This window comes from Actinoplanes ianthinogenes, from assembly GCF_018324205.1.
GTDB classification, from domain to species: Bacteria; Actinomycetota; Actinomycetes; order Mycobacteriales; family Micromonosporaceae; genus Actinoplanes; species Actinoplanes ianthinogenes.
This window is the reverse complement of record NZ_AP023356.1, coordinates 7169854-7227524: the sequence shown is the minus strand read 5'-3', so window position 1 is coordinate 7227524 and position 57671 is coordinate 7169854. Positions and strand designations below refer to the sequence as shown.

The window sequence follows — 57671 nt, the reverse complement described above, 5'->3', positions numbered from 1 at the left end:
GGCGATGCTCCACAGGGTGTCGCCCTTGACCACGGTGTACTGCTTCTTCGGGGCGGGCGCCGGGGTGGCCGGCGGCTCGTCGTTCGGCGGCAGGGCGGGCAGCTGCTGGAACTGCCAGCCGCTGATCTGGAGGCCGGAGGCGGACAGCACACCGTTGGTGATCTTCTCGGAGACCGCGAACGGCCCGAAGTTGGTCGCGGTGGCGGACGCCTCGATGTCCTGCGCCGACCAGTTCGACGTGATCTTGAGGTTGCGGATGGCCAGCATCCCGGTCGGCAGCCAGCTCAGCGCGCCCAGCGCGCCGGACTGCGAGATGCTGCCCTTGCCGGCCCCGGGCACGTCCCAGGTGGCGTCGATCAGGAACGGCCAGAACAGCCAGGGCCGGTCGATGCGGACCAGGCAGGCGTCGAACGAGACGGTGGTCTGCGAGCTGGTGGTGGCCGGCTGGACCGGCGCGGCCTCCAGCAGCCGGCGTTTCGCCAGGATCCGGTCGCCGACCGGCACCTTGATCAGGTCGCTGGGCGGCGGCTTGAGGATCGGCTTCAGCAGACCGCCCGGGAGGGGCGTGAGCTGCGGGGCCAGCGCCGGCTCACCGCGCTGGATCCGGGCGGCCCGGCGCAGCATGTCCGAGGCGGGCAGCTTGCGCACCTCGTCGACGGGCAACTGGACCGCCTTGCTGATCTGGGCGTCGTCCGGGGCCATCCGCCAGTGGAGCGTCTGCGCTGCCGGCGCCTGGTCGGAGCCGGCGATGGTGAACGTGCGCGGCTGCCAGCCGGTGGTGCTGCGCGAGTCGTACCAGTTGATCGGCGCCGGGGTGCACGGCCGGAACTCGCGGATCTGCCCGGTGACCGACGCCAGGCCCTGCGTCTCCCAGAGCTTGAGCGCCTCCGCCTTGAGCGTGTCGAAGGCCGAGATGCGGCGCTCCTTCGCCGGTCCCGGCAGGGTGGCCGGCAGGTACGGCTCGGCCGGGTTGACCAGCCGGAAGAAGTACGAGGTGTCCACGTCGATCTCGGAGAACGTGACGTCGTCGTCCCCGTCGTCCACCCCGACCGGCACCCGGTTGACCAGGTCGGAGAACCGCTCGATCGCCATCTCCGGGGAGAACCCCAGTTCCGGATGACCGGGCAGCATGAAGTCCTCGTCGGTCAGGGTGACCCCGAACCGGTCGAAGCGGAACACCACCGACGCCCCCGGTGGGGTGCCGAACTCGGTTTTGATCCAGTCCTGCACCGGTTTGAGCAGTGATTGGGTGAGCAGGCCCACGACGATGTCCTTCCGGAGATCGGCGACAAAGGGGACCGGGCCGCGAGCGGAGATCGCCCCGCGGCCCGGTGATCGGTCATTGCATGAACTCCGACGAGTCGTGCGCCGGCGAGGCCGGCAGGATCTCCGAGACGTAGCCGATCACCTGGATACCGGGGCTCTTCAGCCGCTCGCCGGTGTCGTCGGCCACGAAGTCGCTCTGCTGGCTGCGGTGCTCGTAGGAGCCGCCGATGGCGAAGCAGGCGTAGCCGACCGACGCGCCCGCCGAGATGGCCGACGACTGGGTCTGCCAGTCCTGCTTCCAGTTCTTCCAGCCGATCTCGAAGTCCTTCACCACGATCAGGCTGGTCACGATCGACGGCAGGAACACCTCCTGCCCGGCCTGCGGCAGCTCCTGGGCCATGGTGCCCTTCGAGATGGCGTTCTTCTGGTAGTCGCCGAACAGGAACCAGTTCTTCAGGAACAGCAGCGACGTGTCGATGCCGACCCGGCTCACGTCGACCACCGAGTACTTGAACCGGATGTCGAGGTTGTCGGTCTGCACGTTGAGCGAGGTCTGGCTCTTGTCGCTGCCGAAGTGGCCGCCGACGCTCCACAGTCCCAGGTTCAGCCCGCCGGACGCCTTGATCGAGGTGCTCGACGACTTGTAGTGGCTCTCGGTGTGGAAGTCGGTGCTGCTGTAGTCGTTCCAGCCGGAGTCGTCGGTGGCGTCGTACCAGGACTCCGGGCTCATCACGGTCCACGGGATGTTGCCGATGCTCGGGAAATTGAGCAGGCTGTTCTCCCAGCGGCGCTTGCAGCGGGCGATCAGCGCGATGGCCGGGTCGGTGCCCTGCGCGGCCAGCGTGGCCAGCGCCTTCTCCACCTCGCTCTTGGCGCCGAAGCCCTGCCACTCGTCGAAGGCCGAGTCCACGTCGTCCTGGAACAGCTTGCCCTCGTTGGGGAACCGGCCCAGCTTCTTCGGGTCGGTCAGCGCGGCGCTGTACGCCCGGTTGTACGCCTTCACCGCGGTCCGGTACTTGTCCCGGTAGTCCAGGTACTTCTGGTACTTCGGGGTCGGGTTGTCGTCGGCGTCCATCAGGAACGCGCGGGCCTTGTCGTACGCGGCCTTGATCTCCGGTTTGAGATCGGTCTTCGGCGGGATGCCGTTGGCGCCCGTCATGATCGCCCACCAGGTGTCGGAGAGCCGGCTGGAGCCCGGCATCACCTGGTAGGTGTTGCTCATCCGCAGCTTGCGATCGGTGAGCAGGAACGTGTTGATGTAGTTGCGCTGAGCCCGGCTGATGCCCTGCAACTCGGCGTCGGTGTCGGCCTGCTCGCTGGCGGTGGTGTCGGCGTTCGCCGGGTCGGCCGGCGGCTTCTCGGCGACCGGCTTGTTCAGGTTGACGCCGATCGGGCTCCACGGCTTCTCGTAGTCCTCGGTGCGGATCGGCAGGCCGACGTTGCGGAACGCCACGAAGTAGCCCTCCTGCATCGCCTGGGTCTGCGGATCGACCCCGACGGCCTTCATCTCCAGGTCTCTCAGGATCTTGAAGACGTCCGGCATGGCCCCTCCTTAGGGGACGAATCAGATGAGGATGAAGTCCTTGTCGTCGTACGACCGGGTCCGCGCGCAGACCTCGTATCCCTCGCGCTGCCCGGCGTCGTTGGTGTTGCCCTCGATCGTGTCGAAGGTGGTGTCGTGCACCTCGGTGACGACACCGGTGTGCGTCCAGTCGCCGGGCACCCGGCGGACCAGGAAGATGCTGCCCGGGGTGAGCTTGCCGGCCGCCTCGCCGCCGGCCAGGAACACACCGGCGTGGGTGGCCTGCGCGGCGAGGGTGTCGCAGGAGACCGACCCGGTGATCGGCTTGCCGACCTGGAGGGACTGCGCGGCCTGGTCGAGCAGGAAGGTGACGAACCCGGCGCACCAGGCGAACGCCTCACCCTCCCGGCCGCTCATGTAGAGGCGCACCCAGGGGCCGCTGTTCGGTCCGCCGACCTCCCGGGGGTGCGGCTCGAGGTGGGCCCTGGCGTACTCGACGACCGCCTCGGCGAGCGGGACGGACCGGTTGACCCGCTGTTTGAGCACGCCGACCATGGGCGCCACCAGCGCGTCGAAGGTCCGCTGGTCGACGGTGCCGGTGGCGGCCAGGCCGGCGTCGGACTGGAAGGCGGTGACCGCCCGGGCGGTCGCCGGGCCGAAGATCCCGTCGACGACCACGCCGTGGTCGTGCAGGGTCAGCCACTCCTGGACGCGACGGGCCGCGGTCCCCCGGGCGCCGTTCGCGACCGGGCCGGCGAACTCGATCTCGGCCCGGATGAAGCTGGACAGCGTGCTGGTGTTCTGCGTGAAGATGGTCGCCATCTCGTCCTCCCCGGACAGATGTGCGGAGCGCCGGTGGGCGCGGCGGATGGTGTGCCCGAACGGGCGTCAGGTGCGGGGTGCGCGCCGGGCGCGAACGGCTCGCGGCGCCTTCACCGACATCGTGCCGCTGCCCGGCGTCCCGCTGAACCCCATGTCCCAGATCCGACCGGCCGCCACCTCGGCGATCTCCAGGGCGGCCCGGCGCGGATCACCCTGCCAGCGGCTCGGGAACGCGTCGAGCAGATGCCAGCCCGCGCGGTGCAGAGCGCCCTGCCGTTCCAGGTGCGCGGCCGGGCCGTCCGGGTGCACGCCGCAGAACACGCCGACCGCGCCGACGCACAGGTCCAGGGTCCACGGGCCGACGGTGTACCCCGGCTGCGCCGGGACGCCGAGGCGGTCCAGCTCGGCGGCGAGCTCCGCGGCCCAGCCGGTCGGCTCGGGGCCGGGCTCGGCGGGGCGCGGGCCCTCGGCGTATGCCAAGTAGTCCCCGAGAAGGCCGGCCGGGGCGGTCAGCGAGGTGAGCACGACCAGGCGCCGGCGGGCCCGGGTGATCATCACGGTGAACAACTGCGCCTCGGTGACGAACCGCCGCCGGCTCGGTGAGTCGCCGTCGACCAGGCCCAGCGACACCACCACCGCGTCGGCCTCGCTGCCCTGGAACGCGTGCACCGTGCCGACGCGCAGCCGCAGCTCCTCGATCCGCTCCGCCGGCAACGCCGCGACCAGCGCCGCCTCCAGCGCCTCGGCCTGCGCCCGGAACGGACTGATCACCCCGATCCCCCGGTGCCCGGCCGCGGCCAGCTGCTCGACCGTCTCCAGGGCGGCCGCCACCTCGGCCCGGTTGACGCCCTTGACCAGCTCCGCCCCCGGCACGTGCCGCACGTCGATGGCGTCGGTCGCGTCGGCGAGCGGGGTGCGCGTCATGATCGACACCCGGCCGCCGTAGAAGCGCCGCGCCGGGAACTCGATCAGGTGCGGCACGCTGCGGTGATGCTCGGCCAGCCAGGTGACCGGGGCGGCCGCCGCGGCCAGGTCGTAACCGCTGACCCGGCGCACGTCGAGCCGCTCGTCCGCGCCGTGCCGCTCCAGGACCTGGGTGACGTCCACGTCGCTGACGAACGACACGAACCGCAACTGCCGCGGATCACCCACGACCAGCGCACGCCGGGCGCGGGCCAGCACCGGCGCGGCCCGGATCTGGTCCACGTGCGACGCCTCGTCGATCACCACCAGGTCGAACAGCCCCGGCTCGGGCGGCAGCAGATCCTCGACGTCGGCGACCGTGCCGATCCACAGCGGCAGCGCGCGGACCAGCGGGGCGGCGGCCATCCGGGCGAGCAGCTCCCGGCGCCGGTTGCGGCCCGCGCGCAGGGCCGCGGCCAGGGCGCCGGCCGCGCGCCGGGCGTCGGAGTCCCAGCGTTCCGCGCTGCGGGCGGCGTCGCGCATCGCCCGGCCGGCGGCCTCGCGCAGGTCGTTCTCGGCGTCGTGCAGGGCGGACCAGGCGGCGGCCAGGTCGGTGCCACCGGTCGCGGCGAGCCGGGCCGCGGCCCGCTGCGCGGTCGCCGCGGCGAGCGCTTCCCGCACGGTCTCCCCGGGTCCGGATTCACCCGCTTCCCGTACGCCGTGAGCGCGGTCACGTGTTCCCCCGCGTGCGCGGGCCGCCCCGGGTGCGCCTTCGTCCGTTCTCAGGAGCCGGAACGCCTTGCGCCGCGCCACTCGCGCCCGGCGCCGGGACCACCATCCGGCACCCGGCTCGACCGCCAGCAGCGCCCGCACCTCGTCGAGATCCACGGCGTCGTCGAAGGCGCCCGGGACGTCGACGGCGAGCCGGGGCAGCAGCGGCTGGTAGGCCGGGAGGGCGGCGGCGTGCTGCTCCAGCTCCAGCGCCTGGATCAGGGCGGTGCGCTTCTCGCGTACCGAAGCAGCCGCGGCCCGAACCCGAGCGCGACCGGAACGGATCAGCGATGCCTCGACCCCTTGATCGGTGCCGGCGGTCAGCTCGGCCACCAGGTCCGCGCGGCCGCTCGCGTCGCCGAACAGCACCGGCGGCGGGCCCGGATAACGGGCCAGCAGGCCGGCGAGCACCTCGGCGGCGTGCGGCGACTGGGTCGCGACCAGCACCGAACCGCCCCGGTCGACGACCTCGAGAGCGGCCGCGACGACGGTGTGGCTCTTGCCGCTGCCGGGCGGCCCGGAGACGACCGTGACCGGTGCCGATCGGGCCCGCCGGACCACCTGTTGCTGCGGTCCGGTCAACGGCAGCGGCGAGATCACCGGGTCCGCGTCGGCGTGCGGCGCGGCGGTCTCGCTGCGGGAATCACCGGCATTCGACGCCCGGGATGCGGTCCGCGAGCCGCCGGCTGGTGATGCCCAGGCTCCGGGTCGCGGGCCGCCGGCTGGTGAGGCCCAGGGTCCGGTCCGCGGGCCGCCGGCTGGTGATGCCCAGGGTCCGGGTCGCGGGCCGCCGGCTGGTGATGTCTCGGTGCCCGGGTCGCTGTAGACGGCGGCGAGGGCGGTGGCGGACAGGTCGCGGCCGGCCCAGCTGCGCAGGCTGTCGGCGAGGCCGACGCCGAAGACGTCGCGGATCACGAACAGGGCCGGGGCGGCGATGAGGACGAGGCCCTCGGCCGGGATCTTCTGCCCCGGTCCGACGATCGCGCTGACGGTGAAGCCGGTGGCGTCGGCGACCGATTGCAACCATGCCCGGCTGCCGAGCGCCTCCAGCCAGCCGGGTGCGGCCAGGCCGGGTGCGTCCTCCAGCGCGGCGGCCAGCTCACGGTCCGCGACCAGCGGGGTCACCTCGACGTCGCCGGCCGGGACGACCTTGTAGGCGAGCAGCGAGCGTTCCAGATGCACCGGCTGGCTGAGCAGCGGCACCCGGATCTTGCGCGGCTTCCCGTCGATCTCGGCGCGGCCGGCCAGGAACCCCCAGCCCCGGTGCAGGATCCGCTCCTCCCGGTGCAGCGCGTCGAGCGCGGCGAGCCGCTCGACGGCCGCCTGACGAGGCGCCTTCTCCGCGCTCTCCAGCCAGACCAGCGGCTGCGACCCGCGGGTCACGTCCAGGGTCCGCTCCCCCGCGGCCGGCGCCAGCTCGGCCAGCACGGCGAGCACGGTCGGCGGCAGCATCGCGTGCGAGATTACCGCCCGCCGTCACGCCCGGTTAAGAGACGGGCGACGGGTCTTCTCCAGGCGGACTGCGGCCGGCCGTTCAGCGTCTACGCGGATGCGGCACGTTCCAGGCGGCGGGCCAGGACCCGTTCGGTGAGGGTGACCAGGACGGTCTTGACCGATTCGCGGCGGCGGGCGTCGCACTCGACCAGCGGCAGCTCGTCGGCGAGGCCGAGGGCCTCGCGGATCTCGCCGTGCGCGAAGCGGCGCGCGCCGTCGAAGGTGTTCACGCCGATGATGAACGGGATGTCGTGGTCCTCGAAGTAGTCGATGGCCGGGAAGCAGTCCTCGATCCGGCGGGTGTCGACCAGCACGATCGCGCCGAGCGCGCCGTCGACCAGGTCGTCCCAGAGGAACGCGAAGCGGTCCTGGCCGGGCGTGCCGAACAGGTAGAGCAGCAGCGCCTCGTCGAGGGTGATCCGGCCGAAGTCGAGCGCGACCGTGGTCGTGGTCTTCTGGGCGACCGCGGACGTGTCGTCCACGCCGATCGACTTCTCGGTCAGCTCGGCCTCGGTGACCAGCGGCTCGATCTCGGAGACCGCGCCGACGAAGGTGGTCTTGCCGACGCCGAAGCCGCCGCTGATGACGATTTTGACGGCCACCGGCGGCGAGGCGGCGACCGTTTCAGAGCGCCCGAACACGATCCCGGATCCTCTCGATCAGTGTGGTGGACAACTCGCCCGGCGTCTGGTCCACGAGCATGAAGCCTTCGGTGATCAGGTCGGCGACGATCACCCGGACGACGCCCAGTGGCAGGCCGAGCGCCGACGCCAGGTCCGCGATCGATCGCGGCGACTGGCATCGCTCGACGATCCGCCGGGCCTCGAAGCGCAGCGGCGCGGAGAGCGCGGCCGGGGTGGCGTAGAGCTGGGTCTCGATCCGCAGACCGTCGTGCATCGGCTCGGTGCGGCCGCCGGTGATCATGAAGGGGCGGACCATCGGCCCGTCTTCAGGGTTCATCTCGCCGGCTCCGCTGCGCTCCGGCGGCGCCGTGAAGGCGCGAGCTCGCTCATCGCTTGAGGTTCTGCCGGGACTCGGCGATCAGCGCCGGGGTCAGCAGGTCACCGAACCGCTCGGCGAGCCGGGAGATCTCGTAGCCGACCAGGCCCAGGTCGCTGTCCCCGCCGGCCACCACGCCGAGGCAGCTGCCGCCCGGGATCACCGAGATCACCAGGAAGCCGCGCCGCATCTCGATCATGATCAGCTTGAGCCCGTCGAAGTCGTAGCGGCGGGACGCGGTACGGGCCAGGCTGGCCATGCTGGAGACGATCGCGGCCAGCTGATCCGCCTCGGCGCGGCTCAGGCCGTCGGAGCCGGCGATCAGCAAGCCGTCCGAGGAGACGGCGACGGCGTCACGCACCCCGTCGGTCTGATGGACGAAGTTGCCGAGCATCCAGTTGAACTGGTGCCGGTCGGCGGGCGCTTCCACGGTCATCTGATCTCCTCGGAGGTCGCGGCGAAGGGGCGGGCGCCCCGCTCTATGCCGTCGCGCAGGGCGGTGAGGCGGTCGCGGACCGCGCCGGGGGCGTCGCTGACCGCGACGGTCGGTTCGTCCCGCGAGACGGGCACCGGGTCGCGGTCCGTCCGGCGGGCACGGGGGATGCGTTTGCGCAAACCATTCGCCGTACGCTCGGAGTCCAGTCCCGCGATGGCCGGGCGTTCGGTGACCACCACGTAGTCGACCTCCAGAGCCCGGGGCCGGATCCGCACCGGATCCGCCGTGCGCGGCTGCTCCAGGGCCGGCTCCGGCGCCGGCGCCGGCTCCACCTGCGCCGTCTCGGCGAGCAGCTCGGCCGGCAGGCTGATCCGCGCGGTCACCCCGGTCACCGCGGACGGGGTGAGCCGCACGTCGGCGTGCATCTCGGCGGCCAGCCGGCCGACCACGTAGTGCCCGAGGAACTTGGCCGGCCCGACCATGAAGTCGCCCTCGCCGCGCAGCCGCTGGTTGGCCCGGTTCAGGTCGTCGTCGCTCATCCCGACGCCCTGGTCGCAGATGGCGATCAGGTAACCGTCGCCGATCCGCCGCCCGTGGATCTCCACCTCCAGGTCCGGCGGGGAGAAGGTGAGTCCGTTCTCGATCAGCTCGGCGAGCATGTGGGCCAGCCCGCTGGCGACCGCGCCCTGCACCATGGCGTCGTCGAGGCGGCGCAGCACCACCCGGCGGTACTCCTCCACCTCGGACACCGCGGCCCGGATCACGTCGGCCAGCGGCAGCGGTTCCGGCCACTGCCGCGGGCTGGCCGCGCCGACCAGGACCAGCAGGCTCTCCGCGTTGCGCCGCATCCGGGTGGCCAGGTGGTCCAGCTCGAACAGGTTGGCCAGGCCGCCCGGGCTGGACTCCTCGCGTTCCAGCCGGGTGATGAATCCGAGCTGGCGGCGCAGCAGGTTCTGGTTGCGGCGGCCCAGGTCGGCCAGCGACTCGGCGGTGGTGCGCCGCAGCCGCGCCTGTTCGGTGGCCAGGGCGTACGCGGTGGTCTGCACCCGGTCGAACGCGGCGGCGACCCGGCGCACCTCGGCGCTCGCCCCGGGTGCCACCGGCACGTCGCCGGGCGGCCCGGTGTCCTCGCCGTCGGCGGCCCGGCGCACCGCGTCCGGCAGCCGGACGCCGGCCAGCCGGTCGGCCTCGCCGGCCAGCGCGGCGAGCGGCTCCGCCAGCGAGCGGGTGGCGCCGATCGCCAGGTAGGCCGAGCCGGCCAGGCAGAGCAGGACCACCGCGGAGAGCAGGCCGAGCCGCAGCGTGGCCCGGTCCCGCAGGTTCTCGGCGCGGGCCAGGGTCGTCGCACCGATCTGCTGGGCCAGCCCGGACATGTCGTCGAGCATCGTGGCCACCGCGGTCCACCAGGCGCCGGAGTCGGCGAGCAGGCTCTGCCGGTCGCCGGCGCGCAGCGCGGCCCGCTCCACGGCGTGCGCCCGGGTGGCCGCGTCGCTGCTCATCAGCTTGGTCTTGGCGGCCGCCGCGGCCGGGTCGGCGAACTCGTCGAACTCACCGAGCGACAGGTCCCGGGCCGCCACGATGTTCAGCAGCTCGGAGAACTGGCCGCTCTGGAAGCCGCCGGAGGTGATCACCCCGTCCAGGAACACCCACTCCTGCGCGGTCGACTCCTTGACCTCGGTGAGCATCTCCAGCGACTCGGCGCCGCGGCGCAGCTCCAGGTCGTCGACGATCTCCAGGTGCCGGGTGTCGTCGGCGAGGTGCTGGATCGCGCCGGTGTAGAAGTCGAAGGTCTGGTCCCGCTCGCCGTCGCCGGTGTCGGCCGCGGCCCGGATCCGGGCCAGGCCGTCCAGCCGGTCACCGCCGTCGCCGAGCGCCGAGGCCAGGTCGGCGCGCTTGGCGTCGACCCGCTGCCGGGCCGGGCCGATCCGGTCCCGGAAGGCGATGTTGCCGCCGAGCACCGCGACGGTCAGGCCGCGCTCGTTCTGGAGCTCCTGGATCAGGCCCTGCAACGCCAGGATCTGGGTGATCCGGCCGGCGGCGGCCGACGCGTCGCGATAGCGGGAGATCTCGTTGGCGTAGATCACCGCGAGCAGCGTCAGCATGGCCGCCAGGGGCAGGGCCAGCATCCGTACGACGCGCCCGCGGATGGTGTGGTCGCGCCCGGTGCTGCGCCGCATCGCCGGTACCCCCCAGTGGTGGTTCGAAGCCGTTCCGTGACCGCCGCCCAGGATTGGCGTCCATCAACGCCCGGTCAACACCCCGAACGGGGTCGTGCCCCGATCGGGGGACGCCGGGGCGCGGTTCGCTCTGGCGCCGCAATCCATCGACGTTTTAACATCTATGAACGATTTTCGCGTTCGAGCGTTCCCCGAAGGGACCCGTCCATGCGCCGACGCTTTTCGCAGCTCACCGCTGCCCTCTCCGCAACGCTCCTGACCACCGCAGTCCTCGTGCAGGTGAGCGAACAGCCGGCCACCGCGGCGTTCGCGACCAACGACTACTGCCTGGGCGAGTGCTCCGACATCCTGCCGCCCGGGCAGAACGGGGACGCCGATCTCGCACAGATCCTGGCCCACCAGGTGCTCGGCACCCAGCCGCCGCACGCCGACGACCAGCTCCGGCCGTACGCGAATCTGGCGTACAGCTACACCGGGCTGACTCCCGGCCAGATCAACTCCTTCTTCAACGACTCCTCCTACGGCGTGGCCTCGAACAACGTGGCCAGCACGGTGTCGCCGCGCGCGGACGTGACGATCGTGCGGGACTCCTCGCTCGGGATCCCGCACGTCACCGGCTCCACCCGGGCCGGGACGATGTTCGGCGCCGGGTACGCCGGGGCGCAGGACCGGCTGTTCCTGATGGACCTGATGCGGCACGTGGCGCGGGGCTCGCTCACCTCGTTCGCCGGTGGCGCCGAGGGCAACCGGGACCTGGAGCAGAGCGTCTGGCGCAACTCGCCGTACACCGAGGCCGACCTCCAGGCGCAGATCGACGCGCTGCGGGCGTCCGGCACCCGGGGCGCGCAGCTCTACGACGACGTGATCCAGTACCTGGCCGGCGTCAACAAGTACATCGACGACTGCATGGCCGCCCGGGACTGCCCCGGCGAGTACGTGCTGACCGGCCACCTGGACGCGATCACCAACGCCGGCGGCCCGGAGGACTTCGTGCCGACCGACCTGATCGCGGTGGCCGGGGTGATCGGTGGCCTGTTCGGCGGGGGCGGCGGCACCGAGATGCAGTCGGCGCTGGTCCGGATCGCGGCCCGGGCGAAATACGGCACCACCGCCGGTGACCAGGTCTGGCAGCAGTTCCGCTCGCAGAACGACCCGGAGACGGTGCTGACGCTGCACAACGGGCAGAGTTTCCCGTACGGCGCGGGCAACCCGAACGCGGCCGGTGTCGCCATGCCGGACGCCGGCAGCGCGGTCCCGCAGGAGATCGTCTTCGACAAGACCGGTTCCGCCGCCACCGGCGTCTCCGGCAGCAGCGCGATCGCCAAGTCGCTGAGCTCGCTGACCATCGGCGAGGCGAGCCGGGGCATGTCGAACGCGGCCGTGGTGTCGGCGGCGAACTCGGCCACCGGGCACCCGGTCGCCGTGTTCGGCCCGCAGACCGGGTACTTCGCGCCGCAGCTGCTGATGCTCCAGGAGTTGCAGGGGCCGGGGATCAGCAGCCGGGGCGTGGCGTTCAGCGGGCTCAACCTGTACACGCTGCTGGGCCGCGGACCGGATTACGCGTGGAGCGCCACGTCGTCGATCCAGGACATCACCGACACGTACGCGGTACGGCTGTGCAACGCCGACGGCAGCGCGCCGACCACGGCGTCCACGTCGTACCTGTACCACGGGACGTGCACGGCGATGGAGAACCTGACCCGGGCCAACGCGTGGAAGCCGACGACGGCCGACTCGACGGCGGCCGGGTCGTACCGGCTGACCGTGCAGCGCACCAGGTACGGCCTGGTGACCTGGCGGGGCACGGTGGGCGGGACGCCGGTGGCGTTCGCGCGGCTGCGCTCGACGTACGGGCACGAGGCGGACTCGGCGATCGGGTTCCAGATGTTCAACGAGCCGGAGCAGATGGGCAGCGCCGCGGCGTTCACCACGTCGGCCTCGCACATCCCGTTCGCGTTCAACTGGTTCTACGTCAACTCCACCGAGAACGCGATGTACACCTCCGGCGCCCAGCCGTCCCGGCCGTCCACCGTCGACCCGAACCTGCCGAACTGGGGTGACGCCGCGAACGAGTGGCTCAGCTGGAACGGCGGCACCGCGCACCCGCAGGCGGTGAACCAGGACTACTTCGTGAGCTGGAACAACAAGCAGGCGAAGGACTTCTCCGCGGCGGACGGCAACTTCAGCTTCGGCTCGGTGCACCGCGGCGACCTGCTGGACGCGCCGCTCAAGGCCGGCATCGTGGCCGGGACGAAGTACGACCGGGCGTCACTGCTCAAGGTGGTCGAGCAGGCCGGGCTGACCGACCTGCGCGGCAAGAAGGTGCTGCCGGTGCTGCTGCGGGTGATCGACACCGCCACGGTCACCGACGCCACCCAGGCCGCCGCGGTCGCCAAGCTGCGCACCTGGCTCACCAACGGCGCGCTGCGCAAGGAGACGGCGGCCGGCAGCAAGGCGTACGCCGACGCCGACGCCATCCGGATCTTCGACGCCTGGTGGCCGAAGCTGGTGCAGGCGCAGTTCGCCACCGGGCTGGGCACCGATCTGTTCGGCTCCCTGGTGGACGCGTTGCAGATCAACGAGTCGCCGTCCGGCGGGCAGACCGGGCCGGTCTCCGGCCTGCCGACCTCGGCCAACGAGTCGCAGGCCCACAAGGGATCGTCCTTCCAGTACGGCTGGTGGGGCTGGGTCGACAAGGACCTGCGCTCGGTGCTCGGCGACGCGGTGCCGAACTGGTCCACGAAGTACTGCGGCGGCGGAGCGATCGGCGCCTGCCGGAGCGCCCTGCTGACCAGCCTGAGCAGCGCTCTCGCCGAGCCGGCCGCGACCACCTACCCGGCTGACGCCCACTGCTCGGCGGGCGACCAGTGGTGCGCCGACGCGATCCTCCAGTCGCCGCTGGGCGGGATCACGCACTCCCTGATCGGCTGGCAGAACCGGCCGACGTACCAGCAGGTGGTGTCCTTTCCCGCGAAGCGGGGTGACGCGGTGAGCAACCTGGCCGCCGGGAAGAGCGTCAGCGCGTCGAGCACGCAGCTCGGGTATCCGGCGAGCAACGCGGTCGACGGCAAGCCGGGCAGCCGGTGGGCCAGCTCGTGGTCGGACAACCAGTGGCTCCGGGTGGACCTGGGCGCCACCACGCGGGTCGCCCGGGTGGTGGTCTCCTGGGAGTCGGCCTACGCGTCGGCGTACAAGATTGAAACCTCGGCCGATGGCAGCACCTGGACCCCGGTGGCGGCCGTGGCCGGGAGCGACGGCGGCATCGACACCGTCGTGACGACGCCGGTCGATGCGCGGTATGTCCGGCTGACCGGGCAGACCCGGGCGACGAAGTACGGCCTCTCGATATATGAGATGGAGATCTACTCTCATTGATGGGTTGCGCTGGCCGGTCCTACTGCTCAGTAGTACCGGCCAGTAACCCCTAGACGCATCCGGAGCAGGGCGGTTAACCCTCAACTCGCCTTACCACCTGTAGTCTCCTGGCGAAGGTTTTTGCCGAGGTAAGGGCTCGATCGGGTGTTCAAACGAATCGCCATCGTCAACCGTGGTGAAGCCGCGATGCGGCTCATTCACGCCGTCCGGGAGCTCGCCGCGGAGACCGGCGCGCAGATCGAGACCGTCGCGTTGTACACCGACGTCGACCGGACCGCCACCTTCGTCCGCGAGGCCGACATCGCGTACGACCTGGGTCCCGCCGCCTCCCGGCCGTATCTGGACCTCAAGGGTCTGGAGCACGCGCTGGTGCAGACCGGGGCGGACGCCGCCTGGGTCGGCTGGGGCTTCGTCGCCGAGGACCCGGCGTTCGCGGAGCTGTGCGACCGGATCGGGATCACGTTCATCGGCCCGAGCGCCGACGCCATGCGCAAGCTCGGCGACAAGATCGGCTCCAAGCTGATCGCCGAGGAGGTCGGCGTGCCGGTCGCGGCCTGGAGCCGCGGCCCGGTGGAGACGCTGGAGGCCGCGCTGGAGGCGGCCGAGCGGATCGGGTATCCGCTGATGCTCAAGGCCACCGCCGGTGGTGGTGGGCGCGGCATCCGCAAGGTGGCCTCCGCCGAGGAGCTGGCCGACGCCTACGAGCGGACCAGCCAGGAGGCGGCCCGCGCCTTCGGCAGCGGCATCGTGTTCCTGGAGCGCCTGGTCACCGGCGCCCGCCACGTCGAGGTGCAGGTCATCTCGGACGGGCAGGGCACCGCGTGGGCGATCGGCGTGCGGGACTGCTCGGTGCAGCGCCGCAACCAGAAGGTGATCGAGGAGTCGGCGTCCCCGGTGATGCCGCCGGAGCGGGCCGCCGAGCTCAAGGCGTCCGCCGAGCGGCTCGCCGTCAAGGTGGGCTACCGCGGCGCGGCGACCGTCGAGTTCCTGTACCACCCCGGTGAGGATCTGCTCGCCTTCCTCGAGGTCAACACCCGGCTCCAGGTCGAGCACCCGATCACCGAGTACGTGACCGGCACCGACCTGGTCAAGCTCCAGATCCACGTGGCCTCGGGCAACCGCCTGGAGGGTGACCGGCCGGTCGAGCGCGGGCACGCCATCGAGGCCCGGCTCAACGCCGAGGACCCGGACCGCGACTTCGCGCCCTCCCCCGGCAAGATCGTGCGGCTGGAGTTCCCGGCCGGCCCCGGCATCCGGGTGGACACCGGCGTCAGCGAGGGCGACAGCATCCCCGGCGACTTCGACTCGATGATCGCCAAGGTGATCGCGTACGGGAAGGACCGGGACGAGGCGCTCGGCCGGCTGCGCCGCGCGATGGCCGAGACCACGGTCGTCATCCAGGGCGGCGCCACCAACAAGAGCTTCGTGCTCGACCTGCTCGACCAGCCCGAGGTGATCGACGGCAGCGCCGACACCGGCTGGATCGACCGGGTCCGCGCCGAGGGCCGGCTGGTCTCCGACCGGCACTCCGGCGTGGCCCTCGCGGCCGCCGCGATCGAGGCGTACGAGGACGAGGAGCACGTCGAGCAGCAGCGCCTGCTCTCCACCGCGTTCGGCGGGCGGCCGCAGGTGCGGCACGAGAGCGGGGCGCCGCTCGACCTGAAGCTGCGCGGCGCGACGTACCGGGTCCGGGTGGCCCGGGTCGGCGCGCACCGGTTCCGGGTCGGCATCGAGGCCGGCGACGACGTCCGCCTGGCCGACGTCACCCTGGAGCGCTTCGACGAGCACAGCGGCCGGATCGTGGTCAACGGCGTACGCCACCGGCTGCTCACCGGCACGCACGGCGCGATCACCCTGGTCGAGGTGGACGGCGTCACCCACCGGATCAGCCGGGACGAGGGCGGCGTGCTGCGCTCCCCGATGCCCGCCCTGGTGGTGGCCACCCCCCTGGAGGCGGGCGCCGAGGTCGAGGCCGGCGCGCCGGTGCTCGTCCTGGAGGCCATGAAGATGGAGGCGGTGCTGCGCGCACCGTTCCGGGCCCGGGTCAAGGAGGTGCTGGTCGCGGTCGGCAGCAAGGTCGACGCCGGCGCCGCGCTGCTGCGCCTGGAGCCGGTCGGCGGCGACGAGGCCGCCGAGGCCGCCGCCACCACGACCGCCCCGATCGACCTGCCCGCGGCGCCGGACGGGCAGCCCGCCCGGCAGCGTGCCGCCCGCGGTCAGGAGGACCTGCGCAGCCTGCTGCTCGGCTTCGACGTCGACCCGCACGACGAGCGCCGGGTGCTCGACGACTACCTGGCCGCCCGGGCCGTCGCGATCGAGGAGGGCCGGCGGCCGCTGGACCGCGAGGTCGAGCTGATCGAGGTCTTCGCCGACCTGGCCGAGCTGAGCCGTAACCGGCCGGCCGGCGAGGAGCCCGGCGACACCCACGTGCACAGCGCCCGGGAGTACTTCCACACCTACCTCCAGAGCCTCGACGTGGAGCGGGCCGGCCTGCCGGCGTCGTTCCAGACCAAGCTCGGCAAGGCGCTCGGCCACTACGGCGTCACCGAGCTGGAGCGCACCCCGGACCTGGAGGCCGCGGTCTTCCGGATCTTCCTGGCCCAGCAGCGCGCCACCGCCGACGCGGCGGTCGTCGCCGCCCTGCTGCGCGCCTGGCTCCAGGAGCCGCCGCCGGACACCGCCCTGCACGAGCCGGCCGGGCTCGCCCTGGAACGCCTGGTCGCCGCGACCCAGGTGCGTTTCCCGGCGGTCGCCGACCTGGCCCGTGGCGTGGTGTTCAAGTGGTTCGGCCAGCCGCTGCTGCGCCGCAACCGCGCCCGGGTCTACGCGGAGATCCGCAAACACCTGCGGCACCTGGACGAGTTCCCGCAGGCCGCGGACCGCGCGGACCGGATCGCGTCGATGGTGCGCAGCACGGAGCCGCTGGTGCGGTTGCTCGGCCAGCGCCTGGTCCGCCACAACCTGGACAATGCGGTGCTGCTGGAGGTGCTCACCCGCCGGTACTACGGCAACAAGGGACTGAGCAGCGTCACGGCGGTCACCTCGCAGAACGTCGCCTTCGTCGTCGCGGAACGGGACGGCTCCCGCGTCGTCTCGGCCGCCGAGCGCTTCGAGAAACTGGGCGCCGCCCTCGCCGGGCTCGCCGAGCTGGCCGAGGCCGACGGCGCCATCGACGCCGACATCTACCTCGCCTGGGAGGGCCAGCCGGCCGACACCGAGGAGCTGGCCACCGCGCTGCACGAGGTGGTCAGCGGGGTGCCGCTGCCGCCGCAGGTGCGCCGGGTGACCGCCACGGTCGCCGGGCGCAGCGGCGCGGTCATGCACCACCACTTCACGTTCCGGCCGTCCACCACCGGGATGGAGGAGGAGCGACTGATCCGGGGGCTGCACCCGTACATCGCGCAGCGCATGCAGCTGGAGCGCCTCCGCAAGTTCGACCTGACCCGGCTGCCCTCGGCCGACGAGGAGATCTACCTCTTCCAGTGCGTCGCCCGGGAGAACCCGGCCGACGACCGGCTCGTCGCGTTCGCCCAGATCCGGGACCTGACCGAGCTGCGGGAGCAGGACGGCCGCCTGGTCGCCCTGCCGACCACCGAGGACACCATCAGCACCTGCCTGGACGGCATCCGGCGCGCCCAGTCCCGGCGCCCGTCGGACAAGCGGTTCAACACCAACCGGATCGTCATCTACGTGTGGCCGGAGCTCGGCCTCACCGAGGCCGAGATGGAGATGATCGCCCGCCGGGTGTCGCCGACCACGGCCGGCGCCGGCCTGGAGGAGATCCTGTTCATCGCCCGGCGGCGCGACGAGAAGACCGGCGAGCTGGTGAAGGTGAACGTGCGGATCACGTTCAGCGCCACCGGCGGGACCGAGCTGATCGTCGGACCGCCGACCAGCGACCCGGTCGAGCCGCTCGACGGCTACCGGCAGAAGGTGCTCCGGGCCAGCAGCAGGAACACCGTTTATCCGTACGAGCTGGTGGAGTTCCTCGGTACGTTCTCCGAGTACGACCTGGACGAGCAGCACGCCCTGGTCCCGGTCGACCGGCCGAAGGGCAGGAACACCTCCGCCCTGGTCGCGGGGGTGGTCCGCACGGTCACCTCCCGGCATCCGGAGGGGATCGCCCGGGTCGTGCTGCTCGGTGACCCGACCAAGTCGCTCGGCGCGCTCTCCGAGCCGGAGTGCCGCCGGGTCATCGCCGCCCTCGACCTCGCCGATCGACTCGGCGTGCCGCTGGAGTGGTACGCACTGTCCTCAGGCGCGCGGATCTCGATGAGTTCCGGCACCGAGAACATGGACTGGGTCGCCGCCGCGCTCAAACGGATCGTCGAGTTCACCCAGGCCGGCGGCGAGATCAACATCGTGGTCGCGGGGATCAACGTCGGCGCCCAGCCGTACTGGAACGCCGAAGCCACCATGCTCATGCACACCAAGGGCATCCTCGTCATGACCCCGGACTCGGCGATGGTCCTGACCGGCAAACAGTCCCTGGACTTCTCCGGCGGCGTCTCGGCCGAGGACAACTTCGGCATCGGCGGCTACGACCGGGTGATGGGCCCCAACGGCCAGGCCCAGTACTGGGCACCGAACCTGATGGCCGCCCGCGACGTCCTCATGGCCCACTACGAACACACCTACGTCGTCCCCGGCGAGACCGGGCCGCGACCGGTGGCCACATCCGACCCCGCCTCCCGCGACATTTCGGACTTCCCGCACGTGGTCGACGGCAGCGACTTCACCACCGTCGGCGAGATCTTCTCCCCGACGGCGAACCCGGACCGCAAAAAGCCGTTCGACATCCGTACGGTCATGCGCGCTCTCGCCGACCAGGACCACCCCGTCCTGGAACGCTGGGCCGGGATGGCCGACGCCGAAACCGCCGTCGTGCAGGACGCCCACCTCGGCGGCCAGCCCGTCTGCCTGCTCGGCATCGAATCCCGCTCGGTACCCCGGCGCGGGTTCCCGCCCACCGACGGCCCGGACACCTACACCGCCGGCACCCTGTTCCCCCGCTCCTCGAAGAAGGCGGCCCGGGCGATCAACGCGGCCAGCGGCAACCGGCCCCTGGTCGTACTCGCCAACCTCTCCGGCTTCGACGGCTCCCCCGAATCCATGCGCAAACTCCAACTCGAATACGGCGCCGAGATCGGCCGGGCCATCGTCAACTTCCAGGGCCCGATCGTGTTCACCGTCATCTCCCGCTACCACGGCGGCGCGTTCGTCGTCTTCTCCAAGGCGCTGAACCCGAACATGACCGTCCTGGCTCTGGAGGGCTCGTTCGCCTCCGTGCTCGGCGGGGCACCGGCCGCCGCCGTGGTCTTCACCGGTGACGTGAACGCGCGGACGGCGACCGATCCGCGGGTGACCGAGCTCCAGGCCCGGGTCTCGGCGGCCAGCGGGGCGGACCGCAGCGCACTCGCGGCCGAGCTGGACGAGCTGCGCTCGTCGGTGCGGGCGGAGAAGCTCGGCGAGGTGGCGGCCGAGTTCGACAGGGTGCACAGCATCCAGCGGGCCGTCGAGGTCGGCTCGGTCGACGCGGTGATCAAGGCCGCCGAGCTGCGGCCACGGATCATCGAGGCGATCCGGGGACGCCAGTCCTGATCCACTGGTAGGACGACATCCGCTTGCAGGACGACATCCGCTTGCAGGGCGACTTCCGCTTGCAGGACGACGACGCCGGCGGGCCACCGGATCACGGTGGCCCGCCGGCGTCGTCAGTTCCGGAACAGACCCGCGATCAGGGTCAGCACCGGGTGTTGCGCGATGGTGTGTGACGCGTCGCAGCCGTACACGGCGGTGGTCACCGACGCGCTGACGATCTCGTACTGGTAGCCGTCGGCGCACACCGCCGGCGACGCCGAGGGCGTCCATCGACCGGCGAACTCGGGCGCCGTCAGCAGCCGGCGCAGTTCGGCCATCGTGCCGGCGGACAGCGAGGTCCGCGCGGGCGGCTGCCCCCGATGGGTCACCGCCGCCGAGCCGTCGGCCGCGATGACCACGCGGTCGTCGACGCCGGCGAAGCCTCCCCGGCGCGTCACGGTCAGCGGGAACGCCTTCTCGGCCGCCCCGGTCGCCTCGGTCGCCTCGGTCCCGGCCGGCTCGCTCGCCCCGGCCGGCTCGCTCGCCCCGGCGGCCGCGGTCGTCTCGGCGGTTTCGGTCGCCGCCGGCGAGGACGCCGGCGGCGTGCTCCCCGAGGCCGCACCGTCAATGTTGTCCGCGCACCCGGCCACGCCGCTGAGCAGCAGCGCGACCAGGATCACGGGAAGGCGCGACGTACGCACCTCGGCCCCCTCCTTCGTGGTACCGGCCTCAGCTGCCGGTGGGTGCGTTCCAGCCGAGCACGGCGTTGCCGGACCCGGCGTACGAGACAATCCGGTACCGGTAGGTCCCGGCGGTTCCGGTGTACGCGAGGTTCTCCCGCGCCGTCTCACCGGTCGAGCGGGCCACGTTGGTCCACCGCCCGTTCACGTTCTTGTCCAGGTAGAGGTCGAAGTCGGCCCCGGACGGACCGGCCAGGCAGGCGGCGTGCCGGCCGCTGCTCGCGGTGAAGGTGCTGGTCACCGCGGTCGCTCCGGCGGCGACGGCGCCGCTGTCGTGCGAGGCGAAACCGGTCTGGCAGTCACCCGACGGCGTGCCGGTCGGCGAGCCGGTGCCGGTCGGCGTGGCCGTTGCCGTGGCGGTCGGCGTGGCGGTGGCGGTGGCGGTCGGCGTCGCGGCGGGGCTGCTGGGGGCGCCGCCGGTGCAGGACGGCTCGCCCGCGGCGGCCGGGACGCTGACCGCGTTCCACGCCGCCTTGACGGTGGCGCACTCGGTGCCGTTGCCGAACAGCTGCGCCGCCGCGGCCACTGAGGCGGCCCGGGCCTTCGCGTGCGTCCAGCCGCTGGTCTTGCGCATCAGCGTGGCCATGTAGATCTTGCCGGCCTTCCGGATGCCCAGGCCGGTCACCGTGCTGTTGTTGCAGGTCGGACTGGCCGGCTGCCCGTTGGTGGGCCGGCTGCCCTCGGCGAGCAGGTAGAACCAGTGGTTCTGCGGACCCGCCGCGGCGTGCACCTCGGTGCTGGGGATGGCGCTGGAGAAGCAGTTCGGGTCGCCGAGCTTCGACGGGTCGGCCATGTTGCGGATCGGTCCGCTGCCGGCCAGGTTGGCCATCTCGCCCACGGTGTAGTCACCGGGGTCGTGCGCGTCGTTCGCGAAGAACTCGGTCAGCGCGCCGAAGATGTCGCCGGTGGACTCGTTCAGGCCGCCGGCCTCGTTGCCGCTGCTCGACCCGCCCGGGGTGAACTGGTTGATGGCGTGCCCGAACTCGTGGCCCAGCACGTCCATCACGGTGAGCAGCCGCCGGTTGTCGGAGGAGTGCCCGATCTCGACCCGCGAGCCGTTCCAGAACGCGTTGACGTCGTCCAGGCCCAGCCGGATCGGGAAGGCGTGGCCGTTGCCGTCGATGCCGTCGCGGCCCAGCCAGTCCCGCAGCATGTTCCACTCCTGCGAGACGGTGTACATCGCGTCGACGCAGCCGGTGACCAGGTCGGTGGCGTTGCCGGTGCCCCAGGTGTCGGTCGTGGCGCTGAACGCGGCGCCGTTCTGCCCGCCGCACTGGAGCCCGGGACGCGTCGGGTCGGTCAGGGTGAACCGGCCGCCCGAGCCGGTGGTGCTGATCGTCACGTCGCCGTAGTAGGCGCCGTGCCCGGTGGCGTCCACGACGTCGTCGCGGGTCAGGTCGCTCAGCACCTTGCCGGTGCTCGCGTCCACGAACACGTGCAGGTGGCTGGGGACCAGGGCGCCGTCGACCCGCTTGCGGCCGGAGAGGATCACCTCGTACGCCAGGATCCCGGCCTCGCGGGCGACCACCTTGAGGGTGCTGCCGTCCACGGAGTCGACCTTGGCCAGCTGCCGCCGCGCCGTGCGGACGGCCGCCTTGGCGGAGACCTTCGCCGTGGTGCCGACGGACAGCGCCTGGTCCTGGGCCACGTAGTTGCCGAGCACCGAGCCGTTGGCGTCGGTGACCACGACCGCGTCGCCGCCCTCGACCGGCAGGCCCTGGTACGACCGGGTGTACGAGACGTACTGGAGGCCGGCCTGGCTGACCACCTGGCGGCGGACCAGCTCGTCGTGGCCGCTCTTGAAGAACAGCTTCGGCTTCTTCGCCACCAGGGCGGCCGCGGAGGACGTCGCCCGGGATGTGGCGACCGCCGTCGGGACCGAGCCGGGGGTGGTGGGCTCGGCCTTGGCCGCCGGGGACGTGGCCGCGTTCCCGTCCGGCATGGTGAGGGCGAGGGAGCCGGCGACGGTGACCGCCGCGATCCCGGCCGCCAGGGCGACTTTGTGTTTCAACGGTGCTCCTTGCACGAGTGATCGCGGCGCCGACGCCGGGTGGTGCCCGGTCGTCCCGCCGTCGCGAGCTGAGGGAATGCTCGGCTGTCGAGCGAGGGCCAGTTTTCGGGCGCGGGAATGACCGCGTCAATGCGCTTAAGAAATGCTTAACCATCGATAAGGCTGAGGTTCAGCGTCTTACGGAGGGCTTTCGCCAAGCTTTATCGAGCCGACGCCGGACATCGACGACAGGTACCCGTATCGTCACCGGTCGCCCTGGCCAGCCGGGGAGCGGTCCGTGATCGTACCGAAAGCTGGTCTTCCGGCGCTCTTAAGATTCCACCGGCGAGAATCGCGCGGATCACCAGCGACCGCTATGGTCGGCACCTGATCTTTCCATTAGCGGCGGTCGGGGAATGAGACGCAGTTATGTTTGGGTCGCCCTCGCGGTGACCACACTGGTGGCGCTGGCGTTCGTCATCCCGCTCGCCATGCTCGTGCGCACCGCGGTCCGGGATCGCGCGCTGCGCGAGGCGGAGCGGCAGGCTCTCGGGCTGTCGGCCGTGCTGGTGGTCGCCACCGATCGCGACCTGGTCCTCAACTCGATCATGAGCACCGAGGCCGGCAAGCAGGGACAGTTGGCGGCGCACCTGCCCAGGCTCGGGACGGTCGGCACCTCGCGGGTCGACACCGGCGCCGTCGGGCGCGTCCGGCAGCGGCAGGTCGCCACCACCGTCCAGGTGGCCGGGGGCCAGGTGTACCTGAGGCCGGTGGCGCTGCCCGAGGGACTGACCGCGGTGATCGAGGTCTACGTGCCGGCCGACGCCCTGCGCGCCGGCGTCGGCCTGGCCTGGCTGGTGCTGATCGGCGAGGCGATCGTGCTGGTGGGCGTCTCGACGTTGCTGGCCGACCGGCTCGCCGCCCGGGTCGTGCGGGCCAGCCAGGACCTGGCCCGGACCGCCACCGCCCTGGGGGCGGGCAGCCTGCATGCCCGGGTCCGCCCGAGCGGCCCGCGGGAGATCGAGGACGTCGGCGGCGCGCTGAACGTGCTCGCCGACCGGTTCACCGAGCTGCTGGCCACCGAGCGAGCCCTCGCGGCGAACCTGTCACACCGGCTCCGGGTGCCACTGACGGCGCTGCGGCTGAACACCGAGACGCTGTCGCCCGGCGCCGACCGCGACCGGCAGGCACGGCTGGTCGACCGCCTGGAACAGGAGATCAACGCCGTGATCGTCGAGGCCGCGCGGCCGCTGGCGGCCCGGCCCCGGCTGCGCTGCGACCTGGGCGCCGTGGTGGCCGACCGGACCGAGTTCTGGGGCGCGCTCGCCGAGGACCAGGGCCGGCCGTGGCAGACGCAGCCGCCGCCGTCCGGCATCACCGTGCCGGCCGCCTTCTCGATGGTCGCCGAGGCCCTCGACGTCCTGCTGGGCAACGTCTTCCACCACACCCCGGAGACCGCCGCCTGCCGGGTGTCGGTGCAGCGGGGCCCGGACTGGGCATCGGTCACCGTCGACGACGCCGGCCCGGGATTCCGGGACGCGGAGGCCGCCGTCTCCCGGGGCGCGAGCGGCGCCGACTCGACGGGCCTGGGCCTGGACATCGCCCGGCGGCTCGCCGCCGACACCGGCGGCCGGCTCACCGTGGGGCGCAGCGACCTGGGCGGCGCGCAGGTCGTGCTGACCCTCGGCGTGGCGGGCGACGACACCCCCGCTCCGGAGTCCCGGCCGGGACTGTGGCGACGGCTCGGCGGCGCGCATGCCCGTTAGCTCAGCCGGTGGCCTCCGGCGCGGACAGCCGGATGCCGACCCCGCGCACGGTGTGCAGGTAACGCGGCGCCGCCGCGCGCTCGCCGAGCTTGCGGCGCAGCCAGGTCACGTGCACGTCGACGGTCTCCGGCGAGCGGCCCTCCGGACCCCAGACGTCGTCGAGCACCTGGCGCCGGGTGACCACCTTGCCGGCCCGGCGCATGAGGTAGGCCAGCAGGTCGAACTCCAGCCGGGAGAGCTGCAGCGGCGCGCCGTCGAGCGAGGCGGTCCGCCCGTCCGGATCGAGCTCGATCCCGCCCACCGTCAGCGTCGTGCCGGCCGGACCGGGGGCGCGCCGCAGCACCGCGGCGATCCGTGCCTCCAGCTGCTCGGCCGAGTACGGCTTCACCACGTAGTCGTCGGCGCCGGCCCGCAGCAGGCGGATCATCTCGCTCTCCTCGCCACGCGCGGTGGCGACGACCACCGGCACCGCGGACGCCGAGCGGATGCCGCGCAGCACCGCGGCGCCGTCGAGATCCGGCAGGTTGAGGTCGAGAACCACGACGTCGGGGGGCCGGCGGGTCAGCTCGCGCAGCCCGTCGAGCGCGGTCTCGCAGAGCCGCACGGCGTGCCCGGCCATGGACAGGAGCCGGTCGACCGCCTCCCGGATGTCGCGATCATCCTCGATCACCAGCACGTCCGCCATGGCCTCAATCTATCGATCCACAAGGAGGGCCGTCACCATGGGCCGTAGCTGGCGATTCGTCCTGGCGTGGCTGTCCGCCGCGGTCGCCGCCGTCACCGTCTCGTGGCTCGGTGTCCGGCTCGGCGTCGCGCCCGCGATCACCGACGAGGCGCCCGTGGCGATCGACGTGAACCGCCGGTACACCGAGGTCCGGTTCGGCGCCGCCGACGCCCTGCCCTCGGTCACGCCGTCCACGCCGCCGCCGAGCAGCTCGCCGTCCCGGTCGCGCCGGAAGCCGTCCAGCCCGGCGACCACCAGGCCGGCGACCCCGCGGCCGACGCCGTCCCGGCCCTCGGCCACCCCGTCGGCGAGCCCGTCGCCGACGGCGCCCGACCTGCGGCCGCGTTACCGGGTCGAGGCCGAGGGCGGCGACGTGATCGCCGCGTACTCGTCGACCCGGATCGACGTGGTCGGCACCGAACCCGTGCCCGGCTACACGGTGACGGTGACCAGGCGCAGCAACACGCTGGTCGTCGTCCGGCTCGCCGGGCCCTCGCACGCCTCGGCCGTCACGCTGTACTGGAACGCCGGCCCGGGTGCGCAGATCGTCGAGGAGTACGGCGGCTGATCTCCGGAAAACTGTCGGTGCCCACTGGCACAATCCGCCTCACGTTTCGGCGAGGGGGTTGGTGGCGATGGGTTGGGTTCCGGCGGGTGCCGGCTACGAGGTCAGCATCGACGGGCGCCGGGTGATCGCCCGGACGAGCGAGGGCAAGGCGTTGAAGAGCCTGCCCAAGGCGATCAAGGATCACGAGGCGGTGGCCGGTCTCCGGCAGCTGGTCGAGTGGCTCCAGCGGCACGAGGAGACCTGCCGGGCCGAGGTCGAGCGCTGGATGATCCGGTCGCTGCCGGTGCCGGTCGCGCTCATCGCGCAGGTGTGGGCCGACGAGGCGTGGCGGGCGGTGCTGCGGGACCTCGTGGTCGTCCCGGTCGGCGCCGACTCCCCCGCCGCGGCCCTGCTGCGCGACGCCGACCAGGACAAGGGCCTCGGCGTGGTCGACCTGGACGGCGAGTCGACCCGGATCACCACCGAGCAGGTGCTGATCCCGCACCCGGTGCGGCTGCCCGACCTGGACGACCTCCGGGAGTTCGCCGCCGACCTCGGCGTCGAGCAGGGCACCCTCCAGCTGTTCCGGGAGGTCTGGCACAAGCCGGCCGACCCGGCCGAGCAGCAGCGCGAGCTCCGGCGCTATGCCGATGCCGCGTTCAAGGAGCTGCGGCACGCGCAGACCCGGGCCACCTCGGCGGGCTACCGGGTGCAGGGCGGCACCGCCGTCTGCCGGATCTGGGAGGACGGCCGCAGCGTCGTCGCGTCGGTGTGGATCGGCGACGGCGACCCGGGTTACGAGACGGTGCTCTCCGAGCTCTCCTTCACCGACGCCGCCGGCGAGCAGCTGGCCATCGCCGACGTGCCGCCGGTCGCCTGGTCCGAGGGCCTGCGGATGGCCGCTCACCTGCACGCCGGCCGCGCGGTCGAGGAGGAGCAGGCCGCATGAGCGACGTCGAGGTGCTGACCGCCCGGGCGTACCGGCATCCGGTGCTCGGGGACCGCACCGTGGTGCGGCTGGTGGGAGCGAGCCTCGGCCAGGCCGAGGACCTGAGCATGGAGTTCCTCGGCTTCGCGGCGGCCGGCTCGGCCGACGTCGGCCACGGGGTGCGGCAGGCGCTGGGCTTCCCGGCCTGGGCGCTGATCCACGACCCGGCGAACGGGCGGCACGCCCTCGCCCTGGTCAAGGAGATGGAGAAGCTCGCCCGCACCGCCCGGAGCAAGCCGGGCACCGCGGTCGACGGCTATCGCGCGCTGGCCGAGCGGCTCGGCCTGGCCGCGCCGCAGTTCCTGCCGACGTTCTGGGAGCAGGCCGGACGCACGTTCCTGTCCGGGGACAACAAGCGGATGGCCGGCAGCTGCTTCACCGAGGCGCGGCGGGCCGAGCAGGTGCACGGGCTGGTCATCGACGAGGACCGGGTGCGGGAGGTGCACCTGGAGTTCGCGTTCGCCGGGGCGCTGACCGCCACGATGCTCACCGCGTACACCCGTGAGGTCGTCGACCGGCGGCCACCCGCAGAGGCGTATGAGCTGGTCAAGACCCTGTCGCTGCGACGGGTGGCGGGTGGGCTGCCGCCGCACTCGTCGATGGCGGCCGACCTGGCCCGGCTCGCCAGGGCCGCCGGGCTCGACGCCGAGCGGGAGGCCGACGAGGTGGCCGCCCGGCTGCTCGGCTACCCGGCGGTGGCCCGCTCCCACCCGTCGGTCTGGAAGGCGTATCGCAAGAGTCTGGTCCGGCTCGGCAAGCGCGACGCCGCCGCGCGAGCCCGGCTGTTGCAGATCATCCCGGACCCGCCGGGTTACGACACCGACCTCACCGACCAGTGGCTGGAGCTGCTCGAGGACTCCACCGCGGTCGCCGCCCTGACCGCCACCGGCCCCGCGGACGGCACCGCGGCCCGCTGGCTGGAGCGGTTGCTGGCCTCGCGCCGCTCCGGCTGGCGGCACCGGCGCTCCGCGCGACTGCTCGACCTGGTCGGCCGGATGCTGCCCCGGCTGGCCGCCGAGGGCGGTGTGCGGATCGCGAGCACCCCATGGCACGCCGACCTCGACGTCCTCGACGCGTGCCTGGCCGCCGGCGTGCCGATCACTTTCGGCCAGCCGGACACGATTCAGGACTTCTCGCTGGACGACTGGGCGCGCGACGACCGGCCGGGCCGCCGCGACCTGACCGCGGTCGCGGCCGACCCCCGGTGGCGCGCGGTGCTGGCCCGCAGCGTCCGGACCGCGATCGCCCGGCTGCGCGACGGCCGCTCGCTGACCGGCCCGGCGCTGCCCGACGAGACGCTGCGGCAGGCGTTCGGCGCGGCCGGCGTCCGTGACCTGCTGGTCGAGATGCTCACCGAGCGCACCACGCGGGCCGGTGACGGCACCATCGCCAGCCTCGACTACGACCTGACCGAGCTGGCCGCGCTCTGGTCGCCGGCCGGGATGGCGCTCGCCCCCGACGGCTTCCGCCGGCTGCTGACCGTCGACCTGCCGGCCCTGGTGACCCGCACCCTGCGAGCCGGCCTGCCGGTCGAGCTGGCCTGGCCGGACTATCAGGAGGCGGCGAAACAGAAGCACCGCGTCCAGTTCGGCGACGCCTGGCCGGAGCTCGTGGTGCACGACCACCATTCCGCGCACATCCTCACGCCGGGCGGCGGGGTCACCGAGCACGTGTTCCGGCTGCCCCGCACCGGGCAGCCGTTCCGCGACTGCGCGTGCCGGCTCGTCGACGGCGACCTGCTGGTCTCGGCGTGGAACTGGGAGACCAGCGGGTCGTACTGGTCGTCGCGCCCGGACGAGATCTTCGAGGGCGACCTGCGATTCACCCCGGCCCGCTGGGGCGTCGCGACGGTGCAGCTGCCGCTGCCCGGTGGTGGCGCCACCACCGGCACCCTGCCGATCCATCCGGGTGACCGGCACCGTCCCTCGACGCTGTACCCGCTGGCCACCGACGGGCAGGCGTTCTGGCGGTGCGAGCCGGCCGACGGCATGGCGTACGGCGACCGGTGGCAGTGGCGGGAGTTCGACCCGCGGACCGGCGACGCCGGCCGGGTCAGCGTGCCCGCGTTCCTCGCCTCCGGTGACCGGCCGCTGATCGCCGAGGTCTGCCACCTGCGCCCGGCTCCGGCCGGGTTCGCCGGGTCGCCGCTGGGCTGGCGCGACGGCATGGTGGGCTGGCGGGCCGAGGTCAGCGCCGCCGGTGACCAGACCGGCGAGGGCATCGACGGCCGCCGGGTCACCGTGCCGGAGCAGACCCTGATCCGATTCGGGCAGCACACCGGCACGACCCGGCTCAGCGGCGCGGTCCTGCTCCCCGGCGCGACCGACCCGCTGCCGGTCACCCGGCTGGCCGGCCACCCGCGCGGGCACCTCCAGATCTGGACCGCGGACGGCGGGCACCTGCTCGCCCAGATGTCCGACGGCACCTCCACGCTGCCGCCGCTGGCCTGGTGGCACGGGCTGCGGGCGCGCGACGCGGCCGGGTCGGCCGCGCTGCGGGCTCTGGACGAGCCGACCGCGGCCGCGTTGCTCGCCGTCGACGACGAGATCACCGTCACCGCCGACGTCAAAGCCGCCGTCGAGGCCAACGTCGCCGCCCACCTGCCCGCGGTCACCGACTCCACGCTGCGGGAACGCATCGTCGAGGTGGTGGCCCGGGCGGTCCGGATGCGCCGCCGGATCGCCGAGATCCCCGGGCACCTCACCGACCGGGCCGCCGCGCCCGCCCCGGCGCCGGCCGCCACCGACACCGCGCTGGAGGCGGCCTGGGCCGGCCTGTGCGGGTTCGACCGGGATCAGTATCACGGCTACGACCGCAGGCCGGAGATCCGCTACGACATCCTGACCCAGGTCGGCGCGCTGGGCACGATCCTGGCCGGCGCCCAGCCGGAGTCCCTGCCCGCGGTCCCGCCGAACTGGGCGCCGGTCCTGGCCGGGCTGGGCGCGCTCGCGGTGCGGGCGGCGTCGCCGGCCACCGGCGACGACGACCGGCAGGCGCTCGCCGCGTTCCTCGGCACGGTGGCCGGCACCCCGCTGGACGGCGGCACGCCACTGCGGGTGCTGGCGGTCACCCACCCGGGGAACACTCCGCCCGCGCCGGTCCACCGCGACGGCGGGCAGGTCACCGCACTGCTGCCGGTCGGCCAGCGGTACTACTTCCGGGTGGGCGACCAGGACGACCGGACGGTGGTCCAGATCGCCGCCGACGGCGCGTTCACCCCGCCCGCCGGGTGCACCGTCGAGCAGGAGCTGCGGCCCAGCGGGCGGCTGGCCGGCGAGCGGCTGACCGCGTTCCTGACCCTGCTCGCCGAGCGCGGGCCGGCGCCGTGGCGGCCGGCCGCCGCGGAGGCGCTGGCCGAGGCCGCCGGGATGACCCGGGCCGAGGCGGTCCTGCTGCTGGCCGGGCTGCCGTCGATCGCCTCCTGGGAGGCGAACTTCCTGACCGCCGGGCAACGCGCCACGCTGGGGCTGAGCGCCGCGCACGCCAAGGTGGCACACGCCGCCCTGCGCACGCTGACCGGGCCGCAACGGGTCGCTCTGATCGACGCGGCGATGCCCACCGACCCGGCGGCCCTGTGGACCGACGGGCCGGACGTGGCGTCGATCGCCCGGGAGTGGATCCGGATCCGCGGGCGGCGGGTGCCGGTGCCCGAGGACCTGGTCGCCGAGCTGGCCCGGGTCGTCGATCGGGACCTGGCGGCGAGCATCGTGCAGGCGATCGCCGAGCCGACGCCCGGCGACTGGCTGAGCAGCGACGGCCGGTTGCTGGCCGGGCAGGGCGCGCGGATGGGCGCCGACCACGGGGTGCCGTTCGACGGGCGCCACCTGAACGCCGCCGCGGTCGCCCTGCCCTGGCTGGCGTACAGGCTGGCCTGGGACGATCCGCTGCGGGCCACGCTGCCCGGGGCGCTGCGGCTGGTCCGCGAACGGCTGCGGCACCCGGACCTGCTGGTCGGGCACGGGTGGTTCCAGACCGGGCAGCGCCCGGACGCCGGGCCGGCCCTGGTCGAGGAGAACAACCACGCCACCTGGACGACCGTCTACGTCGCGCCGGCGAAACTGTCCGGGGCGGACGACCCGGCGCTCGGCTTCATCGACGAGCCGACCGCGGACGCCCTGCGGATCGTGCTGTCCGGCTGGATCGACGAGGCGCTGACCACCCCGGCCGGGGCGACCGGGGATCCGCACGATCCGCGGGTGAGCGTGCCGGAGCTGGTCGACCAGGTGCGCGAGCGGTTCGGGCTGGACACCGACGCCGCGGCGTACTACCTCCAGTTGCTCGCGCTGCCGGATCCGACGGACAAGGCCGTACCGAAATGGAACGGCTGGAAGACCGCGGCGCTGCGCCAGGCGCAGACCGCCCTGACCGAGGCGGGCCTGGTGGTGGCGGCCAAGCGGGAGCGGGCCGCCCGGCCGGTCTTCCTGCCCGGCGGCTGGCAGGCGGCCAAGGCCCCGCGGCTGCCGGTCGAGACCTGGAAACTGCCGCTCTATCGGGACCGCGGTCAGGTGCTGTTCGTCCCGCGGAGCCTGCCGGCGCTGTTCGCCGCGGCGTGGTCCCGGATCACCGCGGGCGACCTGCCCCGCTACCACGACCTGACGGAGCACACGCGATGACCGAGGCGCTGCTGGAGGCCGGGGCGATCCTGCCCGGCCCGCCGGCCGGCGACGGCGCGGACGCGATCACCGCCCGCGCCTACCGGCATCCGGCGCTGGACGGGCGGACCGTGGTGCGGCTGACCGGCGCCACCGTCGGCCCGGCCGAGGACCTGAGCATGGAGTTCCTCGGCTGCACCACGGCCGGGGCGATCACCGTCGGACACGGGCGGCGGCCGGCGCTCGGTTTCCCGGCCTGGGCGCTGGTGCATGCCCCGGCGCACGGCCGGCAGGCGCTGGCCCTGGTCAAGGACATGGAGCGGCTCGCCCGCACGGCCCGGCACAAGCCCGGCAACGCGCGCGACGGCTATGCGACGCTGGCGCGGCGGCTCGGGGCGGCCGCGCCGGAGCTGCTGCCGACGTTCTGGGAGCAGGCCGGGCGGGCGTTCCTGGCGGCCGACAACCCGCGGATGGCCGGGACCTGCTTCACCGAGGCGCGGCGGGCCGAGCAGGTGCACGGGCTGAGCGTCGACGAGGACCGGGTGCGTGACGTGCACGTGGAGTTCGCGCTGGCCGGTGGGCTGCCCGCGACGATGCTGACCGCGTACGCCCGGGAGGTCGCGGCACGGCGGCCGGCCGCGGAGGCGTACGAGCTGGTCAAGACACTCTCGCTGCGGCGGATCACGGGCGGGCTGCCGCCGCACGCCGGCCTGGTCTCCGACCTGGCGCGGCTCGCCAGGGCGGCCGGGCTGGACGCCGACCGGGAGACCGGCGAGGTGGTGGCGCTGCTGCTGGCCGCTCCGTCGACGCTCCGGTCGCACCCGGCGGTGTGGAAAGCCCTCCGCCCGGTGCTGATCCGCCTCGGCAAGCGGGACGCCGGGCTGCGGACCCGGCTGCTGGAGGTCCTGCCGGACCCGCCGGGCTGGCGGACCGACATGCGCGACCAGTGGCTGGAGCTGCTGGAGGCCACCGGGGCGGCCGACGACCTGGTCAGCGGGGACGCCGGCGTCCCGGCCGCCCGCTGGCTCGAGAGGTTCCTCGGCCTGAGCCACTATCACTCCGGCCGTGGCCGGCAGGCGGCGCTGCTCGGGCTGGTCGAGCGGCTGGCGCCCCGGCTGATCGCCGAGGGCGGCGCCACGCTGGCGCCCTACCCCTCCCTGGTCGACCTCGACGTCCTCGACGTCTGCGTGGCCGCGGGGGTGCCGGTCGACATCGGCGCCACCCGCGCGGATTTCGGATTCGCGATCGACGAGTGGGTGGCCGACACCGGCGCCGGCCGCCGTGACCTGGCCGCGGTCGTGGCCGACCCGGAGTTGCGGGCACGCCTGCTGCTCAGCCTGCGCCACGCGCTCGACCGGGCATACGATCCGCTCGACGCGACCGGCCTGCCCGCGCCCGTGCGCGGTCTGGTCCGCGAGCTGACCGGGTCGGACACGGCCGAACCGGAGCACTCGACGATCACCGACGAGGCGCTCACCACGGCGTGGGACGGACTCACCGGCTGGACCTGCGGGGGGCGCCAGAGCAGCCTGCTGTCCCAGGTGGCCGCGGTCGGCGCGATCCTGGCCGACCCGGACGCGGCCGAGCCGGGGCTGATCCCGCCGGTCGTCCCGGCCTGGGCGCCGCTGCTGGCCGGCCTCGGCGCGGTCGCGCTGCGGGCGGCGTCCCCGGCCACCCCGGACGCGGACCGGACCGCGCTGGCCGTGCTGCTCCACCTGATCTCCGGGACGCCGCTCGACGGGGGCGGGGCGCCGGTCCAGGTGCTGGAGGTGGGCGAGGAGCAGAGCATCGACACCCCGGTCCGGGGGATGCGGGACGGGGGACGGCTCACCGTGCTGTTCCCGTGCCACGGGTATGAGTACGAGGCGAGTCACTGCTGGTTGCGCGGTGCGGTCCAGCTGGCGCCGGACGGGGTGTTCACGCTGCCCGGCGGGCCCGGGCGGGAGGTGCGCGAGGCGTTCCGGCCCAGCGGGCGGCTCGGCGGCCGGCGGCTGGGGGCGTACCTCGAACTGCTCGACGAACGCGGTCCGGTCCCCTGGCGGCCGGAGGCGGCCACGGACCTGGCCGAGGCGACCGGGATGTCCCGGGCCCAGGCGATCCTGCTGCTCGCCGGGCTGCCCGGGATCGACCGGCGGGAGGCGGCGTTCCTGAGCGCCGGCCAGCGCACCCTGCTCGGCCTGACCGCCACCCAGGCCAGGGAGGCCCGGAGCGGCCTGCGCGACCTGAGCCACGCCCAGCGGGTCGCGCTGCTGGACGCGGCGATGCCGGCCGACCCGGCCGCCCTGTGGGAGCGGGGGCCCGACGTGGCCGCGATCGCCGCGGCCTGGCTCGCCATCCGGGGCCGCCGTGCCGCCGTGCCGGACGACCTGGTCGCCGGACTGGCCCGCCTCGTCGGCACGCCGCCGGCGGGTGAGCTGCTGCGGGTGATCGCGGCGCCGGGTCCCGGTGACTGGCTGACCACCGACGGGCTCTTCGACGAGGACCACCTGCGGGCCGCCGCGATCGCGCTCCCCTGGCTGGCCTACAACCTGACCTGGGACGACCCGCTGCGCGCCGCGCTGCCGGAGGCGCTGCGGCTGGTCCGCGAGCGGCTGCGCGACCCGGACCTGCGGGTCGGCCAGGCGTGGTACCGGCGGGAGCACCGCCCCGAAGCCGGTCCGGCGCTCCTCGTCGAGGAGGACAGCGGGCACGTCTCGGTCACCCTCGCGCCGGCGCGTCTGACCGGGCCGGACGACCCGGCGATCGGCATGGTCGGCAAAGACCTGGCGGTGGCGATCCGGATCCTGCTGTCCGGGCTGATCGAGCACGCGGTGACCACCCCGGAGGGCGCCGCCGGTGATCCCCGCGACCCGCGGGTCAGCCTGCCCGCGGTGGTCGACGAGGTGCGGCAGCGGCACGGGCTGGACGCCGGCGCGGCGGCGTACTACTTGCAGGTGCTCGCGCTGCCGGATCCGACGGACAAGGCGGTCCAGGGCTGGAACGGCTGGAAACCCGCCGAGCTGCGCCGGGCACAGCAGGCGCTGATCGACGCCGGGCTGGTGGTGGCCGGCAAACGGGAACGGGCCGGCCGGCCGGTGTTCCTGCCCGGTGCGTGGCGTCCGGCCCGGGCGCCGCACCGGCCGGTCGAGACCTGGAAGCTGCGAGGGCTGGCCGACCTGGACGGGACGCTGCTGGTGCTGACGTCGCTGCCCCGGCAGTTCGGCATGGCCTGGGCCCGCGTTCTGGACGGCGACGAGCCCCGCTACCACCTGGAGGCAAGCCGATGAGTGACGGGCTGCTGGAGGCCGGCGCGGTGCTGCCCGGCCCGGCGCCGGACGCCACGCGGGACACGGTGACCGCCCGCGCCTATCGACACCCGGCGCTGGACGGTCGCACGGTGGTGCGGCTGACCGGCGCCACCGTCGGGCCGGCCGAGGACCTGACCATGGAGTTCCTCGGGTTCGCCACGGGCGGCGCGGTCGAGGTCGGGCACGGTCCGCGGCAGGCGCTGGGGTTTCCGGCGTGGGCGCTGGTGCACGACCCGGCACACGGGCGGCACGCGCTCGTCCTGGTCCAGGAGATGGAGCGATTGCGCCGGACAGCCGGGCGGAAACCGGGCCTGGCCCTGGACGGCTACCGCGCGCTGGCCCAGCGGCTCGACGGCGCGGCACCGCAGTTGCTGCCGACCTTCTGGGAGCAGGCCGGGCGGGCCTTCCTGGCCGCCGACAACGCGCGGCCGGCCGGGACCTGCTTCACCGAGGCCCGGCGCGCCGAGCGGGTGCACGGCCTGGTGGTGGACGAGGAACGGCTCCGCGAGGTGCACCTGGAGTTCGCCTTCGCCGGGGCGCTGACCGCGGCCATGCTCACCGCGTACGCCCGGGAGGTGGCCGACCGGCAGCCCGGTCCGGAGGCGTACGAGCTGGTCAAGACGCTCGCGCTGCGCCGGGTCGCGGGCGGCCTGACCCCGCACTCGTCGATGGCGACCGACCTGTCCCGGCTGGCCAAAGCGGCCGGGCTGGACGCCGGCCGGGAAGCCGAGGAGGTGGTCGCCCGGCTGCTCACGTACCCGGCGGTGAGCCGGTCGCACCCGTCGGTGTGGAAGGCGTACCGGAAGGACCTGGTCCGTCTCGGGCGGCGCGACGCCACCGTCCGGTCCCGGTTGCTGGAGATCGTCCCGGACCCGCCGGGTCACCACCCCGACTTCACCGGGATCTGGCTCGACCTGCTGGAGGAGACCGGGGCGGCCGCCGACCTGGTCTCGCCCGAGCTCTCCGGGGTCTCGGCCGGCCGATGGCTGGAACGTCTGCTGGGTGGCCGCCGGATCCGGCGGCGCGACGTGCGGTTGCTGGGTCTGATCGAGCGGATGGGGCCCCGGCTGATCGCCGAGGGCGGCCTCACCGTCGCCGCCCAGCCGTGGAGCGTTGACCTGGACGTGCTCGACCTGTGCCGGGCCATGGGCGTGCCGGCCCGGATCGGCGGCCCGCACCGCGACGACGGTTTCGACGTCACCGCCTGGGCCCGGGACACCACGCCCGGCCGGCGCGACCTCGCCGCGATCGCGGCCGACCCGGAACTGCGGCCCCGGCTGCGACAGGGGGTGCGCCAGGCGATCCGGCAACTCCGCGACGGCAGCTCGCTGACCAGTCCGGCGCTTCCCGCTCGCACGCTGCGGGAGGCACTCGGCGCGGCCGGTGCCCGCGAGGTGCTCGTCGAGCTGATCGGCGAGCTCACCGCGCAGGCCGCCGACAGCACGGTGACCGAGTTGGAGGCCGGCCTCAGCGAGCTGGCCGCGCTCTGGTCCCCGGCCGGCATGGAGCTCGCCCCGGACGGGTTCGGCCGGCTGGCGGCGGTCGACATGCCGGCCGTGCTCGCCCGCACCCTGCGGGCCGGGCTGCCGGCCGAGCTCGCCTGGCCGGCCTACGAGCGGGCCACCGCGCGGCTCGCCGTCGTCAAGGCCGGGGACTCCTGGCCCGCGCTGGTGGTGCACGACGCGCAGCGGGCGCAGGTCGTCGGGCCGGACGGCACGATCAGCGAGCACGTGTTCCGCACGCCGGCCGTCGCCCACCACTCGTACGTGACGTGTGTTCTGGTGGACGACCAGTTGCTGGTGTCCTGGCAGTCGGTGGTCGACGGGGTCCGCGCCTACTGGTCGGCGCAGCCGGATGAGGTGTTCGAGGGCGAGCTGCGGATCGGACGGGGCCTGTGGAGCGTGCCGGCGGCGCCGCTGCCGCTGCCCCGCGGCGGGCTGACCACCGGCGCCCGGCCGTTGCACGCCGGCGATCTCCGGCTGCCCCCGGAGACGCTGCCACTGGCCTGGGACGGGGTGGCGTACTGGCGGTGTGAGCTGGTCGAGGGCGCCGACGGGAACGGGGAGTGGCGGTGGCGCGAGTTCGACCCGCGGACCGGTGACGGGGGCCGGTTCAGCGTGCCGGCGTTCTTCGCCGCGGCCGGTGACCGGCTCGTCCCGGAGGCCTGCCAGTGGCGGCCGGTGCCGGCCGAGTTCGCCGATTCGCCGCTGGGCGTCCGGGACGGGATGACCGGCTGGCGGACCGTCACCGACTCGGAGAACGGGCAGGCCGGGGAGGGGATCGACGGGCGCCGGGTGACTGTCGCCCGGCGCGCTCTGGCGCGGGGCCGCACCGGCGCGGGCGAGGAGACGCTGGTCGCGGCGGTGCTGCTGCCCGGCGCGGCGGCGCCGTTGCCGGTGACCCGGGTGCGCGACTACCGGCACGAGAGCCTGCGGTGGTGGACGGCCGACGGCGAGCACCTGCTCGCCGATCAGCCGGACACCACCGCCACCCTGCCTCCGCTGGCCTGGTGGCACGCGATGCGGGCGCGGGACGAGGCGGGCTCCGCCGCACTGCGCGCCCTCGATGAGACCACCGCGGCCGCGCTCCTGGCCGTGGACGACGCGGTGACCGGGACCATCGCGCTCCGGGAGGCGGTCGCCGCCAACCTCGCGGCTCACCTGCCGGCGGTCACCGCCGTCGTCTTGCGGGATCGGGTCGCCGAGGTGGTCACTCGTGCGATCCGGCTGCGTCGCCGCATCGCCACCGTCCCCGGCCACCTGACGCCCCCGGCAGCGCCGGCGACCGGCCCGGCGCCCGCGCCGACCGTGGCCGACGACGCGCTGCGCAAGGCTTGGGACGGGCTGGCCGGCTCGGAACGCACCTACTACAGCCACTCGGCGGCGGCCCGGCACCAGGTCCTGGAGCAGGTCGCCGGGGTCGCCGCCCTGCTCGCCGCGCCGGACACCACCGACCCCGCCGGTCTGCCCGCGGTCGGCGCGACCTGGCCGGGACTGCTCGGCGGACTCGGCGCGGTCGCGCTGCGGGCGGCGTCCCCGGTGACCGGTGCGGCCGATCGGGCGGCCCTGGTTGCCTTCCTCGGGGCGATCGCCGGGACACCGCTGGACGGGTCCGGGCCGCCGCTGCGGGTGCTGGAGGTGGTCGAGGAGCGGATGGAGGTCGCCCGGGTCGATGTCCATCGGGACGCCGGTCACCTGACGGTGCTCTTTCCACCCGGCCGGTACCAAGCCGCGCCCGGCGCCGGTCAGTGGCGGCGCGGCATGATCCAGGTCGCTCCGGACGGCGTGTTCTCACTGCCGGAGGGAGTGACCGTGCACGCCGAGGCACGGCCCACCGGGCGGCTCAGCGGCACCCGGCTGACCGCGTTCCTGGCTCTGCTCGCCGAGCGCGGACCCGTGCCGTGGCGGCCGGCCGCCGCCGAGGGCCTCGCCGCCGCGACCGGCATGGGCCGGGGCGAGGCGGTGCTGCTGCTCGCCGGCCTGCCCGGGATGGCCGCCGCGGACACCCCTTATCTGACCGCCGAGCAGCGCGCCACGCTGGGGATCAGCGCGGCCGTCGCCACCACCGGACGGGCCGGGCTGCGGGAGCTGAGCTTCGCGGAGCGGGTGGCGCTGCTCGACGCGGCCATGCCCGCCGATCCGGCGGATCTCTGGGAGCGCGGGCCGGAGGTGCCGGCGGTCGCGGGGAAGTGGATCGCGCTGCGGGGACGGCGGGCCGCCGTGCCGGACGAACTGGTCGCCGAGCTGGCCCGGGTGATCGACGCGTCGCGGGCGGCTGCCGTGCTGGCGGCGATCGCCGCGCCCGCACCCGGTGACTGGCTGAACACCGACGGGCGGACCGTCCTGGTGGACGCCTGGCGGTCGCGCACCGAGTCCGATCGGGGCGAGCCGTTCGAACACACCTACCTGCGCGACGCCGGGACCGCCCTGCCCTGGCTGGCCTACCGGCTGCCGTGGGGCGACCCGCTGCGCGCCGCGCTGCCCGAGGCGTTGCGGCTGGTCCGGGAGCGGCTGCGCAACCCGGACCTGCTGATCGGACAGGGACTGCACGAGCCGGGCCGGCTGCCCGACGTCGGCCCGGTACTGGTCGAGGGCCCCGCCTGGCAGGACCGGGTTTCGCATTTCCTGGCGCCGGCCCGGCTGTCCGGTCCCGACGATCCGGCGCTCGGTCACATCGGCGCGCCGAACGCGGTCGCCATCCGGATCCTGCTGTCCGACTGGATGGACCGGGCGGTCGGCACCCCGGACGGCGCGACCGGCGATCCGCACGACCCGCGGGTCAGCGTTCCGGGCCTGGTCGCCGAGGTGCGGGACCGCTTTGGTCTCGACGACGCCGCGGCGGCGTACTACCTCCAGGTGCTCGCGCTGCCGGACCCGGCCGACAAGGCCGTCCTCGGCTGGAACGGGTGGAGGACCGCCGCCCTGCGCGCGGCCCAGCAGGCGCTCACCACCGCCGGTCTGGTGGTCGCCGCCAAGCGCGCCCGCGCCGGGCGACCGGTCTTCCTGCCCGGCGGCTGGCAGGAGGAGCGGGCCCCGCGACTGCCGGTGGAGACCTGGAAGCAGAGCATGTACGCCGAGGCCGGGCACGTGCGGATCGTGCCGATGTCGTTGCCGGAGCTGTTCCGTACCGCCTGGGGCCGGGTCGTCGCCGGTGACCCGCCCCGTTACCACGACCTCCGGGAGAAGCCGTGACCGCGACCCGCCAGATCGACCCGCCCGAGCATCGGTACGCCGATGAGCTGGCCTTTCTCGCCGGCGCCGACGACGGTCCACGGCCGCCGGCGTGGCGGCTGACGCCGCGCTCGGTGGTCACCTTCATCGCCGGGTCCGGCGGGATGCCGGTCGACGGGCCGGGCGGCAAACGGGTGATCGAGCCGAAGTTCGTCGGGGAGCGGGCCCTGGTCGAGCGGTGCGTCGTCACCCTGGCCGGCGAGCGCGGGCTGCTGCTGGTCGGCGAGCCGGGCACCGCGAAGTCGATGCTGTCCGAGCTGCTGGCGGCGGCGATCTGCGGGACCAGCGCGCTGGCCGTGCAGGGCACTGCCGGCACCACCGAGGACCAGCTGCGGTACGGCTGGAACTACGCGTTGCTGCTCGCCCAGGGCCCGTCTCCGGAGTCGCTGGTGCCCTCGCCGGTGCTGACCGCGATGACCACCGGCGCGGTGGCCCGGGTCGAGGAGATCACCCGGTGCCTGCCGGAGGTCCAGGACGCCCTGGTGTCGATCATGTCGGAGCGGCGGATCAGCGTGCCGGAGCTGGCCGGGCAGGACGGGGCGGTCGGGTACGCCGTGCCCGGGTTCTGCCTGATCGCCACGGCCAACCTGCGCGACCGCGGGGTGTCCGAGATGTCGGCGGCGCTCAAGCGGCGGTTCAACTTCGAGGTGGTGCCGCCGATCGCCGACCTGGACGCGGAGGTCGCCCTGGTCACCCGGCAGGCGCGGGCCTCGGTGGAGCGGGGCGGCGCCCGGTTCGCGGTGGACGAGGCGGTGCTGGAGACGCTGGTCACCGCGTTCCGGGACCTGCGGACCGGGCGGAGCGCCGAGGGGTGGGCGGTGGAGCGGCCGTCGTCGGTGATGAGCACGGCCGAGGCGGTGGCGGTGGCGGCGTCGATCGGGCTGGCGGCGGCGTACCTGCCCGGTCCGGATCCGTTGTCGCTGCTGCCCGGTCACCTGCTCGGGGTGGTGCGGAAGGACGACCCGGCGGATGCGGGGCGGTTGCTGGCGTACTGGGACGGCGCGCTGCGGCGGCGGGCCGAGGCCGGTTCGCGGATGTGGCGCCAGCTGTGGGAACACCGCGATGTCCTCCAGGACTGAACCGGGCCCGCGGGAGGCGGTCGACGGGCTCGCCGGGGACGGGCGGGTCCAGCTGATCGGCGTGCGCCACCACTCGCCGGTGCTGGCCGCGGCGGTGCCGGCCCTGCTCGACGCGTTCCGGCCGGCGACGGTGCTGGTCGAGCTGCCCGCCGAGATGCAGTCGTGGATCACGTGGCTGGCCGATCCGGGCACCGTCGCGCCGGTGGCGCTCGCGGCGGCCGGGACGGACGGGGCTCTCGCGTTCTACCCGTTCGCCGACTTCAGCCCGGAGCTGGCCGCGGTTCGCTGGGCGCGGGCCCACGACGTGCCGGTGGTCTGCGGGGACCTGCCGCTGACCGATCCGGGCTGGGCGGCCGGCCGGCGGGTGACCGCGACCGCGGACGGTTCGGGGCCCGGGCTCGGCGCGGCGGTGCACGCCACGGTGTCCGGGCGGGCCGGGGACGACCTGTGGGACCGGTGGATCGAGGCGGCGGCGCCGGGCAGTTCGCCGGAGGCGGTGCGGCGGGCGGCGCTGGCGGCCGGGTGGGCGCTGCGACAGGACGCCGGGCGGGACGGGATCGACCCCGTTGACCTGCGGCGGGAGGCTTGGATGCGGGCGGTGCTGGGGCGTACCGGAGGAAGGGTTGCCGCGGTGATCGGCGCCTTCCACGCGCCCGCCCTCCTCGACCCGTCGCTTCCGCTCGCCGGCGAGCCGGCGATCCGCGGGCCGGAGCCGGTGGTGTCGCTGGTGCCCTACACCTTCGACCTGCTCGACGCCCGGTCCGGGTATCCGGCCGGGATCCGGGATCCGCGCTGGCAGCAGGCGGTGTTCGAGGGTGGCGCCGCGCCGGGGCGGGTCCGGGCGGCGGCGGACCGGTTCGCCGTCGAGGTGACCCGGGCGCTGCGCGAGCGGAAACAGCCGGCCGGGCCGGGCGAGGCGGCCGAGGTGGCCCGGCTGGCCGGCGACCTGGCCGGGTTGCGCGGGCTGCCCGCACCCGGGCGCGGCGAGCTGGTCGAGGCGTTGCAGACGGTGCTGGCCCAGGGCTCGCCGACCGGCGCCGGCCGCACCGTGGCGCAGGCCATGGCGGACGTGCTGATCGGCCGGCGGCGTGGCCGTCTGCCCGCCGGAGCGCCGGTCACCGGGCTGCGCCCGGCCGTCGAACGGGAACTGGCCGCCCTGAAACTGCCCGGCCCCGGCGACCCGAGCCGGCGGATCCGGCTCGACCCACTGCGCTCCCCCACCGACCGTGCCCGTGAGCTGGCGATTCGCCGGCTGGCGGGGTGCGGCGCACCCTACGCCGAGGCGGGTCCGGCCGGGCCGGTCGCCGGTGGCGAGACGCTGACGACCACCTGGCAGGCGCGGTGGACGCCGAGCACCGACGCGGCGCTGGCCCTGGCCGGCCTGCACGGCGTCACCCTGGCCCAGGCGGCGGCGGGCATGCTGGCCGCGCGCCGCCGCCGGGAGGAACGGGCCGGTGGCCCGACCCCGGATCAGGCCCTGACGGGCCTGGCGGAAGCGGCGGCTTGCGGTCTGCCGGAGCTCGCTGTCGCACGGCTTTCCGACGTACGCCGAGCCGTCTGCCAGGGCGGCGCCATCCAGCAGATCATCGCGGCGGTGCACCTGCTCGGGCGGATCGAGCGGGGGCACGTCCCGGGCTTGACCGAGCCGCTCGACGGGCTGGTCCCGGCACGCGAGGAACTGCACGCGGCGGCGGTGGCGGCGGTCGACGGGCTCGCCGGTTCCGACCGCGTGGAGGATGCCCGGGCGTTGCTCGATCTCGTCCAGTCCGCGGACGAGGCGGGGCGGCGGCTGCGGCTCGGCCGGGCGGTCCGTGGCCTGGTCCGGGACGGGTCGCCGCTGATGAGCGGGGCGGCCAGTGCGGTCGGGGTGCTGCTCGACCACGAGACGGCGGAGGCGTTCGGCACGCGGCTGGCGTCGTGGGCCGACGCGCCGGACAAGCGGGCCGTCGACCGGCTGCGGGGCGCGCTCAGTGTCACGGGGGCGTTGTTGCAGGCGGGGGGCGACTTCCTGGATCCGCTGCTGGACACGGTGGAGCGGATGCCGGACGACGCGTTCGTGCGGCGGTTGCCGGGCTTGCGGGGCGGCTTCGACGTGCTGAGTCCGGGGGATCGGGACCGCCTCCTGCGGACGGTGGGCGAGCGGCACGGCACGGTCGACGATCGCCTGTCGGCGGACGCGGTCACTTTGGCGAGTTGGATCGCCGCCGATCGGGCGGGGCTGGCCGCGTTGGACGCCCTCGGGCTGGCTCCCGGCGCGCCGGCGCTCACTGGCGGCTCGTCGACCATCGCTGCCGCCGCGCCCGCGCTGACTCACGGCTCGCGCCCGCTCACTCCCGGCGCGGCCACCGGTCCTGCCGACGCAGCCGCCTCCACTGCCGGTCCGGTTGCACTCCCCACCGACGCCAGCCCCACTCCCGGCGCGGCCACCCACCCCACTGACACCAGCCCTGCTCCCGGTCCGGCTGCCCTCCCCACCGACGCCACCCCCACTCCCGGCGCAACCACCGACCGCGCCAACACCACCCCCACTCCCGGCCCAACCATCCACCCCACCGACGCCACCCCCACTCCCGGCGCGGCCACCCACCCGGCCAACACCGCCCCCACTCCCGGCGCGGCGACCCCCACTCCCGGCGTGGCCATCCACCCCGCCAACACCACCGCCACTCCCGGCGCGGCCACCCACCCCGCCAACACCGCCCCCACTCCCGGCGCGGCGACCCCCACTCCCGGCGTGGCCATCCACCCCGCCAACACCACCGCCACTCCCGGCGCGGCCACCCACCCCGCCAACACCGCCCCCACTCCCGGCGCGGCGACCCCCACTCCCGGCGTGGCCATCCACCCCGCCAACACCACCGCCACTCCCGGCGCGACCACCCACCCCGCCAACACCGCCCCCACTCCCGGCGCGGCCACCGACCCCACCGACACCGCCCCCGCTCCCGGCGCGGCCACCGACCTCACCGACACCACCGCCACTCCCGGCGCGGCCACCGACCCCACCGACACCGCCCCCGCTCCCGGCGCGGCCACCGACCCCACCGACACCGCCCCCGCTCCCGGCGCGGCCACCGACCCCACCGACACCACCGCCACTCCCGGCGCGGCCACCGACCCCACCGACACCGCCCCCGCTCCCGGCGCGGCCACCGACCCCACCGACACCGCCCCCGCTCCCGGCGCGGCCACCGACCCCACCGACACCACCGCCACTCCCGGCGCGGCCACCGACCCCACCGACACCGCCCCCGCTCCCGGCGCGGCCACCGACCCCACCGACACCGCCCCCGCTCCCGGCGCGGCCACCGACCTCACCGACACCGCCGCCACTCCCGGCGCGGCTGAGGGGGAACACGGTGGCGGGTGGGGGCGGATCTCGCCGGGGCAGCGGTGGCGGCTGTTGCTCGGGCGGGAGAGCGAGCACCTGGAGCCTGAGCAGCGCCGGATGGCCGCGGCGCTCGACGAGCTCTACGGGGCCGGGCGGGGCGAGGGCGCCTACACCGTGGACTCGGGCGGGGCGGCTGGTGGGGGGCGGGAGCGGGCGTACCCGGAAATCCGTGACTGGCTGGCGGACCTGGAGGATCTCTTCGGGACCGCGGTGCGGGACGAAGTGCTGGCCCGCGCCGCGGAACGCGGCCGGCTCGACGCCGTGCTCGCGGCGGACCCCGAGCAGGTCCGGCCCTCGATCGACCTGCTGCACGCGGTGCTGTCGATGGCCGGCGGCCTGCCGGAGGCCCGGCTGGCGAAGCTCCGGCCGCTGGTCGCCCGGCTCACCGCCGAGCTCACCGCACAGTTGGCGCGGCGGATCCGGCCCGCGCTGACCGGGCTCGGCACGCCCCGGCCGACCCGCCGGCCGTCCGGGCGCCTGGACCTGGCCGCCACCGTGCGGCAGAACCTGCACACGGTACGGACCGACCCGGCCGGGCGGCCGCGGATCATCCCGGACCGGCCGGTGTTCCGCAGCCCCGGGCGGCGCAATGTGGACTGGCAGGTGATCCTGCTGGTCGACGTCTCCGGGTCGATGGAGGAGTCGACCATCTGGGCGGCGCTCACCGCGTCGGTGCTGGCCGGGGTGCCGGCGTTGCGCACTCACTTCGTCACGTTCTCGACCGAGGTCATCGACCTGACCGACCGGGTCACCGACGCGCTGTCGCTGCTGCTGGAGATCAAGGTCGGCGGGGGCACGCACATCGCGGCCGGGCTGCGCTACGCCCGGCAGATCACCACCGTGCCGAGCCGGACCCTGGTGATCACGATCAGCGACTTCGAGGAGGGTTATCCGGTGGCCGATCTGCTCGGTGCCGCACGGGCCCTGGTCGACGACGGGGTGACGCTGCTCGGGTGCGCCAGCCTGAACGACAAGGGGCAGCCACGCTTCAGCACCGGAATCGCGTCGCAGCTGGTCGGCGCGGGGATGCCGGTGGCCGCACTGAGCCCGTCCGAGCTGGCCGGGTGGATCGGGGAGCGGGTCCGATGAGCCTGCCACCGGTCGATCCCCTGGTCACCGCCGAGGCGGTCGCGGCACTCCCGGCCCGCTTGCGCAAACGCCTCGACGAGGTGGTCCCGCAAGCCCTCGGCTGGCCGGTCTCGACCGAGAGCGGCGTGGTCACGGTCCGGCCCGACGACCAGACGACGGTGACGCTCACCGTGCCGGTCGCCGCGGCGGCGGACGCGACGTGCAGTTGCCTGCTGGCGCCCCGCTGCCTGCACCGCGCCGCCGTCCTCAGCGCCGCCCCGATCCACACCGACGCCCCACCGGAGGCGACAGCCCCACCGAAACCGACGACCCCAACAGAGCCGGGCCAAGCGAAACCGGGGGCCCCGGAAAAGCCCGCCCCAGCTGAAACGGCGGCCCCAGCGAAACCGGCGGCCCCGGGAGAGTCGGCGGCCCCCGCGAAACCCAGGACCCCACCAGAGCCAGCGACCCCAGCGAAACCCACGACCCCAAGAGAGCCGACGGTCCCGTCGAAGCCGACCGCCTCGGCGGAGCCGACCGCCTCGCCGGAACCGAACGCTCCACCGGAGCCGGAGCCGGAGCCGTCCCCCACTTCGACCAAGCCCTGCCTGACCGAGACAGGTGATACCGCCGAGCCAGTCATCCCGTCCGAGCCAAGCACCCCAGTCAGAGCAGACGACTCGACCGATGGTCCAAGGCCGGTCACCGAAGCCCAGGCCGCCGCGGCGCGGGAGCTGTGGTCGGCCGCGGCCGCGGTACTGGCCGGCGGCATCCCGGCCGCCGGCGCGCTCGTCCAGGCCGACCTGCTGCGAGCCGTCCACCAGGCCCGCGCGCTCGGCCTGCACGCCCCGGCGTCCGCCGCCGTCCGGGTCGTCGAGCGGCTGCGGTCCGGTCGGCGGGACGACCCGTCGTTCGGCCTGACCGACCTCACCGACGACCTGCTGGACCTGCTCACCGCCTGCCACCGGCTGACCCACGGCGCCGGCGACAGCGCCGCCGCGGGGACCGCCCGCCGGGACTACGAACCGGTCGGTGACCTGCGGCTGTACGGCCTCTTCTGCGAACCGGTACGGACCCTCACCGGGCACGCCGGGGCGGCGACCTACCTCGCCGACCGCACCGGACGGCTCTGGGTGGTCTCCGACGTCAAGCCGGCCGACAAACCGCCCACCGCGGCCGCGGTCCGCACGTCGGTCGATCTCGGCGAGGTCCGGCTCAGCCATCACGCCTTGGCCCGGGCCGGGCTGCTGGCGAGCAACGCACACGCCTCGCCGACCGGCCGGCTCAGCCACGGCCGGGCCCGGCAGGCGGTGTCCGCGGCCGGAGCGGGATGGTTCGAGGCACCGCTGACCGCCCTCTGGGAGGTGAGTCCCGGCGCCCAGGCGGACCGCTGGCTGGAAGCCGCGGCACTCCCGGCGCAGGACCGGCCCGCGCCGCACGACCTGGCCTTCCTCGACGGCGTCATCCTCGGGGCCACCCGCCACGGCCTGCTGCTCGCCGACGACCGGCACCGCCTGACCGTCACGGTCTCCGCCGTCCACGAGGACCCGTCACTGCCCTATGTCTCCAACCTCCGCCTGCTCGCCACCCACGCGACCGGTCAGCGGATCCGCCTGATCGGCCGCTTCACCGGGCCACGCCGAGTGGATGGCGTGGCCTTCGCCGCCCACTGGCTCCCCACGGCCCATGGCGGCCACGTCGACCTCGGCGCCACCGTCCTCACCCGGGCCGATCTCCCCCACCGTGACCCGCCTGCTCCCGCCGGACCAATCGCCCCCGCCGGTCCGATCGCCGCCGAGGGACCAATCGCCCCCACCGGACCGGTCGCCCCCGCCGGACCGCTCACCCCCGCCGGACCGCTCACCCCAGCCGGACCGGTCATCCCCGCCGAGCCGGTCGCCCTGGCCGGATCGACCGCCCTCGACCACCAACCGGCGGCGCCACCCCTGCACCTGCTGCGGCACCAGGTCGAACGGGTCGTCGCCGCCGGCCGGGCCGCTCTCCTGACCGGTGTCGGCACCGACGCCCGCCGGCTGAGCGCCGCGCATCTCGACATCGCGAGCGCCGTCCTCCGCGAGCTCGGTCACGCGGGCGTCCGGCGTACCCGAGATGTCTTCGGCCGCCTCGACCCGCACGACGCGCACCGCCTCGCGCGGGCCTGGCTCACCGCGGCGGTCTTCGAGCGGGCCGCCGCGCGCGCGGCGGCCCGCCGGGCCTGGGCCGGATCTGAAGTGTGACCGAACTTGTGTTGACACAAAACCGGGACGCCGCCACTCTTGTGTCAAGCGATTGACACAAGTGGGGGATCATGACTTCGTATCCGGTTGACGACGTGGCCCGAGTCGGCCGCCGGATCCTGATCTGGCGGCTGGCCGGCCTCGTCCTCGGTCTGGTGGCCGCGATCCTGCTGGCCACCGGCCCGCCGAGCCGGCTCGGCGTGAACACCGCGCTGGCCGTCCCGGCGTTCGCGCTCGGCCTGCTGGCCGGCGTGATCCTCGGCGAGGTCACCGGTCGCGCCCCGGCCGGCGCCACCCGCACCGCGACGCTCGAGGTGCGGACCGCGACCGCGTTCCTGCCGCGCCGGATGACCGGCCTGGTGGCCGGCCTCGCCGTGCTGGCCGCGGCGTTCTACACCGCGACCACCCTGGCGGCCGGGCCCGACGACCTGGGCCGGGCCGGCCGCGCCCTGACCGTGACCTGCGATGACGTGACCGTCAGCAACACGCCGTGGCCGGGCGAGTTCTACACCTTCCCGATCGCCCTGGCGATGCTGGCCGGGCTGACCGCCGCGGGCTTCGCGACGTGGGCCGTGGTGCGACGCCGCCGCCCGGTGGCGGACGAGGCCGGGCGGGCGGCCGACGACGCGGTACGCCGGACCGCCGCCCGCGCGATCGTCGCCGCCTGCGGAGTCCTGGTCTGCGCCCCGCTGGCCGGCTCGGCGGCGGTCGCCGCCGGTGCGCTGGGCAACATCCCGTGCCCGTCGCCGGTGTACCCGGTGACGCACTGGGCCTCGCTGGCCATCGCCCTGGTCACCGGCCTCCTCACGTGCGTGTTCACCGCGTTCACCCTGCGCCCCGGAACGCGATGACCATCCAGCTCCGGGTCGACACCACGCTCCCGGTCCCGCCCTACGAGCAGATCCGCGCCCAGCTCGCCCAGCTCATCGAGCACGGCGCCCTCCCGCCTCGGGAGCGCCTCCCCCCGGTCCGCCAGCTGGCCGCCGACCTGGGTCTGGCCGTCGGCACGGTAGCCCGCGCCTACCGCGAGCTCGAACTGGCCGGCCTGATCGTCTCCCGCCGTGGCGGCGGCACCCGGGTGACCGATGCGCCACCGGTGCGCCACGACCAGCTGCTCGACCTCCGGGCGGCCGACTACGTCACGGCGGCCCGCCGGCTCGGTGCGACCGACGAGCAGCTGCTCACCGCCGTACAGAAAATCCTCGGAGGCCGAACGCCCTCCCGATGACGTCCCGTCGTATCAGCGCTCGTCAGCCGATACAGCGACGGCGCCGAGCCGGACAAAATACAGGCGGAGCCGTCCGCACCCGCCGTCAAGGAGATGATCGACTGATGCCGCGCCGACGCTGGGAGTTGCGGGACAGGATCGCCCGCCTGGACCCGGACCGTGACCACCTGGAGATCTATCAGCTGTCCGCGGGCCGGGAGTTTCCCTGGGACTACACCCGGGCCCTGGAGTTCGCGCTGTTCCGGACGTACTGCGTGCCGAGCATCTCCCGGCTGCTGGCGGCGACCGGAGAGTTCCGCGACCGGCCGCAGAAACGGTACGACGACACCTCCCTGCTGATGGCCGAGATCGCCACGCACGGTTACGACTCGCCGCGCGGGCGGGAGGCGCTGAAGGTCGTCAACCGGGCGCACGGCCGCTTCGCGATCAGCAACGACGACATGCTGTACGTGCTGTCCACGTTCATCTACGACCCGATCGAGTGGCTCGGCAAGTACGGCTGGCGACCGCCCCACGAGCACGAGAAACTGGCGGCCTTCCACTACTACCGCGAGGTCGGGCGGCGGATGGGCATCCGGGAGATCCCGGCCGGCTACGCCGAGTTCCTGGCGTTCAAGCAGCGCTACGAGCGTGAGCAGTTCGTCTACTCGGAGACCAACCGGCAGATCGGCGAGTACACGGTGGGCCTGTTCGCCGCCTGGTTCCCGGCCGTCCTGCGCCCGGCCGTCCGCCTCGGCGTCCGCGGCATGCTCGACGAGCCGATGCTGCGCGCCTTCGGCTTCTCACCCGCCCCACGCTGGGTCGGCGCCCTGGGTGACCTCGGCCTGCGCGCCCGGGCCCTGGCCCTGCGCTTCTTCCCGCCGCGCCGCACCTCGATCCTCGGCGTCTCCCCGCGCAACCGCACCTATCCGGGCTACCCCGCCGATTACCACCCGACCGACCTGGGCGCCGAGGCGCCCGCTCCCGACTTCCCGGCCGAACACCTCCGCCGCGCCTGAGACCGCCACCGGCGCACCGAGCCTCACGACTCCTGGACGTAAAGCGCGTCGATCGCCGCCGCGTAGCGCTCCTGCACGATCCGGCGCCGCAGCTTCAGCGTCGGGGTGAGTTCACCGGTCTCCGGCGTCCACCCGTCCGGCAGCACGTGGAATCGCTTGACCTGTTCCGGGCGGGACAGCCGGTCGTTGGCCGCGCCGACCGCCGCGGTGATCTCGGCGAGCAGCGCCGGGTGCACCGCCAGGTCGGCGAGCGCCAGGTCGAGACCCTGCCGGGCGGCCCAGGCCTGCGCGGTCTCCTCGTCGAGCACGATCAGGGCGGTCACGTACGGCCGCCGGTCCCCGATCGCCACCGCCTGCGCGATCAGCGGGTGGGCCCGCAGCAGGTTCTCGATCTGGGCCGGGGCGATGTTCTTCCCGGCCGAGTTGATGATCAGCTCCTTCTTCCGGTCGGTGATGGTCAGGAAGCCGTCGGCGTCCAGGGTGCCGACATCGCCGGTGGCCAGCCAGCCGTCCGCGTCGGTGACCGGCTCGACGCCGCCGTCCGGCAGCAGGTAACCCGCGCACACCAGCGGCCCGCGGACCAGGATCTCGCCGTCCTCGGCCAGCCTGAGCTCCATGCCGGGGTTGACCCGGCCGACCGTGCCGGTCCGGAAGCTGTCCGGGGTGTTGATGGTGGCGGTCCCGGTGGTCTCGGTCATCCCCCAGACCTCGAGCACGTCGATGCCGATGCCCGCGAGGTAGAGCAGCACCTCGACGGGGATCGGCGCGGCGCCGCTGCCCGGCCAGAGCACGTTGTCCAGGCCGAGCCCGGCGCGCAGCGGCCGCAGCACGCGGGTGTCCACCAGGTCCAGCCGGGTGGTCAGCTCGGGTGGCAACGGCTGCCCGGCCTCGCGCAGCTTGTGGGCCTGCAAGGCCACCTCGCGTGCCGTCTCCACGGCGTTGCGGACGGCCGGGTCGGCCGCGGCGAGCTGGGCCTGGATGCCGGCCACGAACTTCTCCCAGATCCGCGGCACCCCGAAGAACGACACCGGCCGGACACTGATCAGCCCGGCGAGCAGCTGGGCGGGGTCGGGGCAGATGGTGACGTGCCCGGCCCGGTAGATCGCGTTGTAGACGCCGAGCATCCGCTCCGCGATGTGCGCGAGCGGCAGGTACGCCAGCGACGCCGCGTGGTCCGGTGTCGGGACCGTCGCCTCCAGCACCACCGACTGGTAGATCACGTTGTGGTGGGTGAGCACCACGCCTTTCGGGTCGCCGGTGGTGCCTGAGGTGTAGAGCAGGGTGACCGGCTGGTCCGGCCGCACCGCGCGCCAAGTCTTCGTGAAGGTCTCCGGGTCGGCGGGCCGGGCGGCGATCCGCGGCAGGTCCCGGTCGAGCACCAGAACGTGCTCGACGTGTTTCGGCAGCGGGGTCCACTTGGCCAGGTCGGCTTCGCGCTCGAGGACCAGGATGCGGGCGCCGCTGTGCTCGGCCAGGTAACCGAGCTGGGCCGGCGCGAGGGTGGCGTAGACGGTGGACGGGATGGCGCCGAGGTGCACGGCGGCCAGGTCGACCAGCCAGTGCTCGACCCGGCTGGACATCATGATCAGCATGCGGTCGCCGGCGCCGAGGCCGAGCTCGGACAGGCCGCGCGCGATGGCGGCGACCCGGTCGCGCAGCTCGCGCCAGGTCAGGGCACCCGGGACGCCGAGCGTGCTGAGCGCCGGCAGGTCGCCGAACTCGGTGGCGTTGCGGTGCAGCAGGGTGGGAACGGTCAAGCCTTCTGCGGTGGCGGAGCACCGCTGGGCAACGGAGTCCATTCCGGAACAGTAAGCCTTCGAACGGCGCATCTTGCTATGCAACGAGTTGCATAGCAAGATGCTGGGCATGGCGCTGGAGCACGCGATCCTGGTCTCCCTGCTGGAGCAGCCCGGATCCGGATATGAGCTGGCCCGCCGCTTCGAGCGGTCCATCGGCCGCTTCTGGACCGCCACCCACCAGCAGATCTACCGGGTGCTGAAGCGGATGGAGGCGGACGGCTGGGTCACCGCCGTCGACGTCGGGCAGGACGGCCGGCCGGACAAGCGCGACTTCACCGTCTCGGCGGCCGGCCGCGAGGTGCTCACCGGGTGGCTGCACGAGCCGGTGCAGCCCGAGGCGGTGCGGCACGATCTGGCGGTGAAGGTGCGCGGCGCCGCCTTCGACGACCCGGCCGGGCGGGCCGCGCTGATCGACGAGGTCGTGCGTTACCGCGCCGAGCACGAGGAGTTGCTGGCGCGCTATCTCGCCGGCGAGAAACGCGACTTCCCCGATATTTCGTCCTTGCGCGCCGGCGAGCGGTTGCAGCATGTCGTGCTGCGCGGCGGCATCGCCTACGAGCGGATGCTGCTCGACTGGCTGGACGAGGTCCTCATCACGCTCCGTCATCTCCGAGAGGAATCCTGAACAGTGCTGTTCAATCCGAACACGACCGACTTCGCCCAGTTCGACGCGGAGACGCGCCGGCTGCTGCGGGCCACCGTCGACTTCTTCGAGGAGCGCGGCAAGAAGGAGCTGATCGACCGGTACATCAACCGGGCCTGGTATGACGACTTCCTCGCCTTCTCGGCGAAGGAGGGGCTGTTCGCGACGTTCATGACCCCGGGCGGTCATGGCGCGGACAAGCGGTGGGACACCGCCCGCAACGCCGCGCTGAGCGAGATCCTCGGGTTCTACGGCCTGGACTACTGGTACGTCTGGCAGGTCACCGTGCTCGGGCTCGGCCCGGTGTGGCAGTCGGCCAACCAGGCGGCCCGCGACCACGCCGCCCAGTTGCTCGACGACGGGCATGTGATGGCTTTCGGTCTCTCCGAGCGCAGCCACGGCGCCGACATCTACTCCACGGACATGGTCCTCACGCCGACCGACTCCGGGTATGTCGCCAACGGCACGAAGTACTACATCGGCAACGGCAACGTCGCCGGGCTGGTCTCGGTGTTCGGCAAGACCGCGGACGGCTACATCTTCTTCAAGGCCGACAGCCGCCACCCGAACTACCACCTGATCAAGAACGTCGTGAACAAGCAGATGTACGTGAGCACGTTCGAGCTGCGCGACTACCCGGTGCGCGAGGAGGACGTGCTGCACACCGGGCAGGCCGCCTTCGACGCCGCGCTGAACACCGTCAACGTCGGCAAGTTCAACCTGTGCACCGCCGCGATCGGCATCTGCGAGCACGCCATGTACGAGGCGGTCACCCACGCGCACCGGCGGATGCTGTACGGCAAGCCGGTGACGAACTTCCCGCACGTGCGGCGGGAGCTGGCCGACGCGTACGTCCGGCTGGTCGCCATGAAGCTGTTCAGCGACCGGGCCGTCGACTACTTCCGCTCGGCCGGCCCGGACGACCGCCGCTACCTGCTCTTCAACCCGATGACCAAGATGAAGGTCACCACCGAGGGCGAGCGGGTCATCGACCTGATGTGGGACGTGATCGCGGCCAAGGGCTTCGAGGCGGACACCTACTTCGACAAGGCCGCCATGGACATCCGCGGTCTGCCGAAACTCGAGGGCACGGTGCACGTCAACCTGGCGCTGATCCTCAAATTCATGCCGAACTACCTGCACAGCCCGGCCGTCTTCGACGAGGTGCCGACCCGGACCGACGCGGCGGACGACGAGTTCCTGTTCCGGCAGGGCCCGGCCCGGGGGCTCGGCGCGATCCGGTTCCACGACTGGCGGATCGCCTACGACAAGTTCGCCGCCCTGCCCAACGTGGCCGAGTTCCGCAAGCAGGCCGACGCGCTCCGCGGGCTCGAGGTGGCCAAGGAGCAGCACGCCGACCTGGACTTCCTGCTGTCGGTCGGCCAGCTGTTCGCCCTGGTCGTTTATGGACACCTGATCCTGGAGCAGGCCGAGCTGACCGGTCTGGACCACGCTCTGCTGGACGAGATCTTCGCGGTGCTGGTGCGTGACTTCGCACAGCACGCGACCGATCTGCACGGCAAGACCACGACCACCGACGAGCAGGCGGCGTGGGCACTCGCCCAGATCCGCCGGCCGATCGCCGACGAGGCGCGGACCGCGGCGGTGTGGGAGCAGGTGCTGGCGCTGGTCGGGGCGTACGAGATGCGCCCGTGAGGCAGCGGGCCTCACGGTGCGTCACTTGCGTTACCGTGGGGCCCATGCCGCGGCGTCCCCCAGGAAGTTATCGCGTAGGGATCGCCCGCCGGGAGGCGATCCTGGAGGTCGCGACCGGCTACTTCGCCCGGGGCGGCTATCACCACACGTCGATGGTCCGGATCGCCGCCGACGTCGGGATCACCGAGGGCGGCCTGCTGCACCACTTCCCGTCGAAGAAACACCTGCTCCTCGCGGTCGTCGAGCGCCGCATCCGGAGCGCCGCCCAGTGGCTCGACGACCTGCCGCCGGAGGCCACCGGCCGCGACGTGCTCCGCCGCCTGGCCGGCGTCACCGAGCGCCAGCTGGCCGAGCCCGGCCTGATCGAGCTGTTCGTCATCGTCTCGGCCGAGGCCGCCGACACGTCGAGCCCGGCGCACAGCCTGTTCGCCGAGCGATACGACAACGCCGTGCACGGCCTGGCCGCCCTCCTGCGGCGAGCGGTCGCCACCGGCGAGTTCCTCCCGGACACCGACTGCGTGGCCGTGGCCCGCGAGTGCATCGCCAACAGCGACGGCCTCCAGTTGCAGTGGGTCCTCAGTGGCGGCGCGCTGGACCTGGTCGCCGCCGCCCGCGCCTATCTGGACCGCCTGGCCCGGACCATCACCACCGACGGCGCCGGCCTCTAGCGTCCCCTCCCCCGCGATCCGCTGCCGGTGGCTTGACGGCCGGATAGTAAGCGCGCATACTAATTCCATGAAGACGATCGCCACCGCGAAGATCACCACCGACGTCCCGGCCCAGGCCTTCTTCGAGCGCTGGGCCGACATGGCCACCTGGCCGGAGTGGAACACGGACACCGACTGGGTCCGCCTCGACGGCCCGTTCCGCACCGGCGCGACCGGCAAGCTGAAGCCGAAAGGCGGCCCGGTGACCCGGTTCGTCGTGACGTCGCTCGTCCCGGGCCGCGAGTTCACCGACGTCTCGCTGCTGGCCGGCGCGCGCCTGACCTTCCAGCACCTGGTCACCGAGGAGCACGGCCGCACCACCGTCGCGGTCCGGGTCACCGTCACCGGCCCGCTCGCCTTCCTCTGGACCGCCGTTCTCGGCAAGGGCATCGCCTCGGGGATCGACGGCGACCTCGCCCGCCTCGAGGCCGCCGCCCGCGCGGCGGGGGTGCCGGCATGACCTCGCACTGGCTCGGCGTGGTGTGCCGGGACCACGTCCGGCGGGGTGTCCGGCTCGGCATCGCCCAGCTCGGGCACGGCAAGCGGACCGGGCTCGCCCGCCTCGCCCCCGGCGACCACCTCGTCTATTACTCCCCGCGGACCAGCCTGCGCGACGGCGCGCCGTTGCAGGCGTTCACCGCGCTCGGCACGGTCGCCGACGCGGAGATCTGGCAGGCCGACGAGGGTGACTTCCACCCGTGGCGGCGCCGGATCGACTACCTTCCGGACGTGATCGAGACACCGATCCGGTCCGTGCGCCTGGACCTCACCGCCCACCCGGGCTGGGGCGTCCAGCTGCGCCGGGGCCTGGTCCAGCTCACCGGCGCCGACTTCGCCCGCGTCCACGACGCCATGCGGGCGGCATGAGCCTGGCCACCGCGCACGAGAGCGCGGACGACAGCCCCGGCCTGCTGCTGTGGCAGGTCACCAACCGGTGGCAGGCCGCGCAGCGCGCCGCGCTCAAGCCGTTCGACCTGACCCATGTGCAGTTCGTGCTGCTGGCCACGCTCACCTACTTGCAGGCGTCCGGCCCGGTCACCCAGAAAGCGCTGGCCGGCATGGCCGCCACCGATCCGATGATGACCTCCCAGGTGCTCCGCGCGCTGGAGGGCCGCGACCTGGTGCACCGTCCCCCGGACCCGGCCGACCGGCGGGCCCGGGCGGTGGCCGTCACCGACGCCGGCCGCGACCTCGCCAACCGGGCGGTGGTCGCGGTGGAGGCGTGCGACGCCGCCTTCTTCGCCGCCCTCGGCGACGACCTGCCCACCTTCGTCACCGGCCTGCGCGCCCTGCGCCGCCCCTGACGCGCCTCTCCGCGCACCCGGATCAGGCGGGCTTGACCTCGACCGGGATGCCGTTGAGGACCGAGTTGCCGGAGAGCGGGTCGACGACCAACTCGTCGGTGAGCACGTTCGAGTTGACCCCCGGGTGGGCCGCCGCCACCGCCAGCCGGACGCCGGGCAGGTCGTGGCCCCAGCCGTGCGGCAGGCTGACCACCCCCGGCATCACCTGGTCGGTCACCTCGACCGTGACCGACAGTGACCCGGCCCGTGAGGTGATCGCGGCCGGTACCCCGTCCGCCAGGGTCAGCCGGGCCGCGTCCTCCGGGTGCACCTGGAGCGTGCACCGGTCCCGGCCCTTCACCAGCGCCGGCACGTTGTGCATCCAGCTGTTGTTGGAGCGCAGGTGCCGCCGCCCGATCAGGACCAGCCCGGGCCGCGGCCGGTCGAGCGCCGAGCGCAACCGTTCGGTCTCGGCGGCGAGCGGCGGCGCGCACAGCTCGATCAGGCCGCTCGGCGTGCGCAGCACCTCCGGGATCCGCGGCTTGAGCGGTCCCAGGTCGACCCCGTGCGGGGCGTCCAGCAGGCGCTGCAAGGACAGCCCGTCCGGAGCCGCGCCGAACCAGTCCCCGTACGCCCCGGTCCGCAACGCCACGTCCAGCAGCCGCTCGGCCGGTCCCGCCCCGGTCACCTGCTGCCGCAGCTCACCGGCGTCCCGGCCGAGCGCGGCACCGACCTTCCGCAGCGCCCCGCCCAGCAACTCCTCGTGCAGGTCCCCCTGGCGACCGGAAACGATCAGGATCAGCCGGGCCAGGATGTCGCACTCGTCCAGCGCGCCCGGCTCCGCCGCCAGCACCGGCGGTGAGTACGCCGCGAAGTTCCGCACCGCCAGGGCCAGGAACGAGAAGTCGTAGTGCCCCTTCCGGGTCGCGTCCAGCGGCGGCAGGATCACGTCCGCGTGCCGGGTGGTCTCGTTCAGGTAGGGGTCGACGCTGACCATGAAGTCCAACCCGCCGAGCGCCCGGTCCAGGCGGCCGCTGTTCGGCGTCGACAGCACCGGGTTCCCGGCGACCGTGAGCAGCGCCCGGACCTGCCCCTCCCCCGGCGTCTCGATCTCCTCGGCCAGCACCGCGACCGGCAGCTCGCCCTTCACCTCGGGCAGCCCGCGGACCCGGCTGTGCCAGCGGCCGACGGTGAATCCCCTGCCGCCCGGCTCGGTGTTCGGCCGCAGGTGCGCGGCGAGCGGGAACATCACGCCGCCCGGCCGGTCCAGGTTGCCGGTGAGCACGTTGAGCACGTCGACGAGCCAGCTGGTCAGCGTGCCGAACTCGACCGTGCAGGTGCCGATCCGCCCGTAGACCGCCGCGGTCGGCGCCGCCGCCAGCTCCCGCGCCAGCCCCCGGATCCGCTCGGCGGAAACATCACAGACCGCGGCGACCTTCTCCGGCGGGAAACTCACGGCCAGCTCGCGGACGAGGTCGACCCCGCTGACGTACGCCGTGAGCCGCCCCAACTCGGTCAGCCCCTCGTCGAACAGGGTGTGCACCATCGCGAACAGCAGGAACGCGTCGGTGCCCGGCCGGATGAACAGGTGCTCGTCGGCGGCGTCGGCGGTCCGGGTGCGCCGCGGGTCGACCACCACGAACCGGCCACCCCGGGCCTGGATCGCCTTGAGCCGCCCGGGGAAGTCCGCCGCGGTGGCCAGGCTGCCGTTCGACTCCCACGGGTTGGCGCCGAGCATCAGCAGGAAGTCGGTGCGGTCCAGGTCGGGCACCGGAATGGCGAGCGGGCTGCCGTACAGATAACCGCAGGACACGTGCTTGGGCATCTGGTCGACGGTGCTGGCGGAGAAGATGTTGCGGGTGCCGAGCGCCTTGAGCAGCGGCGTCAGGTAGAGCCCGCCGGCCATCGTGTGCACGTTCGGATTCCCGAGGTACGCGGCGACCGCCTGCGGCCCGTACGTCTCGAGGATCGGCCGCAGCCCGGCCTCGACCGCCGCGAACGCCTCGTCCCAGGAGACCTCCTCGTGCCGGCCGTCGGCCCGCCGGACCAGCGGCCGGCGCAGCCGGTCCGGGTCCTCGGAGAGCCGCCCGAACGTCGCACCCTTCGGGCAGATGAAGCCGTGACTGAAGACGTGCTCCCGATCCCCCCGGACCGCGGTCACCGTCTCCCCGGTCACGGTCAGCTCCAGCCCGCAGGCGGCCTCACAGAGCGGACACGTGCGGTACGCCGTGCGGGTCACGTCGGCCATGACGTCTCACCAGCCTTCCGGGCTTTTGTTACTCATGAGTATCGGAGCCCGGGCCGCTCCGTCAACTGCTCCGGCCACCGGGACGGGCCGGGCGTTCGCGACGATCAGCGGAACGGGGCCTCGCCGAAGATCTCCTGGATGCGGTAGAGGTCGCGGAGACGGGGTTCGGTGGCGCCGGAGACCCAGCGGCTGATCGTCTTGGTGGAGACGTCCAGGCGGCGGGCGGCCGCCTCCATGGTCAGGCCCTCGCTGCGGAGCAGGGCGGTCAGCCAGAGGGCGAACGACGGGGCCGGCTCCCGCGTACCCGGAAGGGGTGTCGCGGCCGGGGCCGGATCGGCCCTGGCCGGCGGCGGGGCCGGGGCCGGGACCTCGTCGCCGGTCGTGCTGAGCACGTCGACCTCGGCCCAGGACGGGAAGATCCGCAGCGAGATCTGCAGGCGGCCGGTCACCCCGGCCGCGGTCAGCAGCACGTCGGCCACCCGGTCGCAGAGCTGGCGCACGTCGTCGTCGGAGACCGGCCGGCCGGTGAGCTGCCGGCGCAGGAAGGCGCGCACGTCGGGGAGCGCCGACGGGCGGGCCGGGAAGGACTGGGTGACCACCACGAGCGGGAGGATCTCGATGCTCT

General features: G+C 73.9%; 34 protein-coding genes (2 of these 34 only partly in view). 20 read left to right on the top strand and 14 right to left on the bottom strand.

Features of this window, described 5'->3' with window-relative positions; translation table 11 throughout:
- The 8 genes from Aiant_RS32785 to Aiant_RS32750 form a co-directional block, all read right to left on the bottom strand.
- Window positions 1–1263, bottom strand: the 5' portion of a protein-coding gene (locus Aiant_RS32785; RefSeq protein ID WP_212846569.1) for a LysM peptidoglycan-binding domain-containing protein. The gene continues 105 nt to the left of window position 1, outside the view; only the first 1263 of its 1368 coding nucleotides appear in the window; the start codon lies at window positions 1261–1263; its stop codon lies off the left edge, out of view.
- A 76-nt stretch (window positions 1264–1339) separates the two neighbouring features.
- Entirely contained in the window at window positions 1340–2809 is a 1470-nt protein-coding gene (locus tag Aiant_RS32780; RefSeq protein WP_189332822.1) for a hypothetical protein, read from the bottom strand.
- Between the two features lie 21 nt (window positions 2810–2830).
- Window positions 2831–3610 (bottom strand): peptidoglycan-binding protein, encoded by a 780-nt coding sequence (locus Aiant_RS32775; RefSeq protein WP_189332821.1) that lies wholly within the window; start codon window positions 3608–3610, stop codon window positions 2831–2833.
- A gap of 66 nt (window positions 3611–3676) precedes the next feature.
- On the bottom strand, window positions 3677–6736 hold the full coding sequence (locus Aiant_RS32770; protein WP_229830562.1) for a DEAD/DEAH box helicase: 3060 nt from the start codon (window positions 6734–6736) through the stop codon (window positions 3677–3679).
- An 89-nt stretch (window positions 6737–6825) separates the two neighbouring features.
- Window positions 6826–7422: a GTP-binding protein gene (locus Aiant_RS32765; RefSeq protein WP_212847266.1), complete on the bottom strand. Its 597-nt coding sequence runs from the start codon at window positions 7420–7422 to the stop codon at window positions 6826–6828.
- A complete protein-coding gene (locus Aiant_RS32760; RefSeq protein WP_189332819.1) occupies window positions 7403–7738 on the bottom strand; it encodes a DUF742 domain-containing protein in 336 nt (111 codons plus the stop codon). Before Aiant_RS32760 ends, Aiant_RS32765 begins: the two co-directional genes overlap by 20 nt.
- Window positions 7739–7787: 49 nt before the next feature.
- The gene (locus Aiant_RS32755) at window positions 7788–8213 is read right to left on the bottom strand and encodes a roadblock/LC7 domain-containing protein (RefSeq protein ID WP_189332818.1); all 426 of its coding nucleotides are present in this window, start codon (window positions 8211–8213) and stop codon (window positions 7788–7790) included.
- The gene (locus Aiant_RS32750) at window positions 8210–10390 is read right to left on the bottom strand and encodes a sensor histidine kinase (protein ID WP_189332817.1); all 2181 of its coding nucleotides are present in this window, start codon (window positions 10388–10390) and stop codon (window positions 8210–8212) included. Before Aiant_RS32750 ends, Aiant_RS32755 begins: the two co-directional genes overlap by 4 nt.
- Window positions 10391–10597: 207 nt before the next feature.
- On the opposite strand from Aiant_RS32750, the gene Aiant_RS32745 reads away from it, so the two are divergent.
- Window positions 10598–13765, top strand: a complete 3168-nt coding sequence (locus Aiant_RS32745) for a penicillin acylase family protein (protein WP_189332816.1) — start codon at window positions 10598–10600, stop codon at window positions 13763–13765.
- 186 nt (window positions 13766–13951) lie between these two features.
- Window positions 13952–19366, top strand: coding sequence for an ATP-binding protein (locus Aiant_RS32740; RefSeq protein ID WP_425322633.1), 5415 nt, complete (start codon window positions 13952–13954; stop codon window positions 19364–19366).
- A gap of 113 nt (window positions 19367–19479) precedes the next feature.
- Here Aiant_RS32740 and Aiant_RS32735 read toward each other — a convergent pair whose 3' ends face one another.
- The gene (locus tag Aiant_RS32735; RefSeq protein WP_189333504.1) at window positions 19480–20046 is read right to left on the bottom strand and encodes a hypothetical protein; all 567 of its coding nucleotides are present in this window, start codon (window positions 20044–20046) and stop codon (window positions 19480–19482) included.
- A gap of 28 nt (window positions 20047–20074) precedes the next feature.
- Window positions 20075–22096, bottom strand: coding sequence for a M4 family metallopeptidase (locus Aiant_RS32730; protein ID WP_189333505.1), 2022 nt, complete (start codon window positions 22094–22096; stop codon window positions 20075–20077).
- 395 nt (window positions 22097–22491) lie between these two features.
- Between Aiant_RS32730 and Aiant_RS32725 the strand changes: the two genes are divergently transcribed.
- Complete coding sequence (locus tag Aiant_RS32725; protein ID WP_189333506.1) at window positions 22492–23841, top strand: HAMP domain-containing sensor histidine kinase; 1350 nt, start codon at window positions 22492–22494, stop codon at window positions 23839–23841.
- Between the two features lies 1 nt (window position 23842).
- Here Aiant_RS32725 and Aiant_RS32720 read toward each other — a convergent pair whose 3' ends face one another.
- Window positions 23843–24517, bottom strand: coding sequence for a response regulator transcription factor (locus Aiant_RS32720; RefSeq protein ID WP_189333793.1), 675 nt, complete (start codon window positions 24515–24517; stop codon window positions 23843–23845).
- A gap of 46 nt (window positions 24518–24563) precedes the next feature.
- On the opposite strand from Aiant_RS32720, the gene Aiant_RS32715 reads away from it, so the two are divergent.
- The 11 genes from Aiant_RS32715 to Aiant_RS32665 all read left to right on the top strand — a co-directional run bounded on the left by Aiant_RS32715 (window position 24564) and on the right by Aiant_RS32665 (window position 48710).
- Window positions 24564–25133 (top strand): hypothetical protein, encoded by a 570-nt coding sequence (locus Aiant_RS32715; RefSeq protein WP_189333507.1) that lies wholly within the window; start codon window positions 24564–24566, stop codon window positions 25131–25133.
- Between the two features lie 67 nt (window positions 25134–25200).
- The gene (locus tag Aiant_RS32710; protein WP_189333508.1) at window positions 25201–26061 is read left to right on the top strand and encodes a DUF4132 domain-containing protein; all 861 of its coding nucleotides are present in this window, start codon (window positions 25201–25203) and stop codon (window positions 26059–26061) included.
- Window positions 26058–30713 (top strand): hypothetical protein, encoded by a 4656-nt coding sequence (locus Aiant_RS32705; protein ID WP_189333509.1) that lies wholly within the window; start codon window positions 26058–26060, stop codon window positions 30711–30713. The genes Aiant_RS32710 and Aiant_RS32705 overlap by 4 nt, the downstream gene beginning before the upstream one ends.
- Window positions 30710–33958: a hypothetical protein gene (locus Aiant_RS32700; RefSeq protein ID WP_189333510.1), complete on the top strand. Its 3249-nt coding sequence runs from the start codon at window positions 30710–30712 to the stop codon at window positions 33956–33958. The genes Aiant_RS32705 and Aiant_RS32700 overlap by 4 nt, the downstream gene beginning before the upstream one ends.
- On the top strand, window positions 33955–38670 hold the full coding sequence (locus Aiant_RS32695; protein WP_189333511.1) for a serine/threonine-protein kinase: 4716 nt from the start codon (window positions 33955–33957) through the stop codon (window positions 38668–38670). The genes Aiant_RS32700 and Aiant_RS32695 overlap by 4 nt, the downstream gene beginning before the upstream one ends.
- Window positions 38667–39788, top strand: a complete 1122-nt coding sequence (locus tag Aiant_RS32690; RefSeq protein WP_189333512.1) for an ATP-binding protein — start codon at window positions 38667–38669, stop codon at window positions 39786–39788. Before Aiant_RS32695 ends, Aiant_RS32690 begins: the two co-directional genes overlap by 4 nt.
- Window positions 39772–44268 carry a DUF5682 family protein gene (locus tag Aiant_RS46060; protein ID WP_245006629.1) on the top strand — a complete coding sequence of 1499 codons (4497 nt, stop codon included), beginning with the start codon at window positions 39772–39774 and terminating at the stop codon, window positions 44266–44268. Before Aiant_RS32690 ends, Aiant_RS46060 begins: the two co-directional genes overlap by 17 nt.
- Window positions 44265–46484 (top strand): SWIM zinc finger family protein, encoded by a 2220-nt coding sequence (locus Aiant_RS46675; protein ID WP_189333514.1) that lies wholly within the window; start codon window positions 44265–44267, stop codon window positions 46482–46484. The genes Aiant_RS46060 and Aiant_RS46675 overlap by 4 nt, the downstream gene beginning before the upstream one ends.
- A 71-nt stretch (window positions 46485–46555) precedes the next feature.
- Window positions 46556–47335 carry a hypothetical protein gene (locus Aiant_RS32675; RefSeq protein WP_189333515.1) on the top strand — a complete coding sequence of 260 codons (780 nt, stop codon included), beginning with the start codon at window positions 46556–46558 and terminating at the stop codon, window positions 47333–47335.
- Window positions 47332–47712, top strand: a complete 381-nt coding sequence (locus Aiant_RS32670; RefSeq protein ID WP_189333516.1) for a GntR family transcriptional regulator — start codon at window positions 47332–47334, stop codon at window positions 47710–47712. Before Aiant_RS32675 ends, Aiant_RS32670 begins: the two co-directional genes overlap by 4 nt.
- A gap of 104 nt (window positions 47713–47816) precedes the next feature.
- Entirely contained in the window at window positions 47817–48710 is an 894-nt protein-coding gene (locus Aiant_RS32665; protein WP_189333517.1) for an oxygenase MpaB family protein, read from the top strand.
- 23 nt (window positions 48711–48733) lie between these two features.
- Here Aiant_RS32665 and Aiant_RS32660 read toward each other — a convergent pair whose 3' ends face one another.
- A complete protein-coding gene (locus Aiant_RS32660; RefSeq protein ID WP_189333518.1) occupies window positions 48734–50509 on the bottom strand; it encodes an AMP-dependent synthetase/ligase in 1776 nt (591 codons plus the stop codon).
- A 67-nt stretch (window positions 50510–50576) separates the two neighbouring features.
- Between Aiant_RS32660 and Aiant_RS32655 the strand changes: the two genes are divergently transcribed.
- The 6 genes from Aiant_RS32655 (at window position 50577) to Aiant_RS32630 (ending at window position 54819) form a co-directional block, all read left to right on the top strand.
- Window positions 50577–51134: a PadR family transcriptional regulator gene (locus Aiant_RS32655; protein WP_189333519.1), complete on the top strand. Its 558-nt coding sequence runs from the start codon at window positions 50577–50579 to the stop codon at window positions 51132–51134.
- A 3-nt stretch (window positions 51135–51137) separates the two neighbouring features.
- Window positions 51138–52808: an acyl-CoA dehydrogenase family protein gene (locus Aiant_RS32650; RefSeq protein WP_189333520.1), complete on the top strand. Its 1671-nt coding sequence runs from the start codon at window positions 51138–51140 to the stop codon at window positions 52806–52808.
- 44 nt (window positions 52809–52852) lie between these two features.
- Window positions 52853–53476 carry a TetR/AcrR family transcriptional regulator gene (locus tag Aiant_RS32645; protein WP_189333521.1) on the top strand — a complete coding sequence of 208 codons (624 nt, stop codon included), beginning with the start codon at window positions 52853–52855 and terminating at the stop codon, window positions 53474–53476.
- A gap of 67 nt (window positions 53477–53543) precedes the next feature.
- A complete protein-coding gene (locus tag Aiant_RS32640) occupies window positions 53544–53975 on the top strand; it encodes an SRPBCC family protein (protein WP_189333522.1) in 432 nt (143 codons plus the stop codon).
- A complete protein-coding gene (locus tag Aiant_RS32635; protein ID WP_189333523.1) occupies window positions 53972–54382 on the top strand; it encodes an EVE domain-containing protein in 411 nt (136 codons plus the stop codon). The genes Aiant_RS32640 and Aiant_RS32635 overlap by 4 nt, the downstream gene beginning before the upstream one ends.
- Entirely contained in the window at window positions 54379–54819 is a 441-nt protein-coding gene (locus tag Aiant_RS32630; protein ID WP_189333524.1) for a MarR family winged helix-turn-helix transcriptional regulator, read from the top strand. The genes Aiant_RS32635 and Aiant_RS32630 overlap by 4 nt, the downstream gene beginning before the upstream one ends.
- A gap of 22 nt (window positions 54820–54841) precedes the next feature.
- Here the strand turns inward: Aiant_RS32630 and Aiant_RS32625 are convergent, their stop codons facing one another.
- Window positions 54842–57046: a molybdopterin oxidoreductase family protein gene (locus Aiant_RS32625; RefSeq protein ID WP_189333525.1), complete on the bottom strand. Its 2205-nt coding sequence runs from the start codon at window positions 57044–57046 to the stop codon at window positions 54842–54844.
- Window positions 57047–57150: 104 nt separating this feature from the next.
- Window positions 57151–57671: the 3' portion of a helix-turn-helix domain-containing protein gene (locus Aiant_RS32620; RefSeq protein ID WP_189333526.1), read on the bottom strand. 19 nt of this gene lie beyond the right edge of the window; 521 of the gene's 540 nt are visible here — the last part of the coding sequence; the start codon falls outside the window, past its right edge — the gene reads right to left on this strand; its stop codon occupies window positions 57151–57153.

Bases quoted from the DNA above. Each gene is read 5' to 3' on its own strand.
- Aiant_RS32655 (WP_189333519.1), top strand. From the start codon at position 50,577: ATGGCGCTGGAGCACGCGATCCTGGTCTCCCTGCTGGAGCAGCCCGGA.
- Aiant_RS46675 (WP_189333514.1), top strand. From the start codon at position 44,265: ATGAGCCTGCCACCGGTCGATCCCCTGGTCACCGCCGAGGCGGTCGCG.
- Aiant_RS32670 (WP_189333516.1), top strand. From the start codon at position 47,332: ATGACCATCCAGCTCCGGGTCGACACCACGCTCCCGGTCCCGCCCTAC.
- Aiant_RS32750 (WP_189332817.1), bottom strand. From the start codon at position 10,390: ATGCGGCGCAGCACCGGGCGCGACCACACCATCCGCGGGCGCGTCGTA.
- Aiant_RS32725 (WP_189333506.1), top strand. From the start codon at position 22,492: ATGAGACGCAGTTATGTTTGGGTCGCCCTCGCGGTGACCACACTGGTG.
- Aiant_RS32745 (WP_189332816.1), top strand. From the start codon at position 10,598: ATGCGCCGACGCTTTTCGCAGCTCACCGCTGCCCTCTCCGCAACGCTC.
- Aiant_RS32770 (WP_229830562.1), bottom strand. From the start codon at position 6,736: ATGCTGCCGCCGACCGTGCTCGCCGTGCTGGCCGAGCTGGCGCCGGCC.
- Aiant_RS32640 (WP_189333522.1), top strand. From the start codon at position 53,544: ATGAAGACGATCGCCACCGCGAAGATCACCACCGACGTCCCGGCCCAG.
- Aiant_RS46060 (WP_245006629.1), top strand. From the start codon at position 39,772: ATGTCCTCCAGGACTGAACCGGGCCCGCGGGAGGCGGTCGACGGGCTC.
- Aiant_RS32665 (WP_189333517.1), top strand. From the start codon at position 47,817: ATGCCGCGCCGACGCTGGGAGTTGCGGGACAGGATCGCCCGCCTGGAC.
- Aiant_RS32700 (WP_189333510.1), top strand. From the start codon at position 30,710: ATGACCGAGGCGCTGCTGGAGGCCGGGGCGATCCTGCCCGGCCCGCCG.
- Aiant_RS32780 (WP_189332822.1), bottom strand. From the start codon at position 2,809: ATGCCGGACGTCTTCAAGATCCTGAGAGACCTGGAGATGAAGGCCGTC.
- Aiant_RS32630 (WP_189333524.1), top strand. From the start codon at position 54,379: ATGAGCCTGGCCACCGCGCACGAGAGCGCGGACGACAGCCCCGGCCTG.
- Aiant_RS32625 (WP_189333525.1), bottom strand. From the start codon at position 57,046: ATGGCCGACGTGACCCGCACGGCGTACCGCACGTGTCCGCTCTGTGAG.
- Aiant_RS32715 (WP_189333507.1), top strand. From the start codon at position 24,564: ATGGGCCGTAGCTGGCGATTCGTCCTGGCGTGGCTGTCCGCCGCGGTC.
- Aiant_RS32755 (WP_189332818.1), bottom strand. From the start codon at position 8,213: ATGACCGTGGAAGCGCCCGCCGACCGGCACCAGTTCAACTGGATGCTC.
- Aiant_RS32760 (WP_189332819.1), bottom strand. From the start codon at position 7,738: ATGAACCCTGAAGACGGGCCGATGGTCCGCCCCTTCATGATCACCGGC.
- Aiant_RS32635 (WP_189333523.1), top strand. From the start codon at position 53,972: ATGACCTCGCACTGGCTCGGCGTGGTGTGCCGGGACCACGTCCGGCGG.
- Aiant_RS32645 (WP_189333521.1), top strand. From the start codon at position 52,853: ATGCCGCGGCGTCCCCCAGGAAGTTATCGCGTAGGGATCGCCCGCCGG.
- Aiant_RS32705 (WP_189333509.1), top strand. From the start codon at position 26,058: ATGAGCGACGTCGAGGTGCTGACCGCCCGGGCGTACCGGCATCCGGTG.
- Aiant_RS32710 (WP_189333508.1), top strand. From the start codon at position 25,201: ATGGGTTGGGTTCCGGCGGGTGCCGGCTACGAGGTCAGCATCGACGGG.
- Aiant_RS32740 (WP_425322633.1), top strand. From the start codon at position 13,952: ATGCGGCTCATTCACGCCGTCCGGGAGCTCGCCGCGGAGACCGGCGCG.
- Aiant_RS32660 (WP_189333518.1), bottom strand. From the start codon at position 50,509: ATGGACTCCGTTGCCCAGCGGTGCTCCGCCACCGCAGAAGGCTTGACC.
- Aiant_RS32695 (WP_189333511.1), top strand. From the start codon at position 33,955: ATGAGTGACGGGCTGCTGGAGGCCGGCGCGGTGCTGCCCGGCCCGGCG.
- Aiant_RS32775 (WP_189332821.1), bottom strand. From the start codon at position 3,610: ATGGCGACCATCTTCACGCAGAACACCAGCACGCTGTCCAGCTTCATC.
- Aiant_RS32675 (WP_189333515.1), top strand. From the start codon at position 46,556: ATGACTTCGTATCCGGTTGACGACGTGGCCCGAGTCGGCCGCCGGATC.